Origin of the sequence: Collinsella aerofaciens, assembly GCF_015670795.1 — a bacterium.
GTDB classification, from domain to species: domain Bacteria; phylum Actinomycetota; class Coriobacteriia; order Coriobacteriales; family Coriobacteriaceae; genus Collinsella; species Collinsella aerofaciens_Q.
The window spans coordinates 1-47,424 of record NZ_JADPCJ010000019.1 but is presented as its reverse complement, the minus strand read 5'-3'; the positions used below and the strand labels follow the sequence as shown (position 1 = coordinate 47,424).

The window sequence follows — 47,424 nt, the reverse complement described above, 5'->3', positions numbered from 1 at the left end:
TCACCATTGTCGGCCTAATCCGCGGTCTTTCATGCAGCAGGGGCTCTCAATGTTTTTATGTCCTGCTCATATCGTCTCTGCCGGCACTCGGGAGCACTCCTCACTCTGGTGCATTGGGGACAGGTTTGTTTGCACCAGGTTGGTGCAGATTAACCTGCCCCCATTGCGCCAATTTCGTATGCGCTAGATGAAGAGCTCGCATTCCTTCCGCACGACGCAAACCTTGCTCAGCATCTGGGAAACAGCGGATAGTTTGCCGGAATCAAGCTTGCGAGCACCTCGCGGACATACGGCGATGCAGCGCATGCAGGAGATGCACGCCTCGCCAGCTGCTCGTTTGGGGTCACCCTTGTCGATAGCACAAACGGGGCACGCCGCGGCGCATGCACCGCAGGAGACACAATCCCCTGTTGCCTCGGGTGCCATGCGGTGACCTCTGGCTTGTTTATAAGGACGATTGCCGGGGATAGAGGGCTCGGACGCATCCTCAGCCAACAGCTTTTGCTGAATTTGCTGCGCAAACTCTGCGAGCTGCGCCGCATCCTGCGCATCCGGACGACCGGCAGCAAACTGTCGTGCAATGGAATGTTCTGCAATGGCTGCAACTGCCGCGATCACCCGGAATCCCGCATGCTTCGCAACGTCCTCCAGCTCTACGAGCGTGTCCTCAAACGCGCGGTTTCCGTATACGCAAACCAAAACAGCCCGAGCCCCGTTGCCGCGCACCATGCCCATCCGGTCAGCCACCACAGCCGGGATTCTACCGGCATACGCCGGCACAGAGATTACGGCCACGTCGTCCTCGGTCATCGAGACAGCGCTGAAATCTAGCCCGCTAACGGTCAGATCGACGGTAACGGTATTCTTGTCCAGTGCCCCGGCCACAAGGCCAGGCACCTTCTGCGTTCCACCCGTCGGACTAAACACAATTTCGAATACGCTCATCGAGACACCCTCCCCCTACGTCTGGCAACGCGTCAAGCCGTTTTCACATCCAGCCAGAGTATACGGCACGTGGGATCCCCATTTTGGTGCATCAAGCACCCCAATGCACCAACCCTACGCTGTCTGCCTCTTCGTTTTGTATAAATTACGGTACAGATTGTATATATTTACGGGATACCGCCGTGTTCTCCCGAGGTACCCCATCCTGGCCCGTGCAAAAAACGGAGTATTCTGCAACGTGACCGCGCCAGCAATACCCCGAGCGGGCAAACCTTTAGGGCGCTGCGTCATTTTGGGTTCCGACATGGCGAGAATGACGCGCCCCTGCTCCGGAAAACGACGAAATCTGACTCAGAACGCTCGCTAGGGATATCCGAAAGCCACCGTTGGCGACGTCAAATCATATGCAGACAACTCGAACTGCAGAATACTCCAAAAAATGCACGGCGCACCCCATGGGACCCATTGCCGCATGGTAGGAAACAGGCCCACGGCATCCTCTAGATGCATTCCCGAGGAAATCACATTTGAACTAGCGATCGGATACGGCAAACAAAAAGGGCCCCGAGCGTAGTTGCTCGGGGCCCTTGGTTCACCTCGCTCTAGCGGGCGATGCGTATGTTACTTGCGCTTGCCGCCGCCGTCACCGGGGCGACGGGAGCTGCCGCCGCGCTTGCCGCCACGACTATTGCCATAGCTACCACGATTATCGCGACCGCCGGCACGGCCGCCGCGGGAGCCGGCCTGGTTGCCGCCACGCCCGCCACGATAGCCGCCACGACGCTCCTCGCGGGTATCGTCGTAGTTGCGCCAGTCATCGCGACGATCGCGGCTGGCACGCGGATCGCGGCGATCGCGCGACTCGTTAGAGCGGCCAGCACCGCTGCGGCTGCCATTGCCACGAGTGCCCTCGCGATGCTCGCCGCCACGGCCACCGCGCTCATCAAAGCGCTTGCCGCCACGGGACTCGCCGCCGCGAGTACCACGCTCGCCACGCGAACCGCGGCCCTCGCCGCCACGGCGCTCATCACGGCCGCCGCGCTCGCCATCGCGACCGGAACGACGACGATCGCCCGAACCACGCTTGCCGCCACGCGAGCCACGGCCCTCGTCCTCGCGCTCAACACGGCGACGACCGCCGCGGTCCTCGTCCTCGCGGCGACGGCGATGCGCCTCGCCCTGGAACTGCTTGGCACGGCGCTCGGCACGGTTGCCGCGCGGGGCCTGCTCAACGACACCAGCACCGCCGCGCTCCTCGGCAGCCACCTCGCGGGCCACGCTCTCCACAGCCTCGTCCACGCGAGCCTGAACGCCCTCGCGCACGCGGGTCTTGCCGCCGCGCTTGGGACGGCTCGGACGCTCACCGTCGCCGCGACGCTCGTCTCGACCGCGGTTGGAACGACCGGCCACATCACCGTAATCGTCGCCGTTGCGTTTGCCGTCGCGACGCGCCTGCTCAAGCTTCTTCTTGCTCTTGGACTTGCCGCGCTTGGTCTTCTTCTTCACCTTAAAGGCCGCAGGATCGCGCTCGGGGTCAACCGCGGGCGGATTGGGGCCCACATGCAGGTCGCCGGCCTCGTAGATGTCGGCGGTCTTGTCCATGAGCTTCTCGATCTCGTAGAACTCATCGACATCCTGCTCGGTCACAAACGTGATGGCCCAGCCCAGCTCGCCGGCGCGGCCCGTACGGCCAATACGGTGGATGTAGTCGGTCGGCTCGGCCGGCACGTCAAAGTTCACGACGTAGCGCACGTCGCTGATGTCGATGCCGCGGGCGAGCACGTCGGTTGCCACCAACACGTCAACGGTACCGTCGCGGAAGGCCGAAAGGGCACGCTCGCGCTGAGCCTGGCTGCGGTTGCCGTGAATCGCGGCGGCCTTGATGCCCTTGCGCTCCAGACGACGGCAGCAGCTGTCGGCGCGGTGCTTGGTGCGCATAAAGACGATGGTGCGCTCCGGGCCCTCCTTCTTGAGGAACTCGGGCAGCAGGTTGTTTTTGGCCTCGATGGACACCGGGAACACAAACTGGTCGACGGTGTCGGCGGTCGACGTGGCGGGCGCGATCTCCACGCGAGCCGGATCGCTCACCAGGTCGGTGATCTCGCCCACGGCCTCCTCGTCGAGCGTCGCCGAGAACAGCAGCGTCTGGCGCTCGGCCGGCGTCTCGCGCACAATGCGGCGGACGGCGGGCAAAAAGCCCATGTCGAGCATGCGGTCGGCCTCGTCGAGCACCAGGACCTTAACCTCGTCCAGGTGGCAGGCGCCCTGCTCGATCAGGTCGACCAGACGACCCGGCGTGGCAACTAGGATATCGCAACCGTACTTGAGTGCCGCGGTCTGCGGCTTGTAGCTCACGCCGCCCACGACGGTCACGGCAACGTGGCCCGTGACGTCGGCGATTTTGCTTGCGACCTCGTCGATCTGCTGGGCAAGCTCGCGCGTGGGGGTGATGACGAGCATCACGGGGCCACGGCCGTTGCCCTCGGGCTTTTTAGCACCGCGACGGCGGTTGCGGCCGCCACGCTCGCGCACGGGTTTGGGAGGAGCGATGTGCTCCAGATTGTTCATAGTCGGCAGCAAAAAGGCGGCCGTCTTGCCGGTGCCGGTCTGAGCGGCGGCAAGCAGGTCACGGCCCTCGAGCACTACGGGGATCGAGCCGGCCTGCACGGGCGTGGGCGCCGTGTAGCCCAGGTTCTCGATAGCACGAAGCATCTCGTCGGAGAGGCCCAGCTCGTCAAAGGCGGGCAGGCTCTCGGTAGCGGACTCGACGGCCTGGGCGGCATTGGCCTCATCGGCGGCATCGAAGGCAGCCTGGGTCATGGCCTCGCAGGTCTCGTCCAGAATCTCGGCGTCGGTGACGTCAGATACAGAATTACGCATATGTTGTTGTTCCTTATCTGCACGCGCAATGGGCACGGCATGCGGCCGCGCGGGCGTGCTTGGTAGTGCGCTAATACATACAAAAACAGGTGCGCACAGAGAGGACGTTGCTCAGCACGCTGGCGATCGCTTTGGCAGCCCTATCACGCGCCGTCCAGACGCAGCAGCTCTAAGCGATGGAGCAGATTCGCCGCCGGTTAGTATACCCGTGCTTCGCATGCCCCCACGTAAACCACAGATGACGAGGCGGACGAGGTGGGCCCGGCTGATTGTCTCAATCTGTAACATCTACAGGGCGAATCTTCCTCTACGTGTTACAGATCGAGACAAACGGTCGACACGGCTCACAAACGTCTCAATCTATAACAGTTAACGAGTAAAATCGGCCCTAATTGTTATAGATCAAGACAGAGGGGGATTTCCGTCCAGTCCAAACCAAATCTCTCAGTCTTCCTGCAATTTCGAACATGTGGCCTATAATGTTGCTTTAGTTACGCTATATATTGCGCAGCCATTTAATACGTCGCCCACCGGGGGCCATTAATTCCTATCGCCATATTGGCTAGGAAGCAATCAAAGGAGGTATCCGTGGCAGCAGAGACGCCTTGCTCGGTCCTCTATAACGATATTCGCTCGTTCGGCGGTCTTAAACATCTCGAGATCGCCCGAATGCTCATCAATGGAAACTCTTATCTCGGCAGTACCCTGCTCGAGAAATGCTCTTCCAACCGCTCGTATCTCACCCGTTACATCGTCCATCGCAAGCCTGACCAGTGCGCGCCCTCCATCTACAGCGACTTTACCGTCACCACGCTCAACCTTTCCTCGGCAATCTGCAGCAAGCTCGGCGGCGGCGAGTCCGCCTATCGGGCAATCGCCGAGCACTATCGCGGTCCGGCCGCCAACGAAATGATGTCGGCTCTCGCCAGCTACAAGCTGGACAGCCGCCTATATGCAAATGCCCTCAATCGCATCGACAACTTTGACGGCAATGCCGTGCGCGAGAAAAGCACGCTTTACCTTATGCTCTTTGTGGCAACGGGGGCGCTCGCCGATCCCGTTCAGGGCGTGGCCACCGTCGAGCGCTTTTGCGACAGCAAGACGGGCGAGCACTTTGGCACCACCGAAACTACCGTCGGACGTGGCTTTATGAGCAGCCTGGAGCAGCCGCGCACCGTCGCCCCCAACCTCGGTCTGCTCAGAACCCATGCCGACAACTGCGCCGGCATGCAAATCCATCCCCTCACACGCGATCCGCGCGGCACCGTGATTGGTTCTTTGCCCAAAACCTCGCCCAGCATCACCGATGTGGGCGCCGACGCATCGCGCGAGCATCTTCGCATTTGGCTTGAGGGTGAGCACTGGTACGCCCAGGGCCTTGGGTCGACCAACGGCACAGTGCTCGAATCGGGCGCGGGTGACGGCGATATTGTGATTGAGCCGCCGCGCGACCAACGCGAGCCTGGCAAGATCTATCCCCCAGTGGAAATCGAAAACAGCGACAGGCTCCATCTGGGTCTCTACACGACATTCCTTGTCATTGTGGACTAGCGCGGACGGCGATCGGAAGACGGTCGCCGTCCGTCTTTCGTCTTCTACCTTCTGCGTCGTAAACGACAATGCTCAGCGGTATACGTGGGCAGTGCGGCTATCATGGTACTTTACCGATATCCGCACTGCTCGCGTATACGTGCGGCAACCCATGCCAGACAAAGGAACGCCATGGATACTACCGATAGCGCCTATGGCGACAAACTCATCCGTCTCGATACGTTCGATACCGCCGTGGCGGTCGACCCCAGCGCCGAGGACGACGCCAAACGTCGGTTTATGACGCTTATTCTCCAGACGGCCCACCGCAACAACGGCAACATCGGGCACGTGCTGCGCGCGACCAACACGAGCGGCGAGGTCTTTGCCGTCAAGCTGCTCAAGGACAACGCTATCCTTTCCGGCCAAGCCCCCGACCGCTCCGCCGAGCAATCGGCAGCGCACCTGGCCAGCACCGCCGCGCTGTTCGAGGAGTACCGTCATCTGTGTACCGTCTCGCACCTGCGCGGATTTCCGCGCGTCTATGGCTACGGATCGTGCGAGGATGACCCTCTCATCCTCATGGAGTGGGTCGAGGGCACCTCGCTCAAGCAGGCGCTGCCCCTGCTTCCGCACGACGCCTCGGGCGGGCTGACCACCCAGATGGTCGCCGCCGTCGGAAACGCCGTGCTTCGTGCGCTCTTGATGACCCAAGGCCTCGTGAATCCGGTCATCCATCGCGACCTGTCGCCTGCCAATATCATGTTCCGCACCACCAGCCGAACGCTCGAGCAGCAGATTGCTGATTGTTCCTTTGACCCCTGCCTCATCGACATGGGCTCCGCGACCATGGCTCTCGGCGACGACACGATCACCCGGCGCGCCGACATCTGGCGTTTTGCCACGCCCGCATACGCCGCGCCCGAGATGCTCACGCAGGATATCGAAGGCATCGCGGCCCTTCGCCGTTCGCCGGCAATCGACGTCTATGCGCTTTCGAGCATTCTGTACCAGCTCTACAGCGGTCGCAAACCGTTTGACTTTGAGTCGACGGACGCCGCTGCAACCGGCTCGTTCTATCTCGTAAAGACCAAGACCAAGCCGGCACCGCTCGAGCCGCGCTGCGAGGGCGATGAGGCGCTCGTCCAGATCATCATGAAGGGTCTCTCAGTCGAGCAGTGCGATCGTCCCACCGAGCAGCAGATGCTCGAGGTGCTCTCGGCATACCTCACCGACGCCGAATCCGAAGGCCGCGAGGGCGCGGGCAGTGACACCGCAATTGACATCGACTCCGGTACGCACCTTAAGGTCGACGTCGCCGGCGAGCGCGCGAGAGAGATCCTGGAGCAGGCCCGGCACGATGCCATGACCCGCCGCCGCTTTATTATCGGTGGCGTTGTCGCAGCCGTTGCGGGGCTAGGCGTTATCGGGGCGGCAACCCATGGCTTTGGCATCCCCGACTACCTGGACGGCATCCGCAGTTCACTTGACGACTACACTTGGGATCAGCTGCAGGAGATTTCGCTCAAGATTAAGGCCACCGAGACCCGTAGCGAGGCACGCGAGATTGCCAGGCGCTATCATCTGCTCGATGCCGATGGGCATATCCCCTATCCGTGTACCAAGCGTGTCACGCTCACCAACGGGCTGCAGGTTGGCGCGCAGCTTGTGGGCATCCGCCACGATGAGCTTCTGGACGGGACGGGCAAGGCCGGACTAACGTTTATGTTCGACGCGGGTATTGCCGAGCGCAACGCTGCGGCTGAACCGCCGAGCGCCGGCTGGGCAGATTGCGAGCTGCGGGAATGGCTCAACGGCGACGGCCTTAAGCTGCTGCCCAACGAGTTGCGCGCACTCATTAAAGGGGTCAAGAAGGTCTCGAACAATGTGGGCGCCGCCAACAGCGCATCGTGCCTGAGCGAGTTGCCCGCAACCCTTTGGCTGCCCGCCATGGTCGAGCTGTGCGGTACGCAACCGCCCGATTCGTTTACCGAGGGCTATCACTACCTGGCAGACATCTACAACGGCGAGGGCAGGGAGTATCAGCTCTTCCGCGAGCTCAAGGTGAGCCCGTATTCCACGAACGAGACGATGGTCCGCCAGTGGAAGGGCAAGGACACCTGTTGGTGGGAGCGCACGGTGAGCCCCGACACATCGGAGAGCGAAGGCACGCTCTATATGAACCGCGTGGGGCACGACGGCGACGTCTTTACGTACGCAACGCCTGCGGAAAAGCCAAGCAAGCTAACCTGTGTGATCCCCGGGTTCTGTATCTAGGCGGCGGGCGTCTTGCCGTGACGGGACCCCTCCCCGGCAATTGTCTCGATCTGTAACAGTAAGGGGTCAAAAACCTCTCTAGATGTTACAAATCAAGACATTTGAGTTGACCGCGGACGGTTTGTCTCGATCTGTAACATCTAGCAGGAAAAACGGTCCTTAGGCGTTACAGGTTGAGACGTTAAGTTGTGGCTCGATGTAATGTCTCGATCTGTAACAGTTACTCGACAAAAACGGGTCTAGTTGTTACAGATTGAGACATTAGACCGGCTACGGTCCGCCGACCTGGCTATCACCTCGGCCAATAACAGAATGGCATACATTTCAATCTCCACTGTATACCCCCAGGGGGTATGGGTGTATAGTATCGGCAGGTTAACAATTCCAACACCGAACCACAGAAAGGAGAAGCCATGGCTCAAGATAAGTTCGACGTAGGCGGCATGACATGCGCCGCCTGCCAGGCGCACGTGGACCGCGCCGTAAGCAAACTCGACGGCGTCCAAAGCGTCGCGGTCAACCTACTCGCCGGCTCCATGATGGTCGACTACGACCCCGCGCAGGTCTCCCCCGACGATATCTGCACCGCCGTCGACCGTGCCGGCTACTCGGCCTCGCTCGTCGATGCGGACACCGGTGCCGCCGGCTCAAACGGCAGCACGCGAGCCAGCTCTGGCGCTGCCCATATGGAGTCGCCGACCAAAAAGCTGGAGGCCGCCGCCTCTGCCATGCGCACCCGCCTCATCGTCTCGATCGTATTCCTCATCCCGCTGTTCTACATAGGCATGGGGCACATGCTCGGCTGGCCGCTGCCCGGCATTTTCACCGACCATACCCACAGCATGACGCTCGCCCTCACCGAGCTCGTCCTGCTCATCCCCATCGTCTATGTCAACGACGCGTACTTTATCAATGGGTTTAAATCGCTCGCGCACGGCGCGCCCACCATGGACGCCCTTATTGCCGTGGGCGCCACCGCCTCCATCGCCTGGTCGATCTACGCCATGTTCATCATGGCCGACCAATTAGCCGCGGGTCAGGTCCACGAAGCCATGATGACAGGCATGGACAATCTGTATTTTGAGAGCGCGGGCACGATCCTGTCGCTCGTCACCGTGGGCAAATACCTCGAGACACGCAGCAAGTCCAAAACCGGCGGCGCCATCGAGGCGCTCATCGACTTGGCGCCCAAGACCGCGACCGTCGTGGCAGAGGACGGTACCGAGACCACTGTGGACGTCGACGCCATCCTTCCCGGCCAGGTCCTGCGCGTGCGCCCCGGCGAGTCCATCCCCGTCGATGGCGTGGTGCTCGAAGGCAGCTCGGCCGTGGACGAGAGCGCGCTCACCGGCGAGTCCATCCCCGTGGAAAAGACCGCCGGTGACACCGTCAACGCCGCCACCGTCAACCGCACCGGCTCGTTTACCTTCCGCGCCACGCGTGTGGGTGCCGAGACATCGCTCGCCAAGATCATCAAGCTTGTCGAGGACGCCAACGCCACCAAGGCGCCCATCGCCCGCATGGCCGACAAGGTCGCCGGCGTGTTCGTGCCCGTGGTGTTCGTGATCTCGGCCGTGACCTTTGTGGTGTGGATGGCACTGACCGGCAGTATGAACGAGGCGCTCACCTCCGCCGTGGCCGTACTGGTGATCAGTTGTCCGTGTGCATTGGGCCTGGCAACGCCCGTCGCCATTATGGTGGGCACCGGCAAGGGCGCCGAGATGGGCATTCTGTTCAAGAGTGCCGAGGCGCTGGAGAACCTGCGCAGCGTGGGCACCGTGGTGCTCGATAAGACGGGCACGGTCACCCGCGGCAAGCCTGCCGTGACCGATATCGTGGTGGCTACGCGCGCCGACGGCTCGCCCGCCATGAGCGAAAAGGCGCTGCTCAAGCTGGCCGCTGCGCTGGAGCGCTCAAGCGAGCACCCGCTGGCCGAGGCGATTTTGGCCGAGTGCGAGGCGCGCGGAATTGTCGCGCGCATGGTCGAGGACTTTGCCGCCGTGCCCGGTCGTGGCGTGACGGCGCGCGAGGGGCAAAACACCATTGAAGCCGGCAACGTACGCCTGATGGACGAGTTGGGCGTTACCGTGCCCGCGGGTCTTGCCGAGCAATTTGCCGCCGAAGGCAAGACGCCGCTGTTCTTTGCCAAGAACGGCGAGCTCGTCGGTACCATCGCCGTGGCTGACGAGGTCAAAGAGACGAGCGCCGAGGCCATCGCCGCGCTCCGCAAGCTCGGCGTCGACGTGCGCATGCTCACCGGCGATAACCGCGTGACGGCCGAGGCAATCGCCCGCCGCGTGGGGCTGAGCAGCAAGCAGGTCATCGCCGACGTCCTCCCCGCCGACAAGGAGCGCCACGTGCGCGAGCTGCAGGATGCGGGCAGCAAGGTCGCCATGGTGGGCGACGGCATCAACGACTCCCCCGCCCTGGCGCGCGCCGACGTGGGCCTTGCGATCGGCACTGGTGCCGACATCGCCAAGGAAGGGGCGGATGTGGTGCTCATGCGCAGCGACCTCATGGACGTCGCCCGCGCCATCGAGCTGTCGCGCGCGACGATCCGCAACATCAAGCAGGACCTGTTCTGGGCACTGTTCTACAACGGCATCGGCATTCCGCTCGCCGCGGGCGTGTTCTTCCCGCTCACCGGATGGCAGCTCTCGCCGATGTTTGGCGCCGCGGCCATGAGCCTGTCGAGCGTCTGCGTCGTAAGCAATGCGCTGCGCCTAAAATCCTTTAAGCCTAAAGTGGCAAAATAGGCTCACCATTAAGTCCATTTAGAACGGGTTTTCCAGGTGCCCGAGATTGACCTGAAAGAGGAGCGACGCGTACTTTGGTACGCGAGCGACGGCTTGAAGGTCAAGGTCGGGTGGTTGAGAAAGCCAACACAACAGAGAGGGATACCCATGCGTTACACAATCAAAACTTCCGGCCTCATGTGCGGCCACTGCGACGCCACTGTCGAGACGGCACTGCTCAACGTGGTCGGCGTGACCGACGCCGACGCCGATCACGAGACCCAGACCGTCCAGGTGGAGTGCGCCGACACCGTGACCGCCGAGCAGCTCGCCGCCGCCGTCGAGGCCGCGGGCGAGAAGTTCCACGCCCTGTCCGTGACCGCCGCGTAGCAGACGCTGCCTACTCAATCCTCAGAAGTTGCGGTGAAATAGTTCCTGTTTTAGCGCTCCAAGCCATCAATCAAGAACTATTTCACCGCAACTGACGGGGGCATCCGGAAGATCGACCAGAAACGAGGACCCGACATGATGGCAGACCACAAATCGGTGACCCGCATGCTCAAGACGGCACGCGGCCAGATCGACGGCATCTTGCGGATGGTCGATGAGGACCGCTATTGCGTCGATATCTCCACGCAGCTCATGGCCACACAGGCGCTCCTCGCGCGCATTAACGCCGACGTGCTCAAGGCGCATATCGAGGGCTGCGTGACTTCGGCAATCGAATCGGGCGACGAAGACCTCAAAGCCGCCAAGCTCGCCGAGATCGAACGCGTCGTCGACAAGCTCTCCAAGTAATTGGGGCATTGGGGACAGACTACTTTGCACCGTCTTGGTGTTCCGGGGACAGGAATGTTTGCACCACCTTGGTGCAGATTAACCTGTCCCCCTTGCTCTAAATCGGGTATAAAGGCGTGCAGCATATCGAACGAAAGGCAATTTGCATGAATGACTTTATGAAAGGACGCAATGGCGCCGACGAGCTCACCATCGTGATGGGTTTTGCCGGCATCGTCATCGCGATGATCGGATCGATAGCCCGCATCCAGTGGCTCAGCTGGATCGCCATCGCCGTCATCGTGATTGGCGTGCTGCGCGGCCTGTCCAAAAATATCGATGCACGTCGCAAGGAGAACGAGGCCTTTGTCGCCGGCTCGGCTAAGGTCCCCGGCTTGGGCAAGTTCGTCGCCAGCTTGGGCGGCGGGGCCGCAGCGGCCAGCACCAGCAAGGAAGACTTTGAGCGTGCCAAGCGCACGGCCAAGAAGATGTGGAAGGGTCGCAAGACCACGGCATACCTCAAGTGCCCCAACTGCGGCCAGATACTCTCCGTCCCCAAGGGCAAGGGCAAGATCCGCGTCACCTGCCCCAAGTGCCACGCCAAGATGGAAACGCGCTCATAGCGCCCGCACGCGGGACAAACTAATCAGGTTTGTTTGTCCCAAATCTTAAGAATTTGTTCGATACAAAAGCCGAGGCCTCGTGTTGAGACCTCGGCTTTTGTATGCGGCAACGGAGTTGTCCCTTTGTCACACCTATGCCACGCCGTCGCGGGCGAGCTCCTCGGCCAGCGCTTCGGCAGGCATGGTCATAATCGTGTCGAGCTCGGCGTCCACCTCGGGGATACGCTTCACCTTGAGCTTGCGCACCAGATCGCCGCGGCACATCACGTGCATTGGCTCACGCAGGGCGCACAGGTCATCGAGCGGGTTCTCGCGCGTCACCAGGATATCGGCGGCCTTACCGCACTCGATTGTGCCGGTCTCGCCGCCCAGGCCCAGCAGTTCGGCATTGACCTGCGTGGCCGTATGCAGCGCGAAGGCGTTGCTCACGCCCACATACTTGGCAAAATAGGCCACCTCACGCCACATGTCATACTGCGTCACGAACGGGCAGCTCGAATCCGTGCCTAGGCCCACCCTAACACCAGCTTCCAGTGCGGCACGGGCGCTCTCGATGATGCCCGAGCACACGATGTCGCCGTTCTTCTTTTGCGTATCGGTCGAATGAGTCTTTTCCGGATCGAGCAATACAAACGGCAGCGCCGGGCTGATAGTGCAGGTCACACTCGGCGCACGTCCCTCGAGCTGCGTACCCGCGGCGCCGCGGTACAGCTCCAGGATCTCGGGCGTCAACGGAGCGCCGTGCTCAATCGTGTCAACGCCGGCCTCAAGCGCGGCCTTCACGCCCTCGGTACTCTCGACATGAGCCATAACCGGAAGGCCCATATCGTGCGCCGCCTTGCACGCCGCTGCGGCAACCTCCACGGGCATACGCAGCACACCCGGCTCGCCCACCTCGGTCGCGTCGAACACGCCACCCGTTACGAACAGTTTAATGACGTCGGCACCGCGCGCATACAGGTCGCGCACCTGTTCGGCCGCCTCGGCGGGACTGTTAGCCACCTGGGCGAACAAGCCAGCACCATGGCCCCCCGGCACCGTAACGCCCGTTCCCGGCGCCACCAGGCGAGGACCTTGATACTTGCCGGCATCGATAGCATCGCGCACGGCAAGATCCGCAAACAGCGGGTCGCCCGCGCCACGCACCGTTGTCACGCCGCTTGCCAACTGCTGTTGGGCGCTGCCTTTGAGGATGTGGCGGACGATGGCGCGGCCCACCGGATTATCGAGCTTCTTCATCAGCGCGCCCGCATCGCCCGCCGAGACCGGCTTGCCCGAGCCGCACAAATGCACATGCATATTGATGAGGCCTGGCATGAGATACGCACCTGCCAGGTCGACGACCTCGGCGCCAGCAGGCGCCTGCGCCACAGCACTCGGCCCCATCCACGTGATGACACCGCGCTCAACGACCACGGCCATGTCGGGCTGCGGCTCCATATGTTCCGAACCATCCAGGACGGTCGCATTGATAAACAACGTGGAACGATCGGTAGACGCCATATCGAGCTCCTCCCTCACGATTAACTTGAACATTTGTCCATTATCATCCAGCGCGACAGGGTTGCTGCGGACATATCGGCTAACGGGAGGAAGAGAAGGGCGTGAGGATGAACAGACCAGTGCAGCGATGCTTCGGTCGTTCCAGCAAAACGTCTTGATCTATAACAGATAGACCGTCTTTACCCTTCCAAATGTTACAGATCGAGATTTTCGGTCATGCCTCCGGCCTTTGTCTCAATCTGTAACAGATAGACCGATTTTTGGCCATCAGATGTTACAGATCGAGATATTCCCAGCCCCGTCGTCAAACGTCTAAATCTGTAACAAGTAGACAGGTTTTCGGCCTCTAGATGTTACAGTTTGAGATCTTTCATCAGCCGCCAACCTTTTGTCTTAAGCTGTAACAGTTACGAGGCCAAACGGTCCCCTGTTGTTACAGATTAAGACGGTCCGCTTCAGTGCCCATACCACTGACGTCTCCATTCCTCAGCCAAATCGGCCCGTCGCGGAATACCTGCTAGCCCCATCTTTTCAACCAATTTCCCCGGGTTCTTGAGCTCATCAAACGTGAACCGAAGCACCTTGTGCCCGAGCATTGTCAGATGGGATTCCCGCTGACGCTCTGCCACGAACGGGTCGACCGACTCCCGACCCTCGCCGTTCTGCAAGGTATACTTCCCCTTTCCGTCGAGCTCGCCGATGACACATGTCCCGTCCTCGAGCCTCCAGAAATAATCAACGCGAAACACCTGACTCGAATCGAGCGGATCGCGAAACTCCACCTGCAACTCCGGAACCGGAAAGCCGTATGCAATAAAGAATGCTCGGAACCGAGACTCGCCACCGTTTTCGGACAGGCCGTCCGCATGCGACGCAATCACCTGAGCTCTGCGATATCCTCGCCTGCCCTCGCAATCGGCCTGGAGCCGTTCGCAGAGGTCGTCGCGCGACATGCCCTTCGCCCGCAATGCAGAATCGGCGATCGCCAGACCATACGAAAACGGCGCACGCAGCAGACAATCCTCCACCGTGCGCCAAAACGGCGTCACCCGCACGCCATCGACGCGTTCAAGCGCACCCGCCGCCTGCGGACGCAGCAGTCTACATCCCGTACTCAACGCCACCGAACAACCCGTCTTGACCAAGTAACGCGGTCCAAGCAGATCATTCGGCACCTCCAGACCCCACAAAAGCGCCGCGTCATAACCCCAAAACGCCCAATCGGGATGAAACTCCGCAAGCCCTTTGATGGTACGCAGCGCTCGCTCCGCCGGCGTCAATGCATCCCATTCATGCTGAAAACAGAATAGGTGCGATTCGGGCTCCGCAATATCGTCTGTGCCCACATGGCGCCGCAGCCACATGAGCTCGGCATTGTCGTGTGTTACAAGCGGCACGCCTTGTTCAGCCGCCTCCGTGAGCCTGGCAAGCATCCTATTCCGCGCCAAGGTGTTACGCGTCGCTTGCTCGTGTTTAAGAACGGTATTAGACACTTTCATCACCACCACATCGGACAAATGAGCCATTGTCACCGTTGCCACTGTCGGCAAACGTCTTGATCTGTAACAGTTACGAGCACAAGCAGCCGCCAAACGTTACAGATCGAGACGTTCGCGCAGCATTGCACCTCTTTGTCTCGATCTGTAACAGTTAGGTCGAATTTTGGCCTGGAGATGTTACAGATTGAGACATTCCCCCAGCCAGGTTCCAAACGTCTCGATTTGTAACAGTTAGACGTTCTCCAGGCTCCCAAACGTTACAGATTTAGACAAACCAGCAGAGCCCAATCATTCGTCTCGATCTGTAACAGGAAGACCGGTTTTTTGTCCCTAAACGTTACAGACCGAGACAAATAGACAGACGGCGGCGCCGCGACCGCCCATCCCCTACTCCCATTCCTGTTCGTAGATGTTGAGGGACTTTACGTAGCGCCCCTGGGCACCCATGATGTCGCGGACCAACCTCAAAAAGAAGCTGATACACGAGGTGTCGAAACCGTCCTCTAGGTCCTCGGGATGCACCGCGCCGGGCCCGTCGACCGCCGTATCGCTCAGGCGTGCAATGTCGTAGAGGTAGAGCTGCCCCGCCGTCAGCCAAATATCGTCAACGCACGCGATGCGCACCGCAATCGCACCTTCGCGCCAGTGCTCTTTTTGCACGATATGTGGGTCGTAGACATCAAAACGTCGGTCGGTGCGCGTGTCGCGCAGCGCGACCATACCAGTCACAGGATCCTTGTCCAAAATGCCAAAGCGCGAGAAATACTGCGTGTCGCGCACCTGTTCGAGCCGTCTGAGCGAAGCAGGCGAAAGCGACGTCGGCGGCTCGTCCACATACAGCTCAAGCAGCGTCTTGTCATGGTAATAGGGACGCTCGAACAGCAGCCAATCGGTAAATGCCATGTTATAGGCCATGATTTCATTTTGCGAGGGCTCCTCGCAATAGCTGAGCCATGGATCGACGATCACTTCGAACTGTGTGCGCGCCGACTCCAAAAACTGAAACTTGCGCAGCATCCAAAACTGGGCCATGTCGGCAATATCGTTACCAACGGCCTCGGCCAGACGTCCCCGGTCCAAAACATGATCAGCCATGGCATCCTCCTCAAACTGATGAACCTCAATTTGAGCTTACGGGGAGGGCCGGTGGTCGCCGCCAGCGCGGACGAAATGGGCATAAGGCTGCAAACCAGATGCTGACCGAATACTTGACGGAACGCTTGACCGATACGTTATACCGAAGCAAAACCCCAGTTAAACATAGGCAAATAAACAGAGATTTTGAGCTTGCCAGCCGCAGCCATCACGAAAACAGCAAGGCACCGCGAGCCCGCACGTCAGCAAATGAGCAGTCAGACGTTAAGAGTGTCCCCAACGACTAGACAAAAAAAGCGCGTCCCCAATGACTAGTCGTTGGGGACGCGCCCGAATGACTACCTTACAGCCTCAAGGCCTCGGCGACCTCGGCAGCGCAGGCGAGGGCATCGGCCATGGCGCTCACCACGAGCGAGCTGCCGTTGCGGGCATCACCGGCCACATACACCGGCGCGGCATCCGCAGCAACACCATCCACGCGGGCCGCAAGGTGCGAGCCCTCGGAAGCCATCACGGGCAGCGGGCGGCCCGCCGTGGCAACAGGCACGCCGACAGCTTCGAACACGCCGTGCTCGGGACCCGTAAAGCCACAGGCGATGAGCACCAGCTGCGCCGGCACCTCGTGCTCGGAGCCCGCAATGTGCTCAGGCTTGCCGGCCGACCAATCCAGATCGACCACGCGCAGGCCCGCGGCTGCGCCCTTCTTGTCCAGCAACACCTCGAGGGTATCCACGCCCCAGGCGCGCATCTCGCCACCCATGGCGGCAATGGCCTCCTGCTGACCATAGTCGGTCTTCTTCACATTGGGCCACTGCGGCCAGGGGTTGCTCGCCGTACGCTTATCGGGCGCAGCCGGCAAGAACTCAAACTGACGCACGCTGCGCGCGCCCTGACGTACGGCGGTACCCACGCAGTCGTTGCCCGTATCGCCACCGCCAATGACCACAACGTCCAGGCCGCGCGCGTTCACCGCGGGCTCACCACCATCGAGCACCGAGACGGTCGACGCCGTCAGGTAGTCCACGGCATACACCACGCCCGGAGCATCCACATTCGTAGCCGAAAGACCGCGGGGCGCGCGGGCACCGGCAGCCACCACAACGGCGTCAAAGCCATTGAGCTTGGCCGCTACCGCAGGGTCCGTCACGTCGGCGCTCAGCTCAAAGACGATACCCAGCTCGCGCATAAGTGCCACACGGCGCTCGACTACGGACTTCTCGAGCTTCATGTTGGGAATGCCGTACATGAGCAGGCCGCCCGGGCGGTCGTCACGCTCAAACACCGTCACGCGGGCACCGCGACGCGCGAGCTCCCATGCAGCCACCAGGCCAGCCGGGCCGGAACCAACCACGGCGACCGTGGGCGCATCCTCCCCTGCCGGCTCAAAGCGGCGCGGGCCGCCGTTGGCCCACTCATGGTCGCTGATCGCACGCTCGTTGTCGTGAATCGTCGTGGGCTGGCCGTCGACCGAGCCCAGGTTGCACGCGGCCTCGCACAGCGCCGGGCACACGCGGCTCGTGAACTCGGGCATGGGCGAGGTGAGTGACAGACGCTCGGCAGCCTCGTTCCAGCGGCCGCGATACACTAGCTCGTTCCACTCGGGAATCAGATTGTGCAGTGGGCAGCCACTCGGACGCGCCTTGCCAAAGCTCGCGCCCATCTGACAAAACGCCACACCGCACATCATGCAGCGGCTCGCCTGGGCACGGCGCGCATCGTCGTCGAGCTCCACGTACAGCAGATCGAAATCGCGGCTGCGCTCCTCCACGGGGCGCAGCTCGTGGGTCACGCGATCGATATCAAGAAAAGCACCGGGCTTACCCATGGCACTTACGCCTCCTTCTTGGTCGAAGCAACAGAGCTGGCGGCGGCGGGCACAGCGCCAGCGACACCACCCGCCACATCAAAGCGAGCGACATCGGCGGCGTCGGCGCGACCGGTCACAATGTCAAACGCCAGCTCCTCGGCCTGCTCATGCGTCTTGCCGACGGCCTCGGCGGCGGCGACAATCGCCAGCACGCGCTCGTACTCGGTCGGAATGACCTTCACAAAGTGCTTGCTCATCGTCTCAAAGCTGTAGAGCAACTTAATGCCGCGCGGGCTCTGCGTCGCGTCCACGTGCTCCTGGACGAGCGCACGAATCTGCGCCAGCTCACCGGCCGTCGGGGCTTTAAGATCAACGCTCTCGTGGTTCACACGGGCATCGAGCGTGCCGTACTGGTCAAAGACGTAAGCCACGCCGCCCGTCATGCCGGCGGCGAAGTTCTGCCCGACCTCGCCCAGGATGAGCGCCAGACCTCCCGTCATGTACTCGCAGCCATGGTTGCCGCAGCCCTCGACCACCACCGTGGCACCGGAGTTGCGTACGCCAAAGCGCTGGCCGGCCAGGCCGTTAATGAAGCCGCGGCCACTCGTAGCGCCAAAGAACGCAACGTTGCCCACGATGATGTTCTCGTCGAACTTGTAGGTCGCATGCGGGTTGGGGCGCACCGACACCTCGCCGCCCGAAAGGCCCTTGCCAAAGTAGTCGTTGGCGTCGCCGCACACGTTGAGCGTAATGCCGCGCGGCAGGAAGGCGCCAAAGCTCTGACCGGCCGAACCATCGCAATCGATGGTGATGGAGCCGGCGGGCAGGCCCTCGGGATGCGCCTTGGTCACCGCGTTGCCCAAGATGGTGCCCACGCAGCGGTTGACGTTGGCGATATCGGCGCGGAAGCGAATCGGACGCAGGTGCGCACGGGCATCGGCCGTATAGGGCACAAACAACGTGGAGTCGAGCGTCTTTTCGAGCTCGCTGTCCGCAGCCATCTGCGGCAGGAAGTGACGACCGTCGGCACCCGGGATGTGGGCACCGAACTCGCAGGTCGCGCTCGCCAGCACGGGCGACAGATCGAGCAGGTTGGCCTTGCGGTTGCCCGGGACCTCAATCTGGCGCAAGCACTCGGGATGGCCGACCATCTCGTCGACGGTGCGGAAGCCCAGGCTCGCCATGACCTCGCGCAGCTGCTCGGCAACAAAGAGCATAAAGTGCTCGACGTGCTCGGGCTTGCCGCGGAAGCCGCGACGCAGGCGACAGTTTTGCGTGGCGATGCCGGCCGGGCAGGTATCCTGCTGGCAGTCGCGCTGCATAAGGCAGCCCATGGAGATGAGCGGCATGGTCGCAAAGCCAAACTCCTCGGCACCCAGCAGGCAGGCGACGGCGACATCGGTGCCGTCCATGAGCTTGCCGTCGGCTTCGAGCACCACGCGTGAGCGCAGGCCGTTTTGCAGCAGCGTCTGCTGGGCCTCGGCAAGGCCAAGCTCCAGCGGCAGACCGGCGTGCCAGATCGAATCGCGCGCCGCAGCACCGGAGCCGCCGTTGTGGCCGCTGATCAAGATCTTGTCGGCGGCACCCTTGGCCACACCGGTGGCGATGGTGCCGACGCCGGCCTCGCTGACCAGCTTGACCGACACGCGTGCGCCGGGGTTGGCGTTCTTAAGATCGAAGATAAGCTCCGCCAGGTCCTCGATGGAGTAGATGTCGTGGTGCGGCGGAGGCGAGATCAGGCCGATGCCGGGCGTGGACTGACGGACCTCGGCGATCCAGGGGTAGACCTTCTTGCCGGGCAGGTGGCCGCCCTCGCCGGGCTTGGCGCCCTGGGCCATCTTGATCTGAATCTCAAAGGCGCTGCACAGGTAGCGGCTCGTCACGCCAAAGCGCGCGCTTGCCACCTGCTTGATGGCGGAATTCTTGGAGTCACCGTTAGCCAGCGGGGTCTCGCGGCGCGGATCCTCGCCGCCCTCGCCCGAGTTGGAACGGCCGTGCAGGCGGTTCATGGCGATGGCCATGCACTCGTGTGCTTCCTTGCTGATGGAACCGTACGACATGGCGCCGGTGTTAAAGCGGCGAACGATGTTGAGCGCGGGCTCGACCTCGTCGAGTGCCACCGGGGTGCGGCCGCCGGCATCAAAGTCCAGCAGGTCGCGCAGGCGCACGGCACGGCCGGTGCGGTGCAGGCGGGCGCTGTACTCCTTAAAGGTGTCGTAGCTGTCCTCGCGGCAGGCGGTCCGCAGCAAGTAGACAGTCTGCGGATCGATGAGGTGATCCTCGCCGCCGAGCGGGCGCCACTTGGTCAGACCCAACGTGGGCAGCTGATCGGGAGCCGGGCTCTTAAGGATAGCGAGCGCGGCGTCGTAGCGCTCATTCTGCTCACGCTCGACGTCCTCGACACCCATACCGCCCACACGGCTCACCGTGCCGGCGAAGTACACGTTGACGAACTCCGGAGTGAAGCCCACGGCCTCGAAGATCTGCGCCGAATGGTAGCTCTGCACCGTGGAGATGCCCATCTTGGACATGATGGAAACGATGCCGGCGGTCGCAGCCTTGTTGTAGTTGGCGATGCCCTGCTCGGCCGTCACGTCCAGGTCGCCGCGTGCCGCCAGATCGCGGATGCACGCATGTGCGTTGTACGGATAGATGCCACTCGCGGAGTAGCCCACCAGTGCCGCAAAGTCGTGCGGAGACACGGCGTCGCCGCACTCCACCACGATGTCGGCAAAGGTACGCACGCCGGCGCGGATCAGGTGGTTGTGCACGCAGCCCACGGCGAGCAGCGACGGCACGGGCACCTCACCCGCAGCGGCGCGATCGCTCAACACCACGATGTTCACGCCGTCGCGGACCGCAGCCTCAACATCCTCTGCAAGCTGCTTGAGCGTAGCCTGCAGCGCGCCCTCGCCGGCATCGCGGCGGTAGACGGCACGGAAGCGACGGGTCTTAAAGCCCACGCGGTCGATGGCGCAGATGCGGTCGAACTCCTCCTCGTTGAGCAACGGGCGCTCCAAGCGCACCAGCTGGCAGGCCGTGCGGGAGTCCTCGAGCAGGTTGCCGTGGTTGCCCAGGTAGAGCGTGGTCGAGGTGACCATGTGCTCGCGCAGGGCATCGATCGGCGGATTCGTGACCTGGGCGAACAGCTGATAGAAGTAATCGAAGAACGAACGCGTCTTCTTGGACAGGCAGGCCAGCGGCGCGTCGATGCCCATCGAGGCGAGCGGTGCCTTGCCCTGCTGGGCCATGGGACGCACGACCTCGTCGACGTCATCCCAGTGGTAGCCGAGCTTGGCCATGCGCACGGCGGCGGGCACCTCGGCGTCCTCGGCGGGCGTTGCCGCAACGGGCTCATCGAGCGCGTCAACGGTCAGCGTCTCCTCGGCAATCCAATCACGGTAGGGCTTTTCCTTGGCATAACGGGCGCGCAGCTCGTCGTTGTAGATGACGCGCCCGCGGGCAAAGTCAACCTCGAGCATCTGGCCCGGCCCCAGACAGCCGCTCGTCAGGATGTTCTCGGGGCTCACCTCGATGGTGCCCACCTCGCTTGCCAGCATAAAGCGGCCGTCGCGCGTCACGTAGTAACGAGCGGGGCGCAGGCCGTTACGGTCGAGGGCGGCGCCCAGCGTGCGACCGTCGGTAAAGGCGATGGCCGCCGGGCCATCCCACGGCTCCATGAGCATGGACTGGTAAGCGTCGTAGGCGCGGCGCTCCTCGCTCAGGCTGTCGTTGTGGTCCCACGGCTCGGGCAGCAGCATGGATGCAGCACGCGTAAGCGGGCGACCGTTCATGACCAGGAACTCAAGCACATTGTCCAGAATCGCGGAGTCGGAACCCTCGCGGTTGATGATGGGCATCACGCGCTCAAGATCGTGCTGCAGCACGGGGCTGTACAGGTTGGGTTCGCGGGCGCGAATCCAGTTGACGTTACCCTTGAGGGTGTTGATCTCGCCGTTGTGGATGATAAAGCGGTTGGGGTGCGCGCGCTCCCAGCTGGGCGTGGTGTTGGTGGAGTAGCGCGAGTGGACGAGCGCCACGGCCGTCTTGACGGCGGCATCGTTGAGGTCGGTGAAGAAGCGGCGCATCTGCGTGGCGACCAGCATGCCCTTGTACACGATGGTGCGCGAGCTCATGGAGCACACGTAGAAGATCTTGTCGCGCAGGGCAAACTCGGCGTCGGCTTTCTTCTCGATGGTGCGGCGGCACACATACAGGCGGCGCTCGAAGGCGTCGCCCGCCGGCGTGTCGTCGGGGCGACCCAGGAAGGCCTGCAGGATAGTAGGCATGCAGGCGCGGGCGGTCTCACCCAGATCGTGTGGGTCGACCGGCACCTCGCGCCAAAAGAGCAGCGGCACGCCGGCCTCGGCGCAGCCCTCCTCAAACACGAGGCGGGCATCCTCTACGCCTTTGTCGTCCTGTGGAAAGAACAGCATGGCCACGCCATAGTCGCCCTCTGCCGGCAGAATCTGGCCGCACTTTTGAGCCTCTTTACGGAAAAAGTGATGCGGAACCTGGAACAGGATGCCAGCGCCGTCACCGGTGTTCTTCTCGAGTCCCGTGCCGCCGCGGTGCTCCAAGTTGACCAGAATGGACAGCGCATCGTCCAGAATCTGGTGATGGCGCTCACCGTTGATATCGGCAAGCGCGCCGATGCCACACGCATCGTGATCGAATTCGGGGCGATAAAGGCCCTGCTGCTGAGCGGAATCTGCCTGCATCGCGATCCTCCCCTAAATATTAGACAATCAGTTGAATAGGCATACTAGGAGCATCACCGGCCCGTTGTGTTTCCCGCCCGTTTCGAAACAATCGCGTAACGCACGCCCTACGAGTGGACACCGCCGACCTCAAGGACGACAACAAGGGCCCCAAGTTCGGCCTGTAAGCTCACCGCTTCAAACATCTCAATCTGTAACAGGAAGACCCAATTTTGGCGCCTAGATGTTACAGATTGAGATGTTTTCGAGAGACATTTCCGAATGTCTCGATCTGTAACACGAAGGGCCGGTTTTTGCAGCTAACTGTTACAGATCGAGATTTTCCATAGGACCATTTCTTCCTGTCTCGATCTGTAACACCTAGGTCCAATTTCCATCCCTAGTTGTTACAGATCAAGACATTTCGGCAACTCCTTTCCCCATCCTATTCAAATACAACAATTTTGTTAGTCTCGGTTAACCTTTAAGCCTAAAACGGGTACCCTTTACGGCGTCAAACAAACGGCACGCAGGAGTGCACCATGCTCAACCATCTCAAACAACACTTTGGTTCCCGGCGCACCGGTGGTCACGGAGGCCTAGACATTGCGCGGCATATCGGCCCCGGGTTGCTCGTCACCGTCGGCTTTATCGACCCGGGCAACTGGGCCTCCAATATGGCCGCGGGCTCGCAGTTTGGCTACGCGCTGCTGTGGATCGTCACGCTGTCCACGATCATGCTCATCGTGCTGCAGCACAACGCGGCGCACCTGGGCATCGCCACGGGCATGTGTCTTGCCGAGGCCACGACGCGCCACCTACCCCGCCTCGTCGGGCGTGCGATACTCGGCAGCGCGTATCTAGCCACGGTCGCCACCGCCATGGCCGAAGTCCTGGGCGGTGCGATCGCGCTTCAAATGCTCTTTGGCCTGCCCGTACGCGCCGGCTGCATCATCGTGGCGGCGGCATCGATTGCCATGCTCATGACAAGCTCCTACAAACGCGCCGAGCGATGGATCATCGCCTTCGTAGGCGTGGTAGGACTTTCGTTTTTAGCCGAGCTTGCACTAGTCAAGGTCGACTGGCCGCAAGCCGCCGCAAGCTGGATCACACCCTGTATGCCCACCGGCTCGGCCGCGATTATCGTAAGTGTCCTAGGCGCGGTCGTTATGCCCCACAACCTCTTCCTGCACTCCGAGGTCATCCAATCCATGCACTTTGAAGGCCAAGGCGAGCAGGTTATCGAAGAACGTCTGCGCTACGAGCTCTTCGACACGCTCTTTTCGATGGGCGTGGGCTGGGCAATCAACTCGGCCATGGTCATCCTGGCCGCAACGACCTTCTTTGCGCACGGCATGGTCGTAGACGACCTCGCCGTCGCAGCGGCCACGCTCTCCCCCATTCTGGGCCCGGCAAGCTCGACCATCTTTGCGGTGGCACTGCTGTTTGCGGGACTATCGAGTAGTGTGACGGCGGGCATGGCGGCGGGCACCATCACCGCGGGCATGTTCGACGATGAATACGACATCCACGACCGACATTCCTCGATCGGGGTGGCGGCCTGCTTCGTCGGCGCAGTGGCGGCGTGCTTGGTCGTCCCGAATCCTTTTGAGGGTCTCATTTGGAGTCAGGCGCTGCTGTCGCTTCAGCTGCCAATTACGGTCTTTGTGCTCATACGACTCACCAGTTCGCCCCGCGTCATGGGCAAATACACCAACTCGCGCCCGCTCAACGCGCTGCTCGTAGGAATCGGCGTCATCGTGACGATTCTCGACATCGTGCTGCTAACGGGGATGTAATTGGGATGGCGTAACTGTCCAGATATAACGTCTCAATCTGTAACACGTGAGACCGTTTTAAACCGTCAGATAAATCAAAAGGGTCCCGGCCGAGAATTCGACCGGGGCCCTTGGACAGAGCTATATGTTGTTGCAAGTCGTGTGTCTACGAGCTACTCCTCGACAAGCTCAAACTCATCGGGGCCGACGCCGCAGACCGGGCACACGTAGTCCTCGGGCAGCTCGGGCGTGTCGACCTCAACCTCGTAACCGCAAACGGTGCACACAAACTTATACGTCTTCTTCTCCTCAGCCATGATGTTCTCCTCTCGAACGTGACTGCTGGTGTACTTACTTATTAGTATATATTCTCAATAACATAATGCAAGTATTTTTAGAACATTTCTAGCCTTGATACGACGAGGCTTTGGGCGGCGTCTTGCCCTTTAGCACCTTGTGATAGTAGTCGTACGTCAGCGGCGTCTCGTCGCTCAGGCGCTCGGCATCCTCGACCTCGCCAATAAACAGCAGATGCGTGCCCACATCCACAGTGTCGATCAAACGGCAGCTAAACAGGGCCGCCGCGTACTCAGGCACATAGGGCATGCCCAGAGCCGTCTCGCGGGTCTCGTATTTGGCAAACTTGTCATAATCGCTGCTGGTGCGGAACCCAAAGTTACCGATGTAGAGCATGTCGGCAGTCTGATCGATCACGGTCAGCGCGAACGCTTTGGCCGATGCGATGACGCCCGAGGTGACATTGTCCTTGTTCACGGCAACCGAAATACGCGGCGGCATGGACGTCACCTGCACCGCAGTGTTGATGACGCAGCCGGCGCGCAACCCGTCTGCCGCAGCGCTCACCACGTACAGACCGCTCGGCATGGTAAAGAACGCAGTTTTGTCCATAACGATCACTCCCCTAGCTCGGGTTGGAACCTCATGAATGTATGTACCCACAAAAAAGGCGGCACCCATAACGGACGCCGCCTTTAAGACATATGTGTCAGAACAGTAAGAAAGATGAGACGCCCGCAGTTGCGGTGAAATAGGGACTGAATAGCCCCTCAAACAGGCAAAACAGTCCGTATTCCACCGCAACTTATACAGAGTGCCTAGCGGTTGCGTTCCTTAAGGGCGCGGTCGATCTCGCGTTGGACATCACGCTTGGCCATGTCCTCGCGCTTGTCGTAGAGCTTCTTGCCGCGACCTAGACCCAGCAGCAGCTTTACGCGGCCGTCGGTATTAAAGTAGAGCTCCAACGGAACCAGCGCATAACCACGGTTGCGAAGTTTGCCGTCAAGAAAGTCAATCTCCTTGCGGTGCAGCAGCAGACGACGCCGACGGTCGGGATCGCGATTCCACACGCCACCATGGCTATAAGGGTGGATATGCAGGCCGACGAGCCAGCACTCCCCGCCGCGGATCAGCGCGAAGGTATCGGTGATCTGGCAGGCGCGCTCGCGAATCGACTTGACCTCGGTGCCACTCAGTTCAATACCGCACTCAAATGTCTCATCGATAAAGTACTCGTGATGTGCCGAGCGATTCTTGGAAATGAGTTTGCGCTCGCGCTTACTGGGCATCGCCGGCCTCCTTGGCGCCGTCGGCGTTTGAGCCCGCAGCCTCGCGCTTTGCCTTGCGCTCGGCATTGAGCTCGGCGTCGCTCTCGCGCACCAGTTTGATAATCGCCGCGCAGGCCTCCTCGCCCACCAAGTCGCGAGCACGCACCGTCAGGCGCGTCGCCTCCTGCTTGTCGCCGTCACTTGCAGCATCGGTCGCGCACATAATCAGGCAGATGGCAATCTCGGCCGAAGGCGAGGTCGGCACACCTTGCAGGGCCAGTTCACCCATCACGTGGTCGTCGCTCTCATCGGCGGCATCCGGATAGGTGGTATGGATCTTGTTGAGCAGGCGCGTCGTATGCGCATCGTTGGGCGCCAGGCGCAGCGCCAGACGCGCGCAGCCCACGGCAGCCGAAACGTTCTCGGTCTCGGGCTCCAAGAAATACTGGCCTAGATTGGCGTAGGCGCGGGCGGCGCACTTGCCATCGCTTGCACGCTCCAGCACCGAGAACGAGAGCGATGCCCATTCCTGCTTGTCCTCGAGTGCGCGGAACAGCTCGGCCAAATCCAAGCGATAGTTGCAGTTCATGGGGTCCCAACGCACAGCCTGCATCAGGGCATTACGAGCGCTCACATAATCCTGCTGGCGAATGTAGGCAAACGCCATGTCAGAGTACAGGCGGTCAAACGGCACCTCGACCTGCACGAGCTCGCGCGGATCCTTCTCCACGCGGCGATAGGCCAAGCGCTCAAACTTGCTATCGAAGCTAAAGTATTGGCGCTTCTCCTCCGTCTTGCACTCAGCGTCGATATACTCCTCGGCGAGCTCCACCAGACGCTCCAGCAGCGGCGTCGCCGTAGCCAGGTCGCCCTGCGCCAGATAGTTCTCGGCATACGTGATGTCTTGCAAGCTGATGGGCAGATCCATGGCTACTCCTCGATCTGAGCGAAACACGGCAGGCGCCGTATATACGGTCAATACACAAAACCCGGGTCTCTTACGAGGCCCGGGCGTTCAATTTTGGTAGCCCGTACCAGATTCGAACTGGTGATCTCCGCCTTGAGAGGGCGGCGTCCTAAACCGCTAGACGAACGGGCCATATGTAGCAAATGCAATGGCTGGGATGGAGGGAGTCGAACCCCCATTGACGGAACCAGAATCCGCTGTCCTGCCATTAGACGACATCCCAATGACTGCATCGCTGCGCTCGGCTGTGCCTTTGCGCAAGAAAGAAATATACGGGAAGTCTCGCCGTGACGCAAGCCCCAATTTTGACTTTTTTGAAATTCAGTCAAATTGGCCTAATTTAGTCCAACCCGTGAAGGACCTGTGAAGCCAACCGCTGTACACGAAGGGCAAAACGCCGCGAGCGGTAGCCGTCAACCGTTGGCAGATTCTACCGTGAAAACGATAGCACCAGGCAACACAATCGAAGTATCAATGATCGCGTAGATATCGAGGCGCCATGGACGAAGAGCTTGATTACCTATGGGAGACCCTGGGCCTTGAGATCACTGCCGACCTTTGGCCCGAACGGGACAAAATCCATCCCACACTGCGCCCCGCCATTACTGTGGTGCAGGCAAAATACCGCCGTGCATCCTTTTTGATCATGCGGATGTCATGGCACGCGGGACTCCCCGACCTTAAGCGAATCCAGGCAAGCCTCGTCGAGTTGTCCGGTATGCCGACCGTCATATCCGAGGCGCACCTGGAGCAGCGCCAGCGCGAGCGACTGCAACAGCAGCGGATTCCCTTTATCTGCCCCGGCGTTCAGGCATATCTGCCCTTTATGGACGAGGAGTACTGGAGCGGCAAGCCCAACAAACACGTAAAGGTCTACGATCCGCACGAATGGGCACAGCTGGCGGACTGACTGGGGCAGGCCCGCCGGCGGAAAGTGCGCCCCAGATTTCAAGCTCAAACTGGTCCCCACTTTCCCGTCGAGCCCTCAACCGGAAACCGTGTCCCACAATCGAAGCTCAGAATGGGACGTGCTTTCCGCAACCGGCCACTTTGGGAAAGCGCATCCCATTCTGGAAGCGAATTCCGGGTCGCACTTTCCGCAGCCGCTACAGCAACGCCTCGGCCCAAGCCGCTTCCCTAAAGCCGGGAATCGCAAAGTCGTCGCCCACCAGCAGCGGACGCTTGACCAGCATGCCGTCGGTCGCCAGCAGCTCGTAGCACTCCCGATCCGTCATGCCCGCATCCAGACGCGCCTTCAGGCCCAGCTCTCGATATTTCATGCCCGATGAATTAAAGAAGCGCCGCACCGGCAGCCCCGAACGAGCAATCCAGGTCGCAAGCTCATCAGCCGTGGGATTGTCCAAAACGATATCGCGATCGATATACTCTACCCCATGTTCGTCCAGCCATGCCTTGGCCTTCTTACAGGTCGAGCACTTGGGATATTCAACAAACAGTACAGTCATGGGAATCCTCCGAATATAGATCGGCCAACGCAGGCACACGCCACACGAGGCGCCTTCGTATGATGGGCCAATTGTAGCCCGCAGGTCACACGTTAAACGAACCGTACCCCGAATCCGCGCTTGATAAACGGCAGCAGTTCCATTGCCTCGGGCGTGATATGGCCCGCAACGTTCATGCGCTCGTCACCGGGAAGATCGACCCGCGCAATCTCAAGCTCGCCTTCGTAGCGCCCATATCCGCTATTGCTCACAGCGATCGACCCCGCCTTTCGCGGCAGGCCGGCTCCGGCATCCGTCGGCACGGAATCCGGCTTAAGCTTCGTACGTGACTCCTGAGACCTAAAGATGAGGACACTCGAGTCGGGCCGGTCGTGATGAATCTGCCCGCGCACATAGGCATAACCGGGCTCAAGCTCGCATTGCAGGTCCACGTATCCGGCGGAAACTTGAGCAAACTGCGCCCAGCCCGCATCGGAAAGATCGGGGTCGCCGACCAACACAATGTCGCAATCGGCGCCATGTGCAAGCTCAAGCATATTGAGAGCAACCTTTGACGCGCGACCGCGCTGCGCCTCGACCGTCGGCAGTCCCTCGAATACCGGCCCGCGAACGTTAGCATCACCCGGCACAAAAGCCATGATTTCGAATCCAAGCGCCGCAAGACGAAGATTCGTCCGAGCAACATCTTCAAGAGCTAAACCGGTATAAGGCTTGGGGTAAAAATTGTGGCAGGCGGCAAAACGAGTCACATCGGCGCCGGCTTCACGCCACGATGCGATTTCATCAGAACTCACCGTCGATGCATTGACCACAATGCGAAATACACCGGACAGCTCCGCGACCCGCTGGGCGCTAAAGCCATAGTCCAAACGAAGGTATTCCAACCCCAGATCGCGCAGGTCCTCGATACGCTCAAGCCCGAGCAAATCGCACGTACGCGGCCCCACATCGGCAATGAGCGCAATGCCGCGGGCGGAAAGCAGCGACAGCACATGACGGACCTTATCGGCATACGCCGCTCCCCCATCCTCGGGAATATGCAGCGAGGTGAACGCATAGCGCGCACCCGCCGCGGCACCACGCTCAATCGTCCGCTCAATATCCTGCAGAGGGCTGGAAAGATAAATCGAAATACCCGTTTTCACGCTTCAACGCTCCTTTAAAAAAGGCCGGCGGAGCAGTTAGCCCCGCCGGCACAACCATAGCATCAAGAAATCTGCCGCGCACCGCGAGCCCCGAGCAACACGGCTCGCGATATCAAACTACTCGCCAAAGAACTCGTTGATCTTCTGCTCGTCGACGCCAAAGAACCACGTCAGGACAAAGCCGGCGGCATAGGCAAGCAGCATAGCGGCAACGTAGCCGAGTTGCTGGCCAGGAACGACGATCAGCAGGCCAAACAGACCGGAAACGCCCTGAGAAACCGTGCCGATGTGAAGCAGCGCCGCGAGCGCGCCGCCAAATCCGGCACCCAGGCAGGCCGTCACAAACGGACGAACGAGCGGCAGCGTAACAGCATACATCAGAGGCTCGCCCACACCCAGGATTCCAACGGGAATGGACTCTGCGACGTACTTCTTGAGCTTGGCGTTCTTGGTCTTAAAGTACAGCGCCAAACCGGCACCGACCTGGCCGCCGCCAGCCATCATAAGGATGGGAAGCAGGTAATTGATACCCTTGGTAGCGCCGTCGGGATCGTTGAGCATAGCGTGGATCGGCGTGAGCGCCTGATGCAGGCCGACGGACACCAGCGGCAAGAAGCCTGCCGACAGGATATAGCCGCCCAGGACGCCCAGTTTCTCGAAGATAAAGGTCAAAACGCTAAAGATGGCAGTCGTCAGCCATGCGCCAACCGGCTGGATGACGAGCATCAGAGCAAAGGCGCCGATGATGAGCACCAGCAGCGGGGACAAGAACGTGTCGAGTGCGTTGGGCATAACCTTGCGAATCTGACGCTCCATCCAGGCAAAAAATGCACCAGCGATGAGAGCCGCGATCATGCCGCCCGCTGCGGGGTTGTACTGCGCATTGGTGAGCGGCAGCAGAATGGCAGTGGCAGGATCAGCCGCGCCAGGCGCAAGCAGGGGCATGGCACTGTTGGCGATACACATCATGCCGGCGATGCCGCCCAGCGCAGCGGAGCCACCAAACTCACGCGCCGCGTTATAGCCCACCAAGATAGGCAGATAGGCAAACAGGGCCCAGCCCATGGAACGAATGCCCTGGTACCACCACTCGCCTGCAAGCGCGCCTGCCGTCGAAACGTTAATGACGTTGCAGATACCGTTGATGAGGCCAGCCGCAATGATGCCGGGAAGCAGGGCGACGAAGACATTGGAAATCTTCTTGAGGAAGGCCTGAACCGGCTTGGACTCGTACTTGGCCTTCTGCGCGGCCTTGTTTGTGGCCGCAGCGTCAACCACGCTCTCGTCAGCAACGCCTTTCGCAAGGCCGGTGAGCTTGGAGAACTCCTCGAGCACCTTATTCACCTTGCCCGGACCCAGCACGATCTGCATCGTGTCGTCCTCGACCAGGCCCATCACGCCGTCGAGTGCCTTAATGCCCTCCGTGTCGACGTTGCCCGCGTCTTTGACGGTCACGCGCAGGCGCGTCATGCACGCCGCGTTTGCGAGCACGTTGTCTTTACCGCCCAAAAGGTCCAGCAGCTTTTGAGCCAGCTCTTTGTTCGTCATAACTCCTCCTTGTATTGGGTATCTCGTCTGGATGTCATATCAGCTCACGCCGCGCACCTATTGGGCATCGGCATTGCTCTTCTCATGGCCACTCACCGCAGCACGGACATGACCTCGCGCCCGCTCAAGAGCTACCGCAGCCTGCTCGGCATCGCAGTCCAGCAGTACCGAGACAATAGCGGTTTTTACGTGGCCGCCGGCATCTGTAAGCGCCTGAACAGCGCGCTCGCGCGTGCAGCCGGTCGCCTCCATCACGATGTTCTGGCCGCGCACCACCAACTTCTCGTTCGTCTGCTGCACATCGACCATCAGGTTTTGGTATACCTTGCCGATCTTGACCATGGCACCGGTCGAAATCATGTTGAGAATGAGCTTTTGAACCGTTCCCGCCTTGAGCCTCGTTGAGCCGGTCAGCACCTCGGGACCGGGCACGGGCTCAATGGCAAGATCTGCGCTCTCCCCGATCTTCGACCCTTGGTTGCAGGCAATTGCAATGGTCTTGCACCCAGTTGCCTTGGCGTACGCAAGGCCGCCCACCACATAAGGAGTACGGCCGCTTGCCGCCAGGCCAACGACAAGATCCTTGTCCGAGAGTCCACGCTCTCGCAGGTCGTTCGCGCCAAGCTCATCGCTGTCTTCGGCACCTTCGACAGCCTTGATAAACGCCGTCTCGCCCCCGGCAATGAGCCCGACGACCAGATCGGGCGATACGCCAAACGTAGGCGGGCACTCCGAAGCGTCAAGCACGCCCAAACGACCACTAGTGCCCGCGCCCATGTAAAAGACGCGACCGCCGCGCTCAAGCGCCTCGGCAGCCCAGTCGATTGCCGTGGCAACCTGTGGCAACACTTTCGTGACCGACTGGACGGCACGGAGATCCTCATCGTTCATCGTCGTGACGATTTGCAGCGATGTCATCGTATCGAGGTCCATTGACCTTTGATTACGCTGTTCGGTCGTGAATTTTGTTAAATCGAGCATTTCATTCACCTCATCTTTCCTGTTTCTCGATGTAGTTTTGCTTAATGACATGCGTCGCCCGTTCGTAGTCACTGGCAACGTAAGCAGCGTACAGGGCATCGACAACCATAAGCTGGGCCATACGCGAAGCCATGGCACCGCTGCGGACCAAAGGTTCACTCGCAGCGACGCCGAGCACGGCATCGGCCATGGTGGCAAGCTTGGATGATCCATCTACTTTGGTAACGGCCACAACGGGACAGTTGTGACGTTGAGCCTCGGCGGTGCAGTCCAGCACCTCTTGCGTCAAGCCCGAGTAGCTAAAGGCGATTGCCATATCGCCCTCATGCATGTTCTTGGCACATAAGAGCTGATCATGCCAGTCGTCGTACAGATGGCACTCTTTGTCGACACGCATGAGCTTTTGCGCCAGGTCGTGCGCGACCAAACGAGAGGCACCAATACCGAACAGATTGACCGCGCGTGCCCGCTTAAGACGGGCCGCGCATCGCTCCAAGACGGTGTAATCGAGCGTTCGCGCCGTCGCCTCGATCGTACGCACGTTGCTTTTCATCACCTTCCCCACGATACGTTCGACGCTGTCATCCATGGAGATGTCCTCGAGGGCTACGTCTTTCTTGTCACCTAAGAGCGCCAGCTCGGCAATCAGTTCGCGCTGGAACTCCTTGTAGCCCGCAAAACCCAAACGCTTGCAAAAGCGCAAAATGCTCGAGGGCGAGGAGAACGTGACATCGGCAAGACCGCGGACGGACAGCCCGACCACCTCGTGCGGATGAGCGCTTACATATGCGATGACATTGCGTTCCGCCGGGCTCGCGCTGAGCTCACGCTCGCGAAGCCGCAAAAGCAATCCGTTTGCCATCTCAAACACCTCCGTTGAGAAGAATTAAAGACCAACGAACGATTCGTACCGGATACAAACAGCTTTTGCGGTACATTGTGCCGCATCGTGGCGCACAAAGGGCGAGCGTTCTACCACTCGCCCCTCAAATCCGACCGCTCGGAAATACGCGCGACACAAAATAATTCAGCAAGGTCGCATTATCAGAAACGGGTTTGTTACCGGCTAGCGCCTCGCATGGGCGCCGATCGGCCGAGTCGCATGGCGCACCAACGCCGCCGCCAGCAATACCAACAGCATGGCGGTGACATAGCCCGCAGCATCGAATCCTAAATCGATAACGTCGAAATGCCTGCCGGGAACAAAGATCTTATGTACCTGATCGCCAACGGAGCAGGCGGCGCAAAAGAGCAATACGGGCACGCAACGGGAGCATACGCTCCACGGACGCCTGGAAAAGCAAACCACGACCACCGAGGCGAACAATCCGACGAAGAAAAACTCTACGGTATGGGCAACGCGACGGACGTTCGTGCCCACCCACATGCGAATGGAAGCAAGTCGGCCAGACCGGACATTCGAGGCAGCCGAATCGGTGCCCCCGGTCATTCCGTTCTCCGCCTGAGCTTCACCCGTGGCATCGACAGCCTGAACGCCCGTAGCCTGGCCCTCCACCACACGCGCGGTAGACTCGCTCAGCAACGACGTCTCCACCGCATTTTGCTCCGTCAGCACCCAGATGCCCGCCAGCGTTGCAGCGAACAGAGCGATCGCGGTCCATCCGATTATTTGTTTTACGCGCGCCAAGGGTCAACCTCCTTTTTTGAATATCAGCGAGTGTAGCCCCAAATGACATCGTCACCGTATCAAAATTTGAATCGCAACAGGAAGCGACAAAGCGACGCAAACCCCTACCCCGCCTCGCGCATCCAGCGATCGAACGTCCCCACACACACGCCCAGGCACTTTGCTGCCTGGCTGCGGGTAATATCGCCCGCCTCATAGCTATCGCGCACCAGCTCAAACTGAGGAGGGCACGGCTTGCGAGGTCGACCGAAACGGACCCCTCGCGCTCGCGCCGCTGCAATCCCCTCCGCCTGGCGCCGATGGATATTCTCGCGCTCCACCTGCGCCACGTAGCTCAGCAGTTGCAGCACAATATCGGCAATCAGGGTGTTGGTCACATCCGGCGCGCCGCTGGCCCTGACGCGCGTGTCAAGCAATGGCATGTCCAACACCACAATGGCAACCCCGAGCTCCTTGGTAATGCGTCGCCATTCCTCAAGAATCTCGGAGTAATTACGGCCAAGTCGGTCGATAGAAAGCACCACCAGCACGTCCCCGTCTCCCAGGACGTGCAGCAGCTCGCGATAACGCGGTCGATCGAAGTCCTTGCCGCTCGCATGGTCGGCATAAATATTCGCCGAGCCCACGCCATAGGCGCCCAGCGCATCCAGCTGCCGATTAAGATTCTGATCGCGCGAACTCACCCGCGCATAACCGTACACCGTCGCCATCTCATCCCCGCTTTCTTGTAAACCTGCCAAAAGGGACAGGTTTATTTTGGTAGGTTTTACCTCTCAAATAGCAGGTAAGCGGGTGGCCGAGCAGACGGCAAGGTAGTCACGATTCAAATGCGAAGGGCGGTCCCGAAAGGCCGCCCTCCGCTCCCCCACCATGAGTCGGGATTTGGCTAATGGATAAGCTTAAAGTCCAAGTGCCCACGCGTGGTATTGACGCGCGAGACCTCGATGATCACGCGCTGCCCCAGCTCGTAACGGGCGCCCGTGTCGGCACCTGTGAGCGTTAGCGCGTCCTCGTCGAACTCGAACCACTCGTTGCCCAGACTCTTGATCGAAACCAAGCCTTCGACCTGCGTTAGGTCCAAGCGCACAAAAAGGCCCATGCTGCTAACCCACGAGACGGTTCCGGCATAGCGCTCGCCCAGACGGTCCTCATAGTACTGGGCAATCTTGATCTTTTGCGTCGCATGGCTGGCGGCATCTGCCGCGCGCTCGGCATCGCTGCATGCGCGGCAGATCTGCGGCAGAATGCGCGGCAGCGACTCGCGCCCCTTGCCGATCAGCCGCGGCGTGCGCACCAAGGCGTCCTTGCCGCCAAGCCGCTCATAGGCCAACTGCAGTTTGAGCACGCGGTGCACCACCAGATCGGGGTAGCGACGGATGGGACTCGTAAAGTGACAGTAGCACGGCGCGGCGAGCGCAAAGTGACCCTCGTTGCGCGGCTTGTACAGCGCGCGCTGCATGCTGCGCAGAAGCAACGTGTTGACGAGCGGTGCGCTGGCCGTACCGGCGGCAGCATCAACTGCAGCCTGCAGTTCATCGGGGCTCCCCAGGGCAATACCGGCAGCACGGCAATCGTCGATGATGCCTAGCTGCGCCAGCGCAACGGCGGCACCGTGCAGGCTATCGGGGCTCGGATCCTCATGCACGCGATAGCAGGCCTCGACATCACGGTCTGCCAGCCACTCTGCAACGCACTCGTTGGCGAGCAGCATGGCCTCCTCGATAAGCGACGTGGCACACGAACGCTCACGTGCCACAATCTGCACGGGTACTCCGTCCTCATCCAACAGAGCACGAATCTCGGCCGTGTCAAAATCGACTGAGCCGCGGGCGCGACGAATACGACGGCGGAGTTCGGCGAGTTCGTTGGCGGCGACAAGGAAATCGCCGAGGTCGACGTTGTAGCCGCGGGCGGCCTCCTCGCACGCAAGACCGCGCTCAAGCGCTTCCTCGCGCGAGGTCTCGGCAGCCGCAACATCCTCGGCCGCGCCCTCCAGCACCGAATACTCAACCGCGCCGGCACGCACCAGCAGCGCCTCGACGCCGTCATAGTCCATACGCACACGCGAGCGAATCACGCTGGGGTACGGATCGTAATGCCGCACGCGACCCTGCGCATCGAGCTCGATATCGACGGTAAACGCAAGACGGTCCTCGTCAGGGCGAAGCGAGCACAGGTCATTGGACAGGCGTTCGGGCAGCATGGGAAGCACGCGATCGGCCAGATACACCGATGTCGTACGATGGCGAGCCTCAAGATCGATATGCCCGTCCCAAGCCACATAGTGTGAAACGTCGGCGATATGCACACCCAGCTTGTAGCCACCCTCGGGCGTGCGCTCCAACGAAATGGCATCGTCAAAGTCGCGCGCGTCGACCGGGTCGATCGTGATGACAAAGCGGTCGCGCAGATCGCGGCGGAGCGGGTCCTTAAGCGCCGCGGACACATCGAGCGAAAGCCCCTCGGCCTCGTCCAGCGCGGCCTCGGGATAGCTATCGGTATAGCCGTAACGCGCCATCACATATTGAACGCCCAAATCGGGCGCGTCATCTCCGCCAATGCGGCGTTCGATCGTCACGGTGCCCGATTCCAGTCGCGTCGGGTAGGTCAAAATGCGCGCGACAACGGCATCACCCGGGTGGACACCCAGACGATCCGCCGAGGTATCCTCGGGCAAAATGAAGAAGTCGGCCTTCAGACGCGAATCGAGCGGCTCAATCACACCGAGCGGACCGGCGGTCTGGTACGTGCCCACCACGCTTATGGCTGCGCGCTCAACCACGCCTTCGATCACGGCGCGCCGCTCACCGTGCGGGCTGTTCTTAATGCTCACGGCAACGGTATCGCCATCCATAATCTCGCGCTTGCCACGGCCCATGACCTTGTAGTCGCCATTCTCGGTTATGACATAGGCACTGTGCTCATGGAGCTGCACGCGCCCGGTCAGGCTCGGACGGCGTTCGCTGCGCACCGGCCCGCGCTTATTGCGAGCTCCACGCTTATGCTTGTTATTGCGCCCCATGGCGCCTCCTAACTATCGATTGCCGACTCCAAAGAGTCTACCCAAATGATTCGCCATCCTGCCGTCCCCTAGGGATCAAAAAACGGGCCGCCCCATAAGAGACGACCCGTTGGAAGGGATGAATTCCAGGCATGCCTACACGCGCAGGTAGCGGCGCATGGCGATGGCAGAACCAAAGAGACCGATAATCACGCCGACCAGAATCAGCGCAGCATAGGTCACCAGGTAGTACTGCATCGGCAGGGCAAACGACATCCAGCCGATGCTCTCCTGCAGACGCGGAATCATCAGATTGCGCAGCAGCTCCAGAACGCCGATGGAAAGCAGCGAGCCCAAAATGGCCTGCAGCACGCCCTCGGTGATAAACGGGCCACGAATGAAGCCGTTGCTGGCGCCGACCAGACGCATAATCGCAATCTCACGACGACGCGCCGTGATGGACAGGCGAATCGTGTTGTTGATGAAGATGAATGCGATAAAGGTCAAAAGGCCAACGAGCACCACGGCGGCGATGCGGATGTAGTTGGTCACCTGGAACAGGCGGCTCACTTCCTCCTGGCCGTACAGCACGCTCGCGTTGACGTCGCCGTCATCCGCGATCTTCTGGAAATCGGCATCCTTCTTGAGCTTCTTGGCCGTGCTCTCGACCTGAGACGGATCGTCCATCTCAATCGCAAACGAGGCGGGCAGCGGGTTCTGGCCGTCGAGCGCGCTCATGGTGGCGTCGGCGTTACCCGACATCTTGCTCGTGTACTCGGCCAGTGCGTCGTCCTTATCCTTATAGGTCACGGACTTGACGTTGCTCCACGTCTTGAGCTCGGCCTCAAAGGCCTGGACGTCTGCCTGATCGGCGTCATCGCTAATAAAGGCATTAATGACAACCTGATCCTCGACGGTACCGATCACGGAGTTCAGCATCGCGGAACCCATAATGAACAGGCCGATGATAAACAGCGAAAGGAAGATCGTGATGACGGCGCCGAGCGAGGTAGTCCAGTTACGGAAGAAGTGGCTGATTGCCTCTTTGAAGGAGTAGCCCACGTTAGTTGGTGCCATAGTTGCCGTAACCTCCCCTCTCCTGGTCGCGGATGACGTGGCCGCCCTCGAGGGCGATCACGCGACGGTGCATGCTATCGACCATCTCGCGGTCGTGCGTGGCGACGATCACGGTGGTGCCGGTGCGGTTAATACGCTCAAGCAGCTTCATGATGCCCAGCGAGATCGCCGGGTCGAGGTTGCCCGTGGGCTCGTCGCAGATCAGCAGCGGCGGACGGTTGACCATAGCACGGGCGACGGCAACGCGCTGCTGCTCGCCACCGGAAAGCTGGTCGGGCAGCGAGTCCATCTGATCGGCCAGACCGACCAGGCGCAGCACCTCGGGCACCTGGCTGCGAATGACGCCCTTGGGCTTGCCGATGCACTGCAGGGCAAACGCCACGTTTTCGTAGGCGGTCTTTTGCGGCAGAAGCTTAAAGTCCTGGAACACGGCGCCAATCTGGCGGCGCAGGAACGGAACCTTGCGGTTCTTGATCTTCATGAGGTCCTGACCGGCAACCAGGATGCGGCCGCTCGTCGGCTTGACGTCGCGGTTGAGCGTCGACAGCAGCGTGGTCTTACCCGAGCCGGAGTGACCGACCAGGAAGACGAACTCGCCCGGATAGATCTCGATGTTGATGTCGTCGAGTGCAGGCTTGTTGGGCTGTGCCGGATAGATCTTGGTGACATGCTCCATAAGGATGACGGGCTCGACACCGGCCTGCTTGGCCATCTTCTTGCGGCTGGCCTGCGGATCAATGGGTGCAAACACCGACGTAAAATCGGGGTTGTTGAGCGCGTTATCGAGGCTTGCGACCTCGGCGGCCTGATCGCTCTCGACCACCGGGGCAGCAGGCTGCGTGGGGTCGGGAATAGCGGCAAAGAGACCGGACTGCGCAGACTGAGGAGCCGGCGTCGCAGGGGCCATGGGGTCGGGAATGCCGGCCATGGTAGGCTGCGGCGTGGCGGCGCCAGCCTGAGGCTGCTCCACGCGAGCGGTCACGGCCTGAACGGGTTCAAAACCCGCCGTACCGGAAAGCGCGACATCGCTGGTGGGATTGTAGGCAAAGGGATCGGATGCCGGCTGTGCCTGATCTGCCGGCTGAGCGGGGGCCTGAGCAACAGGCTGGCCCTCTGAATCCGGAGTGGCGAAACGACTGCCCTGGACGCCTGCCTGCGTCTTGGGGGCATCATCGCCCGCACCGGAGGTACGGAAGTGGTTACCCACTGGTGCTCCTTATCGTCGTGCGTTTAAACTACATGAGCGCTTTGTATTTTAGCAGCATTAGCTTTGCTGCACATAAGAAGCATGGCGTGCTTAGGGATCCCGTCGGCCGTGCACAGGGTTACTCTCCAAATCGTCCTCGGACATGTCGGAGCCCCCGCTGCGCACTACGTGCGGCGGGGGCTCCTCCGTCCTGCGGAAAGATTTGGAGAGTAACCCTGTGTCCGGCCTGCGATAACTAAGGGGTCGCTGCGTTTATCTTGAGGTGCTGCATATACAAAGCTGGAAGGGTCTGAATTGCGCTTTGTCGATATATGCCCTTTTTCCTGATGGGACCGTGCTTGAGGGGCGTCTTCATGAGTTGCGGTGAAATAGGGACTGTTTTACCAGTTAAAAGGTCTAATCAGTCCCTATTTCACCGCAACTGAAACAGGGGCGCTCTCCAAGAGAGCGCCCCTGCCGGGTTTCCATAGTTCTGGCGAAGCAGTCCTTGAGATCCGCCTTGCCCTAGGCCAAGAACTCCTTGGTGGTCGCCACGATGTTGGCGGCGTCCAGGCCGTACTTGTGCAGGAGCTCGGCACCCGGGCCGGACTCACCGAAGGTGTCGTTGACGCCGATCTTCTTGAGCGGCGTCGGGCACTGCTCGCACAGGACGTCGGCAACGGCGCTGCCCAGGCCGCCGATCACGGAGTGCTCCTCGACGGTCACGACGTGGCCGGTCTTGGTGGCGCTCTTGACGATCAGGTCGGCATCGATGGGCTTGATGGTGTGCATGTTGATGACCTCGGCGTCGATGCCCTCGGCAGCGAGCTGCTCGGCGGCCTCGAGAGCCTCGCCGACCATCAGGCCGCAGGCAATGATGGTCACATCGGCGCCCTCGCGCATGACAATGCCCTTGCCCAACTCGAACTTGTAGGTCTCGGGGTCGTTGATAACCGGCGAGGCCAAACGAGCGAAGCGCATGTACACCGGACCGTCGCACTCGTAGGCGGCGCGCGTCACGGCGCGGGCCTCGACGTCGTCGGCAGGAACGATCACAGTCATGCCGGGGATGACGCGCATGAGGGCGATATCCTCGCAGCACTGGTGCGTGGCACCATCCTCGCCCACCGAGATACCGGCGTGCGTGGCACCAATCTTAACGTTGAGGTGCGGGTAGCCGATGGAGTTACGGACCTGCTCAAAAGCGCGGCCGGCTGCGAACATGGCAAAGGTGCTCGCGAAGGCAACGCGGCCGGTGGTCGCGATACCGGCGGCGACGCCCATCAGGTTGCTCTCGGCGATACCCACGTCGAAGAAGCGGTCGGGGCAGGCGGCCTTGAACTTGCCGGTCTGCGTGGCGGCGGCCAGGTCGGCGTCGAGGACCACAAAGTCATCGTGCTCGTTGGCGAGCTCGACGAGGGCCTCGCCGTAGCTTACGCGCGTGGCGATTTTTTTGACGTCTGCCATCCTAGAGCTCCTCTCCGGCGGCCGTGAGCTCTGCCATGGCCTGCTCAAACTGTTCATCGTTGGGGGCCTTGCCGTGCCAACCAACCTGGTTCTCCATAAAGGACACGCCCTTGCCCTTCAGGGTCTCGGCGATAATGGCGGTCGGCTGCCCCTTGGTGGCGCGAGCCTCGGCAAAGGCGGCGCGGATCTGGTCGAAGTCGTTGCCGTCGGCGAGCTCCACCACGTGGAATTTGAACGCGCGGAACTTGTCGGCGAGCGGCATGGGGTCGTTGACCTCCTCGACGGGGCCGTCGATCTGCAGGCCGTTGTGGTCGACGATCACGCAGAGGTTATCGAGCTGCTGGTTGCCGGCAAACATGGCGGCCTCCCAGACCTGGCCCTCCTCGCTCTCGCCATCGCCCAGCAGGGCGTACGTGCGGTAAGTATCGCCCCAGTGCTTGGCGGCAACGGCCATACCCACGGCGGCGGAGATACCCTGGCCGAGCGAGCCGGTGGACATGTCGACGCCCGGGGTGTCGTTCATGTTGGGATGACCCTGCAGGTGGCTGCCGATATGGCGCAGCGTCTCGAGATCCTCCTTGGGGAAGAACCCACGCTCGGCGAGCACGGCGTACAGGCCCGGAGCGCAATGGCCCTTGGAGAGCACAAAACGGTCGCGATCGGCCTTGCGGGGATCGGCCGGGTCGACGTTCATTTCCTCAAAGTACAGATAGGTCATGATGTCGGCAGCGCCGAGCGAACCGCCCGGATGGCCGGACTTGGCAGCGTGCACGCCGGTGACGATGCCCTTCCTTACCTCGTTGGCAACCTTTTTGAGCTCTTCGTCGCTCATTGTGCCTTCCTTTCATCCTCATTAGACAAAATGCGCACGGCACCGAAGGTAATCCCAACACAGCCGCAATGCACGTACGTCATTCATTATGCTGGAAACTGATGGCTTTACCAGAGTTTTTATCATTATTTGAACAATTTAGCAGGCAGAACCGCTGATGAAACGGTTTATCAATGTGAACGTCTTTTGGATGGAACGCGATCGACCCTACGCGGTAATGTCCTTGAATCCCTCGCCGAAGGCTTCCGTAACGTCGGCAACCGTCACGATGGCATGAGGATCGCGCTCGCGCACGATCGTCTTGAGGGTATTGAGCTCTCGACGGCTCACGATGACCATAATCACTGGCTTCTCGGCACCCGAATACATGCCAGTCGCCTTAAACTTGGTACAACCACGACCCAGGCCATACATGATATCGGCAGCGATATCAGGGAACTTGTCCGAGATGATGAGTACCATACGGCGTTTGTTGCCACCATCGACCACGGCATCGATCACGTAGCCGCTAATGACCATCGAAAGGCCTGCATACAGTGCGTTTTCGATTGAAAAGACCGGAGCCGATAGCGCGCATACGGCAACATCGATCGCCATGACGGTCGAGCCCACCGGCAGCGAGGTGTTACGCGAGATGATTTGGCCAATCGTGTCCGAGCCGCCGGTGTTGGCGCCGGCGCGCAACACCATGCCGTAACCGATGCCCGTAATAATGCCGCCCCACATGGCAGGGAGCATCAGGTCCGCATCCGCCAGAGGTGCTACAAACGGGGCGAACAGATCGGTAAAGAAGCCCAGCAGCACAAAGCCCGTCGCGGTCTGCACCACGTAGAACATGCCGCCCTCGCGCATAACGACCAACAACAGCAAGGCGTTCATCACGATCGTCTGAATACCAACGGGAAGCGATAGGCCGCGCGCCGCGCCGACCGCCTGGATAATGGTGGCAAGGCCCGTAACGCCACCGGCGGCAAGACCGTTGGGAATCAAAAACAAGTCGGTCGCGATGGCGGCCAAGGCACACCCCAACATGATCTGGGGCAGGTCGTGAAAGAAGTTCATCGAAAGAATGCGCTTGATGTCCAGACGATATGCCATGCTGCCTCCCTCAAAAAAGCGCACCCAAACGGATGCGCTTTGAACTTCTTCTTGTATTCGATTCTACCGATTCGCCGGACAAAAACCACCCCTGCGCAGGGTTTATTCTGGATACAAACCCGTCCAACCGTTGGGCTTGGCATCGGCTTGAAGCCACCCGATGTTTTAGACCTCCGAGCCTTCTGCATCGGCGTTGCCGGTAGCCCAGCGATGGTAGCCAATAACAAACGGGTCCAGGTCGCCATCGTCAAGGACGGCCTCGACATTGCTGGTCTCCACGCCCGTGCGTAAGTCCTTGACCATCTGGTACGGGTAGAGCACGTAGCTGCGAATCTGGTTGCCAAAACCAATCGTGGTCTTGGGTCCGCGGATCTCATCGAGCGCCTCGGCGCGCTTCTCGAGCTCAATCTCGTACAGGCGAGCCTTGAGGATCTGCATGCACGCGGCCTTGTTCTGAATCTGGCTGCGCTCGTTTTGGCAGGTGACCACAATGCCGCTGGGAAAATGCGTCACGCGCACGGCGGAGTCGGTGGTGTTGACGCCCTGACCGCCCGGGCCGCTCGCGTGGTACACGTCCACGCGGATGTCATCGGGACTGATCTCGATGTCGATATCATCGGGTAGCACGGGGATGACCTCGACGCCGGCAAACGTGGTCTGGCGGCGCTTCTTGTCGTCGGTGGGGCTAATGCGAACCAAGCGGTGGACGCCGGCCTCGGCGCGCAGCATGCCAAATGCGTCCTTGCCCTCGACGGTAAAGGTCGCACGGTCAATGCCGATGACCTCGGCCGCGGGACAGTCGTTGATGGTGACCTTCCAGCCGCGACGCTGGCAGTACTTCATGTACATCTTAAAGAGCATGAAGGTCCAGTCCTGGGCCTCCAGACCACCCTGTCCGGGCTTGATGGTCACAATGGCATCGCCGTGATCGAACTCACCGGTAAACCAGCTCGAAAGCTCAAGCTCATCGATGGCACGGGCCAGGCGCTCAGCCGTGGCTGCAGCCTCCTCGCGAAGGGCGGCGGCGTCGGGGTCATCCCCCATCTCCTCGGCAAGCTCCAGCGCGGCGCGGGCATCGGAAAGCTCGCCGCGCGCGGTGTCCACGGCAGCGATATCTTCCTTGGTGCGCGCGATCTCCTCCATGGTGGCACGGGCGGCGTCGGCGTCATCCCAAAAGCCAGGGGCAACACTTTTGGCCTCGAGCTCGAACACGCGGGTACGCTTCTCGTCCAGGTGGAGATACGACTCGACCTCACCGAGCCGGTCCGCAAACGCGTCCAGCTCGGCGGGCGTTACCTCTAAAGCCTCAGCCATTAACGATTCCTGCCGTGGCAGTACTTAAACTTCTTGCCGCTACCGCAGGGGCACGGGTCGTTGCGGCCCACGTTGACGTACGGATCGTCGCTCTCGGACTTGCGATAGGTGGTCACCTTGCCACCGTTGTTGACGGCAGCCGGACCACCCTGGACAGCCATGCGGGCCTGCACCTGCGCCTGCTTGCGCAGCACCGAGCCGACGTTGTCACCATCGACCTCGGCAGGACCGGAGAAGTGCGCACCCTCGAGCGCGGGCTCCTCCTTGTGCTCCACGGCACGCGGGGCAGCCTTGATCTCGATGCGCAGAACCGTACGCAGATAATCCTCGTACATGGTATCGACGAGTATCTGGAACGCGCCGTAGGCCTCGGTCTTGTACTCAACCAGCGGGTCGCGCTGGCCAAAGCCGCGCAGGCCGATGCCGGTCTTGAGGTAGTCCATCTCCTGCAGGTAGTTCATCCAGCGGGTATCGATGACGCGCAGCATGACCTGGGTGTTGAGCTCGCGCATCAGGTCCTCGCCCAAGCGCTCGGCCTTCATGTTGTAGCACTTCTCGACGTAGGCCAGGACATCGGCAGCCAGGGCCTCGTAATCCTCGTCAGGGAACTTGGGCGTATCGATATGGCCGGTCAGCTCCACGACCCACTTGCGCAGGCCCTCGAGATCGCGCTCGCCATCGTGGCTGTCCTTGGTGCAGAACTCCTGCACGCAGCGGTACACGGTGTCGTGCATGACCTCGGTGATGTGGTCGGTCAGGTCCTTGCCATCCAGAATCTTGTTACGCTCGGCGTAGATGACCTGGCGCTGCTTGTTCATGACGTCATCGTACTCAAGGACGCTCTTGCGCATGGAGAAGTTGATGCTCTCGACCTTGTGCTGGGCACTCTCGACGGCCTTGGAAATGATCTTGTGCTGGATGGGCATGTCGTCGCCCATGTCAGCCGTGACCATCATCTTGGAGACACGGTCCATCCTGTCGCCGCCGAACAGGCGCATGAGGTCGTCCTCGAGCGACAGGTAGAACTGGGTCTCGCCCGGGTCGCCCTGACGGCCGGAACGGCCGCGCAGCTGGTTGTCGATACGACGGGATTCATGGCGCTCGGTGCCGATGACGGTCAGGCCGCCGGCGGCAAGCACGCGCTCGCGCTCGGCCTTGCAGGTCTCCTTGGCCTCGGCGTTAAACTGCTCGAGCTGCTCGGGCGTCACGTCCTCCATGGTCAGGCCCTCGTACTCCAGGCGCTCGCGCACCAGCTCGTCGGGGTTGCCGCCCAGCAGGATGTCGGTGCCACGACCGGCCATGTTGGTGGCAATGGTCACGGCGCCGTAGCGTCCGGCCTGGGCCACGATATGGGCCTCGCGCTCGTGGTGCTTGGCGTTGAGGACCTCGTGCGCGATGCCGCGCTTGGTAAGGGCGGCCGACAGCTTCTCGGAGCTCTCGATGGAGACGGTGCCCACCAGGACCGGCTGGCCCTTGGCGTGACGGCGCTCGACGTCGTCGGCAACGGCGTTGTACTTGGCCTGGATGGTGCGGTACACCAGATCCTCGTGGTCAACACGCTGCACGGGTTTGTTGGGGGGGATGACCTCGACAGGCAGTTTGTAAATCTCGCGGAACTCGGCGTCCTCGGTGAGTGCCGTGCCGGTCATGCCGGAAAGCTTATCATACAGACGGAAGTAGTTCTGCAGGGTGATGGTGGCGAGTGTCTGGTTCTCCTCGCGTACGAGCACACCCTCTTTGGCCTCGATGGCCTGGTGCAGGCCCTCAGAATAGCGGCGGCCCTCCATGATGCGGCCGGTGAACTCGTCGACGATCTTGACCTCGCCGTTGGTGACCACGTACTGCTTATCGCGGTGGAACATGTACTGGGCCTTCAGCGCCTGCTGCAGGTGGTTGACCAGCTGGCCCGAAAGGTCGGCGTAGATGTCCTCGATGCCCAGACGGCGCTCGATCTTCTTAAGACCGCGCTCGGTGGCGGCGATAGTGTGCTTGGCCTCGTCCATGACGTAGTCGCCCGTGGGCTCGACGTCCTCGGTGGCGGTGAGCATGTCGTGCGACACGTCCTCGCCGCGCTCAAGGCCACGCACAGCACGCGCGAAGTCCTTGTAGGTGCTGGCGGACTTGGTGCCGGCACCCGAGATGATGAGCGGCGTTCTGGCCTCATCGATCAGGATGGAGTCGACCTCGTCGACGATGGCGTAATGGTGGCCGCGCTGCACACGCTGCTCGGGGCGGGTAACCATGTTATCGCGCAGGTAATCGAAACCGAACTCGGAGTTGGTGCCGTACGTGACGTCGGCCTGGTAGGCCGGACGCTTGAGCTCGAGCGGCATGTTGTTCTGGAGCAGACCGACGGTCATGCCCAGGTACTTGTAGATGCGGCCCATCCACTCGGAGTCGCGCTTTGCCAGGTAATCGTTGACGGTAACGACATGCACGCCCTTGCCGGCGATAGCGTTGAGGTAGCCGGCCAAGGTGGAGACGAGCGTCTTGCCCTCGCCGGTCTTCATCTCGGCAATATGACCCTCATGAAGCGCCATGGCGCCGATGAGCTGTACGTCAAAGTGGCGCATGCCCGTGATGCGCTTGGAAGCCTCGCGCACGGTGGCAAAGGCCTCGGGAAGCATGTCGTCGAGCGACTCGCCGTTGGCGTAACGCTCGCGGAACTTATCGGTCTGGGCGCGGAGTTCCTCCTCGGTCATCTTCTCAAACTGGGGCTCAAGACCGTTGATCTGGTCGACGATCTTGTAGTAGCGCTTAAGGTCCTTATCGGATCCAAAGGACAGCAGCTTTGACATGAATCCCATGTGGTTTTCCTTTTTGGCCATCGCCCACGCCGTGCAGCTGCGGGCGAGTTAAACACAGATGATTGTACTTTAGCCAAACAAGGCGCGGCCTATACGGTCGACCTCGACCGCCACGTAATAACTACGACCCGACCGACCTGCCAAAAAGGGACTGGTTTATTTTGGCAGGTTTTATCTGGGAAAACGCCGTCACTCTGCCATTTGGTGCAAACCAACCCGTCCCCTTCGCACCAATCTGGTGCAATGGGAACGGGTTAGCCTGCACCAATAAAAAGAAAAGGGCCGCGCACCCAAACGGATGCACGGCCCTTTTGCCATGAATGCGAGCGATTCCTCGGCGAGCTATTTACTCAGCAGCCTCGGTGGTCTCGGCCTCGGCAGCGGCCTCCTCGACGGGAGCCTCTGCGGGAGCCTCGGCGGCCTGCTTGGCAGCCTCCTCGGCAAACTTAGCAGCACGCTTGGCCTTCTCGGCAGCCTTAGCCTCAGCGGCGGCCTTGCGAGCGGCCTCGGCCTCAGCAGCCTTGGCGGCCTTGGCAGCCTTGGCCTCCTCAGCCTTCTTGAGCTGGGCGGCAGCGGCGCCACCGAACTTGTCGGCGAAGCGCTGGACGCGTCCACCGGTGTCGACGAACTTCTGCTGGCCGGTGTAGAACGGGTGGCACTCGTTGCAAAGCTCGACCTTCATCTCGGACACGGTAGCGTGCGTCTTGAAGGTGTTGCCGCAGGAGCACGTCACCGTGCACTCGACATACTGGGGATGGATACCCTGCTTCATGGTAGGACTCCTTATTAGTCAGGCGCTGGTTACCGATCAGCGCATAAGGCGTCTTGGTTTCCGACCAAGACAACAAACTCGGCTATGGTACCACGGCACCGCGCGTCCCACAAAAGGTTCACGGTCTTTTCGGAACGACACGAATCTGACCCATCGAAACACATCTCCACCGTTCTTTCAACTGGGAAAATGCCGTCCCCGGGGCCTGAGAAGGGCCCCGGGGACGTTCGACTGACTGCGGGAACGGCCTTTCCGCTCAATGTGTTCGGCTGAGATCGGAAATCAACCAAACTGAACTAGGTTCAGTTGACATGGTTAAAAACGGGGGCGACGCTTTTGCGTCGCCCCTCGTCCCGGCCGGGTTGCTTTAGTTGTACACACGGTAGTTACACTTGAACTGG

35 protein-coding genes and 2 tRNA genes are annotated in these 47,424 nt (G+C 60.9%); 8 read left to right on the top strand and 29 right to left on the bottom strand.

The genetic code is table 11. The features are described from left to right. Positions 1–183 precede the first annotated feature (183 nt). Both I4W09_RS06985 and I4W09_RS06980 read right to left on the bottom strand, forming a co-directional pair. Positions 184–945 carry a 4Fe-4S dicluster domain-containing protein gene (locus I4W09_RS06985; RefSeq protein WP_196033150.1) on the bottom strand — a complete coding sequence of 254 codons (762 nt, stop codon included), beginning with the start codon at positions 943–945 and terminating at the stop codon, positions 184–186. Between the two features lie 621 nt (positions 946–1,566). Beyond that, positions 1,567–3,825 carry a DEAD/DEAH box helicase gene (locus tag I4W09_RS06980; protein WP_196033147.1) on the bottom strand — a complete coding sequence of 753 codons (2,259 nt, stop codon included), beginning with the start codon at positions 3,823–3,825 and terminating at the stop codon, positions 1,567–1,569. A gap of 588 nt (positions 3,826–4,413) precedes the next feature. On the opposite strand from I4W09_RS06980, the gene I4W09_RS10610 reads away from it, so the two are divergent. The 6 genes from I4W09_RS10610 (at position 4,414) to I4W09_RS06950 (ending at position 11,767) form a co-directional block, all read left to right on the top strand. Continuing rightward, complete coding sequence (locus I4W09_RS10610) at positions 4,414–5,376, top strand: FHA domain-containing protein (protein WP_196033144.1); 963 nt, start codon at positions 4,414–4,416, stop codon at positions 5,374–5,376. A 171-nt stretch (positions 5,377–5,547) separates the two neighbouring features. Further along, positions 5,548–7,632 (top strand): protein kinase domain-containing protein, encoded by a 2,085-nt coding sequence (locus I4W09_RS06970; RefSeq protein WP_196033141.1) that lies wholly within the window; start codon positions 5,548–5,550, stop codon positions 7,630–7,632. A gap of 413 nt (positions 7,633–8,045) precedes the next feature. Next, the gene (locus tag I4W09_RS06965; protein WP_196033138.1) at positions 8,046–10,388 is read left to right on the top strand and encodes a heavy metal translocating P-type ATPase; all 2,343 of its coding nucleotides are present in this window, start codon (positions 8,046–8,048) and stop codon (positions 10,386–10,388) included. A gap of 147 nt (positions 10,389–10,535) precedes the next feature. Then, positions 10,536–10,757, top strand: a complete 222-nt coding sequence (locus tag I4W09_RS06960; RefSeq protein WP_055285700.1) for a heavy-metal-associated domain-containing protein — start codon at positions 10,536–10,538, stop codon at positions 10,755–10,757. A 138-nt stretch (positions 10,758–10,895) separates the two neighbouring features. Next, positions 10,896–11,165, top strand: a complete 270-nt coding sequence (locus tag I4W09_RS06955; protein ID WP_229066831.1) for a metal-sensing transcriptional repressor — start codon at positions 10,896–10,898, stop codon at positions 11,163–11,165. A 146-nt stretch (positions 11,166–11,311) separates the two neighbouring features. Continuing rightward, a complete protein-coding gene (locus tag I4W09_RS06950; RefSeq protein WP_196033135.1) occupies positions 11,312–11,767 on the top strand; it encodes a hypothetical protein in 456 nt (151 codons plus the stop codon). A gap of 132 nt (positions 11,768–11,899) precedes the next feature. On the opposite strand, the gene I4W09_RS06945 is transcribed toward I4W09_RS06950, so the two are convergent. The 5 genes from I4W09_RS06945 to gltB form a co-directional block, all read right to left on the bottom strand. Continuing rightward, positions 11,900–13,270: an amidohydrolase family protein gene (locus tag I4W09_RS06945; RefSeq protein ID WP_230318721.1), complete on the bottom strand. Its 1,371-nt coding sequence runs from the start codon at positions 13,268–13,270 to the stop codon at positions 11,900–11,902. Positions 13,271–13,725: 455 nt separating this feature from the next. Further along, on the bottom strand, positions 13,726–14,787 hold the full coding sequence (locus I4W09_RS06940; RefSeq protein ID WP_196033113.1) for a hypothetical protein: 1,062 nt from the start codon (positions 14,785–14,787) through the stop codon (positions 13,726–13,728). Between the two features lie 369 nt (positions 14,788–15,156). Then, positions 15,157–15,864, bottom strand: a complete 708-nt coding sequence (locus tag I4W09_RS06935; RefSeq protein WP_196033109.1) for a hypothetical protein — start codon at positions 15,862–15,864, stop codon at positions 15,157–15,159. Positions 15,865–16,207: 343 nt separating this feature from the next. Continuing rightward, a complete protein-coding gene (locus I4W09_RS06930) occupies positions 16,208–17,689 on the bottom strand; it encodes a glutamate synthase subunit beta (RefSeq protein ID WP_196033105.1) in 1,482 nt (493 codons plus the stop codon). Positions 17,690–17,694: 5 nt separating this feature from the next. Beyond that, positions 17,695–22,392 (bottom strand): glutamate synthase large subunit, encoded by a 4,698-nt coding sequence (gene gltB, locus I4W09_RS06925; RefSeq protein ID WP_196033102.1) that lies wholly within the window; start codon positions 22,390–22,392, stop codon positions 17,695–17,697. 521 nt (positions 22,393–22,913) lie between these two features. Between gltB and I4W09_RS06920 the strand changes: the two genes are divergently transcribed. Beyond that, on the top strand, positions 22,914–24,170 hold the full coding sequence (locus I4W09_RS06920) for an Nramp family divalent metal transporter (protein WP_196033099.1): 1,257 nt from the start codon (positions 22,914–22,916) through the stop codon (positions 24,168–24,170). 152 nt (positions 24,171–24,322) lie between these two features. Here the strand turns inward: I4W09_RS06920 and I4W09_RS06915 are convergent, their stop codons facing one another. The 6 genes from I4W09_RS06915 to I4W09_RS06890 all read right to left on the bottom strand — a co-directional run bounded on the left by I4W09_RS06915 (position 24,323) and on the right by I4W09_RS06890 (position 26,904). Then, on the bottom strand, positions 24,323–24,466 hold the full coding sequence (locus tag I4W09_RS06915) for a rubredoxin-like domain-containing protein (protein WP_006235327.1): 144 nt from the start codon (positions 24,464–24,466) through the stop codon (positions 24,323–24,325). Between the two features lie 88 nt (positions 24,467–24,554). Continuing rightward, positions 24,555–25,058, bottom strand: a complete 504-nt coding sequence (locus I4W09_RS06910; RefSeq protein ID WP_196033096.1) for a flavin reductase family protein — start codon at positions 25,056–25,058, stop codon at positions 24,555–24,557. 206 nt (positions 25,059–25,264) lie between these two features. After that, positions 25,265–25,735: an SsrA-binding protein SmpB gene (smpB, locus tag I4W09_RS06905; RefSeq protein WP_006235325.1), complete on the bottom strand. Its 471-nt coding sequence runs from the start codon at positions 25,733–25,735 to the stop codon at positions 25,265–25,267. Beyond that, positions 25,725–26,642: a tetratricopeptide repeat protein gene (locus tag I4W09_RS06900; protein WP_006235324.1), complete on the bottom strand. Its 918-nt coding sequence runs from the start codon at positions 26,640–26,642 to the stop codon at positions 25,725–25,727. The genes smpB and I4W09_RS06900 overlap by 11 nt, the downstream gene beginning before the upstream one ends. A gap of 94 nt (positions 26,643–26,736) precedes the next feature. Then, a tRNA-Glu gene (locus I4W09_RS06895) sits at positions 26,737–26,813 on the bottom strand. A 17-nt stretch (positions 26,814–26,830) separates the two neighbouring features. Continuing rightward, positions 26,831–26,904: transfer RNA gene (locus I4W09_RS06890), tRNA-Gln, on the bottom strand. A 276-nt stretch (positions 26,905–27,180) separates the two neighbouring features. Between I4W09_RS06890 and I4W09_RS06885 the strand changes: the two genes are divergently transcribed. Continuing rightward, on the top strand, positions 27,181–27,591 hold the full coding sequence (locus I4W09_RS06885; protein WP_006235322.1) for a hypothetical protein: 411 nt from the start codon (positions 27,181–27,183) through the stop codon (positions 27,589–27,591). Between the two features lie 196 nt (positions 27,592–27,787). Here the strand turns inward: I4W09_RS06885 and I4W09_RS06880 are convergent, their stop codons facing one another. The 16 genes from I4W09_RS06880 to rpmE form a co-directional block, all read right to left on the bottom strand. Next, complete coding sequence (locus I4W09_RS06880; protein WP_006235321.1) at positions 27,788–28,147, bottom strand: arsenate reductase family protein; 360 nt, start codon at positions 28,145–28,147, stop codon at positions 27,788–27,790. 92 nt (positions 28,148–28,239) lie between these two features. Beyond that, a complete protein-coding gene (locus tag I4W09_RS10700; RefSeq protein WP_161115426.1) occupies positions 28,240–29,292 on the bottom strand; it encodes a MupG family TIM beta-alpha barrel fold protein in 1,053 nt (350 codons plus the stop codon). 117 nt (positions 29,293–29,409) lie between these two features. Continuing rightward, positions 29,410–30,840 (bottom strand): PTS transporter subunit EIIC, encoded by a 1,431-nt coding sequence (locus I4W09_RS06870; RefSeq protein WP_055310344.1) that lies wholly within the window; start codon positions 30,838–30,840, stop codon positions 29,410–29,412. Positions 30,841–30,897: 57 nt separating this feature from the next. Then, the gene (gene murQ / locus I4W09_RS06865) at positions 30,898–31,821 is read right to left on the bottom strand and encodes an N-acetylmuramic acid 6-phosphate etherase (RefSeq protein WP_196033092.1); all 924 of its coding nucleotides are present in this window, start codon (positions 31,819–31,821) and stop codon (positions 30,898–30,900) included. A gap of 10 nt (positions 31,822–31,831) precedes the next feature. Next, positions 31,832–32,683 carry a MurR/RpiR family transcriptional regulator gene (locus I4W09_RS06860; RefSeq protein ID WP_055310345.1) on the bottom strand — a complete coding sequence of 284 codons (852 nt, stop codon included), beginning with the start codon at positions 32,681–32,683 and terminating at the stop codon, positions 31,832–31,834. A 204-nt stretch (positions 32,684–32,887) separates the two neighbouring features. After that, positions 32,888–33,469, bottom strand: coding sequence for a VanZ family protein (locus I4W09_RS06855; protein ID WP_196033089.1), 582 nt, complete (start codon positions 33,467–33,469; stop codon positions 32,888–32,890). 104 nt (positions 33,470–33,573) lie between these two features. Next, positions 33,574–34,179 (bottom strand): recombinase family protein, encoded by a 606-nt coding sequence (locus tag I4W09_RS06850; protein WP_035137411.1) that lies wholly within the window; start codon positions 34,177–34,179, stop codon positions 33,574–33,576. A gap of 176 nt (positions 34,180–34,355) precedes the next feature. Beyond that, positions 34,356–36,491 (bottom strand): ribonuclease R family protein, encoded by a 2,136-nt coding sequence (locus I4W09_RS06845; RefSeq protein ID WP_196033086.1) that lies wholly within the window; start codon positions 36,489–36,491, stop codon positions 34,356–34,358. 135 nt (positions 36,492–36,626) lie between these two features. Then, positions 36,627–37,547: a permease-like cell division protein FtsX gene (gene ftsX, locus I4W09_RS06840; RefSeq protein ID WP_055310349.1), complete on the bottom strand. Its 921-nt coding sequence runs from the start codon at positions 37,545–37,547 to the stop codon at positions 36,627–36,629. After that, positions 37,534–38,754: a cell division ATP-binding protein FtsE gene (gene ftsE, locus I4W09_RS06835; RefSeq protein ID WP_271739717.1), complete on the bottom strand. Its 1,221-nt coding sequence runs from the start codon at positions 38,752–38,754 to the stop codon at positions 37,534–37,536. The genes ftsX and ftsE overlap by 14 nt, the downstream gene beginning before the upstream one ends. A 504-nt stretch (positions 38,755–39,258) precedes the next feature. After that, complete coding sequence (locus I4W09_RS06830) at positions 39,259–40,200, bottom strand: transketolase family protein (RefSeq protein ID WP_006235309.1); 942 nt, start codon at positions 40,198–40,200, stop codon at positions 39,259–39,261. A 1-nt stretch (position 40,201) separates the two neighbouring features. Then, positions 40,202–41,032, bottom strand: coding sequence for a transketolase (locus I4W09_RS06825; protein WP_035137416.1), 831 nt, complete (start codon positions 41,030–41,032; stop codon positions 40,202–40,204). Positions 41,033–41,239: 207 nt separating this feature from the next. Continuing rightward, entirely contained in the window at positions 41,240–42,130 is an 891-nt protein-coding gene (locus I4W09_RS06820; protein WP_196033083.1) for a YitT family protein, read from the bottom strand. A gap of 165 nt (positions 42,131–42,295) precedes the next feature. After that, a complete protein-coding gene (prfB, locus tag I4W09_RS06815; protein WP_195521201.1) occupies positions 42,296–43,444 on the bottom strand; it encodes a peptide chain release factor 2 in 1,149 nt (382 codons plus the stop codon). Beyond that, entirely contained in the window at positions 43,444–46,251 is a 2,808-nt protein-coding gene (gene secA, locus I4W09_RS06810; protein ID WP_196033080.1) for a preprotein translocase subunit SecA, read from the bottom strand. Before secA ends, prfB begins: the two co-directional genes overlap by 1 nt. Before the next feature lie 346 nt (positions 46,252–46,597). Continuing rightward, positions 46,598–47,023 (bottom strand): 50S ribosomal protein L31, encoded by a 426-nt coding sequence (rpmE, locus tag I4W09_RS06805; protein WP_006235303.1) that lies wholly within the window; start codon positions 47,021–47,023, stop codon positions 46,598–46,600. Positions 47,024–47,424: the final 401 nt, after the last annotated feature.

Excerpts from the sequence above, each read along its gene's own strand:
- I4W09_RS06985 (WP_196033150.1), bottom strand. The coding sequence starts at position 945 with ATGAGCGTATTCGAAATTGTGTTTAGTCCGACGGGTGGAACGCAGAAG.
- I4W09_RS06980 (WP_196033147.1), bottom strand. The coding sequence starts at position 3,825 with ATGCGTAATTCTGTATCTGACGTCACCGACGCCGAGATTCTGGACGAG.
- I4W09_RS06970 (WP_196033141.1), top strand. The coding sequence starts at position 5,548 with ATGGATACTACCGATAGCGCCTATGGCGACAAACTCATCCGTCTCGAT.
- I4W09_RS06965 (WP_196033138.1), top strand. The coding sequence starts at position 8,046 with ATGGCTCAAGATAAGTTCGACGTAGGCGGCATGACATGCGCCGCCTGC.
- I4W09_RS06960 (WP_055285700.1), top strand. The coding sequence starts at position 10,536 with ATGCGTTACACAATCAAAACTTCCGGCCTCATGTGCGGCCACTGCGAC.
- I4W09_RS06955 (WP_229066831.1), top strand. The coding sequence starts at position 10,896 with ATGGCAGACCACAAATCGGTGACCCGCATGCTCAAGACGGCACGCGGC.
- I4W09_RS06950 (WP_196033135.1), top strand. The coding sequence starts at position 11,312 with ATGAATGACTTTATGAAAGGACGCAATGGCGCCGACGAGCTCACCATC.
- I4W09_RS06945 (WP_230318721.1), bottom strand. The coding sequence starts at position 13,270 with ATGGCGTCTACCGATCGTTCCACGTTGTTTATCAATGCGACCGTCCTG.
- I4W09_RS06935 (WP_196033109.1), bottom strand. The coding sequence starts at position 15,864 with ATGGCTGATCATGTTTTGGACCGGGGACGTCTGGCCGAGGCCGTTGGT.
- I4W09_RS06930 (WP_196033105.1), bottom strand. The coding sequence starts at position 17,689 with ATGGGTAAGCCCGGTGCTTTTCTTGATATCGATCGCGTGACCCACGAG.
- gltB (WP_196033102.1), bottom strand. The coding sequence starts at position 22,392 with ATGCAGGCAGATTCCGCTCAGCAGCAGGGCCTTTATCGCCCCGAATTC.
- I4W09_RS06920 (WP_196033099.1), top strand. The coding sequence starts at position 22,914 with ATGCTCAACCATCTCAAACAACACTTTGGTTCCCGGCGCACCGGTGGT.
- I4W09_RS06915 (WP_006235327.1), bottom strand. The coding sequence starts at position 24,466 with ATGGCTGAGGAGAAGAAGACGTATAAGTTTGTGTGCACCGTTTGCGGT.
- I4W09_RS06910 (WP_196033096.1), bottom strand. The coding sequence starts at position 25,058 with ATGGACAAAACTGCGTTCTTTACCATGCCGAGCGGTCTGTACGTGGTG.
- smpB (WP_006235325.1), bottom strand. The coding sequence starts at position 25,735 with ATGCCCAGTAAGCGCGAGCGCAAACTCATTTCCAAGAATCGCTCGGCA.
- I4W09_RS06900 (WP_006235324.1), bottom strand. The coding sequence starts at position 26,642 with ATGGATCTGCCCATCAGCTTGCAAGACATCACGTATGCCGAGAACTAT.
- I4W09_RS06885 (WP_006235322.1), top strand. The coding sequence starts at position 27,181 with ATGGACGAAGAGCTTGATTACCTATGGGAGACCCTGGGCCTTGAGATC.
- I4W09_RS06880 (WP_006235321.1), bottom strand. The coding sequence starts at position 28,147 with ATGACTGTACTGTTTGTTGAATATCCCAAGTGCTCGACCTGTAAGAAG.
- I4W09_RS06870 (WP_055310344.1), bottom strand. The coding sequence starts at position 30,840 with ATGACGAACAAAGAGCTGGCTCAAAAGCTGCTGGACCTTTTGGGCGGT.
- murQ (WP_196033092.1), bottom strand. The coding sequence starts at position 31,821 with ATGCTCGATTTAACAAAATTCACGACCGAACAGCGTAATCAAAGGTCA.
- I4W09_RS06860 (WP_055310345.1), bottom strand. The coding sequence starts at position 32,683 with ATGGCAAACGGATTGCTTTTGCGGCTTCGCGAGCGTGAGCTCAGCGCG.
- I4W09_RS06850 (WP_035137411.1), bottom strand. The coding sequence starts at position 34,179 with ATGGCGACGGTGTACGGTTATGCGCGGGTGAGTTCGCGCGATCAGAAT.
- I4W09_RS06845 (WP_196033086.1), bottom strand. The coding sequence starts at position 36,491 with ATGGGGCGCAATAACAAGCATAAGCGTGGAGCTCGCAATAAGCGCGGG.
- ftsX (WP_055310349.1), bottom strand. The coding sequence starts at position 37,547 with ATGGCACCAACTAACGTGGGCTACTCCTTCAAAGAGGCAATCAGCCAC.
- I4W09_RS06830 (WP_006235309.1), bottom strand. The coding sequence starts at position 40,200 with ATGGCAGACGTCAAAAAAATCGCCACGCGCGTAAGCTACGGCGAGGCC.
- I4W09_RS06825 (WP_035137416.1), bottom strand. The coding sequence starts at position 41,032 with ATGAGCGACGAAGAGCTCAAAAAGGTTGCCAACGAGGTAAGGAAGGGC.
- I4W09_RS06820 (WP_196033083.1), bottom strand. The coding sequence starts at position 42,130 with ATGGCATATCGTCTGGACATCAAGCGCATTCTTTCGATGAACTTCTTT.
- prfB (WP_195521201.1), bottom strand. The coding sequence starts at position 43,444 with ATGGCTGAGGCTTTAGAGGTAACGCCCGCCGAGCTGGACGCGTTTGCG.
- secA (WP_196033080.1), bottom strand. The coding sequence starts at position 46,251 with ATGGGATTCATGTCAAAGCTGCTGTCCTTTGGATCCGATAAGGACCTT.
- rpmE (WP_006235303.1), bottom strand. The coding sequence starts at position 47,023 with ATGAAGCAGGGTATCCATCCCCAGTATGTCGAGTGCACGGTGACGTGC.